This window comes from Paenibacillus sp. FSL H8-0332, assembly GCF_037963835.1.
Lineage (GTDB): Bacteria > Bacillota > Bacilli > Paenibacillales > Paenibacillaceae > Paenibacillus_AQ > Paenibacillus_AQ rhizoplanae.
On the sequence record NZ_CP150145.1, the window covers coordinates 3,746,627 to 3,804,297 of the forward strand.

Genomic DNA, 57,671 nt, shown 5'->3' on the forward strand with positions numbered 1-57,671 from the left:
CCTTGCCCAGCTCGCTGTCCATTTCCAGCTTACCGTTATGAAGCTCCACGATCTGCTGGGAGATCGCCAGACCCAGTCCAGTGCCGCCGTTAAGAGCATCGACCTGGAAGAAACGGTCCCGCACTCTGGACAGATGCACTTCGCTGATGCCAATACCGCTGTCACGGACGGTGACAGTCATCTCTGTACCGGACAGGCGCTCCGCCGACAGCACGATACTGGAATCCTCGGGCGAGAACTTCACCGCATTGTCCACCAGATTGAGGAAGACCTGCTTCAAGCGGTTGGCATCCCCCTTGATGAAGATCGTCTCTTCACATTCCAGCAGCAGATGAATCCGTTTCTTCTCGGCCTTGGCCCAGATATTGAGCAGCGTCTCCTGTAACAGAACCTTAATATCCACCTGCCCCATCGACAGCTTCATTTCATTCTGCTGCAGCTTGGAGAAGTCGAGGATCTCTTCCACCAGCCCGATCAGCCGGTCACTCTCCCTGGAGATAATTCCGACGCCAAGCTTCGTCTCTTCAGGGTCATAGCCTCCGGAGACCAGGGTCTCGCTCCAGCCCTTGATGCTGGTCAGCGGGGTCCGCAGCTCATGGGAGATCGAGGAGATGAAATCATCCTTGATCTGATTGCTGCGGACAATTTCATCCGCCATGTAGTTCAGCGTTGAAGCGAGTTCCCCGATCTCATACCGGTAATCGCCCTTGATCCGGGTCGTGAACTTGCCCTTGGCCATCTGCGCCGACACTGCCGTAATATTATTGAGCGGACGCACAATCGAATTGGCAAGACCGAAGCTGAGCAGCAGCACAATGGTGAGCACTGCCACACCAATGGCAATGGAGAGTAAAGTAAGGTTGAGCAGATTACTGTTCACGCCTTCCATCGACGTCAGATAGCGCAAGACATAAGTGTCATGAGCGGTGATCTGCACCATTTTGGATACTGCCATGACATTCTCATTAGTACCTGCCTGGCGGCCCACCCAACGTCCGATACTACCGCCTACTGCCTCGGGAACATCACTGGTGGTAATCGTCCGGTCAGGCTGGAACCCGGTTGAGCTGGTAATAATATCGCCTTTAAGCGTCAGGACCTCCAGCTCGGTAAACTCCACATTGAATAATTTAAGCAGCTTCTGCAGCTGGGCCTGTGACCTGTCTCCTGAAAATTCATATTTCACCAATGTCTCAGCCACACTGATATGCGTGGTGATTTTGCTGTAGATACTGTTGTAATAATAGGTGCGGATCGACAGCAGGAAGATCGTCTCGACCAGGAGAAGCGCTACAAAGACTACCAGAATATAGTGCAGTACGATCTGTCTGCGCATCCCCTTCTTGATCATTGTACCTGGCCTTTCCATTTGTAGCCGTGCCCCCATACTGTCTGCAGGTATTCAGGCTCCGATGGATTATTTTCGATTTTTTGGCGCAAGCGGCGGATATTGACGTCAACAATCTTAGGGTCACCCATATATTCCTTGCCCCAGACATGATCCAGGAGGGAATCACGGCTGAGCGGCGTATTCTCCTTCTCCAGGAAGAACTGCACCAGCGAGAATTCCGTTGGCGTAAGCTCTATCGCTTCCCCGCTCCGCTTGAATTGCTTGGAGATCAGATCCAGGGTGAATGGACCTGATTGGAACGATACCTTGGCCGACTGCTCGCGGTGAACATTGACCCGGCGCAGCAGCGACTGGATACGGGCAATCAGCTCAGTTGGACTGAACGGCTTGCTGACATGGTCATCTGCTCCCACGGACAGCGCATAGACCTTATCCTGCTCCTGTACCTTGGCCGTCAAGAAAATAATGCCCAGCCGTTCATTCGTCTCACGGATGCGTCTGCAGACCTCGAACCCGTCGATGCCGGGTACCATAACATCCAGCAAGGCAATATCGATATCATGGATTGTGCTCAGCTTATGCAGCGCCTCATGGCCGTCCGCCGCCTCCAGCACTTCAAAGCCGTTGCGTTTCAGATTAATGACAATAAAACTGCGGATGGACTCTTCATCCTCCAGTATCAGTACTTTACTCATCGATACCCTTCCTTTCAATAGAGGATTTGATTCGTCCGTCCTCTCCTCCAATTGTACTCTGTTCTAGGTCTCCCCGGTACCCGATCATTTTATCCAGATCGCGTCCGAGCAGCTTCCAGCCGGTGTTCTTTACGTTGTCCCACTCCGCTGGCGAGAAGAATGAGACTTCGGCTACGGTCTCTCCGGTATCCGTCATAATGAATTTGAGTGATTTGTTCTGCACAGACTTGGTGTCCACGGTTACCCGCTCCTGCCATTCGGGGGCGAAGTTAATGGTGAACCGGTCCAGCGGATCATTATAGAGCTGGGTACTGAAGGTCAGACCTTCTTTGCCGTCCCATTTGTAATAGGAATTGAAATACGGAATGGTCTCCGGGTCGAAATACTCCCAGCCCTTGGGAGGAACCAGCATGCCAATCTCAATAATCCCATCCAGATCAATATCCTCGCTGACGATTTTGCGGTCCTTGAAGGTACGGACATCCCCTGGAATGACCACACGCAGCTTGTTATTCTCCATTACAACTACGGTTGTATAGGCGGAGCGCGTATCCACAGCAGAATCCAGGACTATACCTTCTTTGTTCGCAGCCACTTTTCCTGAGACAATATTGTAATAACCATTGAAATACGGGTCCAGATCGTCGAGTTCATCCAGCACCTTGAAGCTGTCTTCATATTGGTAGGTAGTTAATGTAGCGAATTCATTACGCTTGAAGTACACCACGGTAATATCCACAATTCCGTCTTCATTCAGATCATCGATGATATATTGGGTATACGGCTTGGTAAGAATCTCTTCCAGCACTCCCCCGGAATAACTGTAGACAACCATGCCCTTCACGCCATTCTCTTCCCCGCGCGAATAACCGACAATAATGTTGAGCTTACCGTCACCAGTTACATCCTTAAGATCTACAGAATCCAGCGTATTACCGTCACCGTCAAACGTAAGCTTCTTGACCCAGGTATCCCCCTGCTTCTCCAGAATCATTCCGTGATTAACCACGGCTTCATTCTTGTTCTGGTAGAACACAAGCGTCTCCATCACGCCATCCCGGTCAAGGTCCTCCGTAAAAATAGAGCTGTTATCATCATTGGCCGGACGGGTCAGGGTGCCATCCAGCGCCTTCAAGGAAGAGTTGATGGCTGCCATCAGCGAAGCCTTGTCCGCAGGCAGCTGGGGCACCCTCATCTGGGATACCGGATCGCTGATAAAGGTGCAGCCCGACAAGGCAAACAGCGACAGAGCGGCTGCGGCAAGCCCTCCCAGCAAACGCATACGCATATGCATATTCAACTTCATTTACGCTCTCCTTACTGAACGCCTGGCCTTACTTCACAAATGCAGCCGCTCCTGTGAAGTCAGCCGGCGTCCTTTGACATCATGCTTGATTCTTCCGTCCTCCAGCACCCACAGACGGCTGGCATAACGCTCAGCCAGCTCGATCGGCAGCACCGTAAGCACGGTAAGTCCTGTCTCCTTGCACAGATTGCGGAGGGTCTCCAGCACATTCTCCGCTGTCTTGGGGTCAAGGCCTGTCACCGGCTCATCCGCCAGGATGACCTTGGCACCGTGGACCAATGCCCGGGCAATCGCCACACGCTGCCGTTCGCCGCCGCTGAGCTGGCCGGACTTCAGCTTGGCCTTGTCCAGCAGACCCAGCAGATCGAGCTGGTCCATCGCCCCCATATAATCATCTGAACGGACCATGCCTGTAGCCATCCGCCACAGCGGCGTCTGGGAGGCCTGTCCGATCAGCACATTCTTCAGTGCAGTACGGTTCGGATTCAGCTCCGCGTTCTGCTCCAGATAGGCCCATTCCCGCCGGATCTTGCGTTTGCCGGCGAAGGGGCTCTTCATAATATCCTGCCCATCTACCCTGAAATTCCCTCTGTCCCACTTCTCATGCAGGGCCAGGCAGCGCAGCAGCGTTGACTTCCCGCTGCCGCTGGCTCCCAGCAGCGCTACAAATTCTCCCGGTTCTAATTGAAATCCGATATCCTGAAGCACCGGTGTTTTATCTTCCCCGACCGCTTTGGCCAAATGTTCAACTGTAATCATAGGTCAGCCTCTCCTGTCTTCGACTCTACTCTATAGTGTACTCTGAAAGCGGGATCAAATTCCATGCGAGCATTCGTTCTTATTCTACCTCATATCGTCTTCCGTGGCGAGAATAATAACCCTGCCAGTCCAAATACGATATACAGGCCGCCCATCACGGCAAACACGCTGCCGCCCCAGCCGAATTGCAGCAGCAGCCCGCCGATGCCCGGCCCCGCTATACTTCCCAGACTATAATGGAAGGAAGCGACTACGTTGGCAGCCGGAAGCAGCTTACGCGGAAGGATATCGGCGGCATAGCTTAACCCTAGCGAGAAAAAGGAGCCGACTAGTCCCCCTGCCACCATCAGCAGCACCAGGGTCAGCAGGAAATGGTCACCTGCCAGCGGAAGGAGCGTGAAGGCCAAGCCTCCCCCTGTCCCGGCAGCAATCAGGATGGCCTTACGGCCGTGCCGGTCGCTCCATATCCCGAGCGGCAGCTGGAGCAGCAGGCCCCCGATGCCCGCAAACGGCAGCAAGGCGGCAATCTGGTCTGCGCTGAAGCCGATACGCAGCCCGTATACCGGGAAGCTGCTGTTCAGGCTGGCCTCCATGTAACCGTATAGCAGCGCCGGGATCAGCGCATACCAAGCAAGCCGGTAGCTCCGGCCGAACCTGCTCGCCTGTCCTTCACTATGATCCATAGCCTCCGGCCGGGAGTCCTTCAGCTTGAAGCCCACAATCAGCAGCACGATCACGAACAGCAAGGCTGTAATCAGGAACGGTGCCGGCTGCCCGAACCGCAGCAGACTGATGCCCAGCGGCCCCAGGCTGAAGCCCAGGCCGTAGGACATCCCATAGAGGGACAGGTTCCGTCCACGGTGCTCCGCCGGTGTCATGAGCAGCACCCAGAGCTGCGCTGCATAGTTGACCGCTGAATCGCCAATCCCGACAAGCAGGCGGAGCACGAACCAGACCTTCACACCTGTAAGCAGCGGGAACAGCAGCAGCGATACCAGCACCAGCGCGAGGCCGGACGCGATCAGCTTCTTGAAGCCGATGGCGCCAAGCACCCGCTCTGCAATCAGGGTCATGGCGAACGATCCTACATACAGGGCAGCTGCGTTAAGTCCGTTCAGCGAGGACGAAACGCCTTTTTGCTCCAGCAGAATGGATAAGACCGGCAGCAGCATCCCCTGACTCAATCCGGCCAGAATAATCACAGCAATCAAAATCAAATAATTCATTCTACCGCTCTGCGCAAGCGGCATCGGTGTGGAAGTGGGCACGAATAAATCCTCCTATGTAATTCTGTGATGACTGGAACCTTGTGTCTATGCGGCAAACACCGAACATTATAGTGGACAACCTTCTTCAAAACAAGAGATAATATATAGAAGTGACTGATTTTCTGGAGGTGACCCGGCTTAAATGAACTATGAACTCAAAATTGATGTTTCCCCCGTATACGAACTGCTGGACAGTTTCATGTTATATGTGACTAAGAAATGGACCTCTAATCTGGACATCGGCACCGACTGGATCAGGGATGTGGACGGCCGCTTCACACCCGCGCAGCTGGCTGCACTGAAGCAGGCCGCCGAGTGGCCGTTCGAAGATTATGATGTACTCTACGCCTGGGCCTACAGCCGGGGCGAGGCTTCCAAGGTGCTGCAGTTCCTGGCGGAGCTGGAGAGCTCATCTCTGGAGGATTGCCTCCGGCGCACCGAGCCGTTCTTCCATAACTTCACTGCCGAGGAATGCGCGCGGATCAAGAAAGGGTACATGCCGCTTTTGCGTATATGGTATGAGCATTATTTCCGCCATGTGGAGCATACCCTGCTCCCGCTCCTTATTGAAGACGCCTCTGAGAAAAAAATGCTGGAGAGCAAAATGGACATGGTCCCGCTGATCGAATATGCTTCCGGCGGGATTGTCATCGAGGACATTCCCGGGCTAAAAACAATTGTCCTGCTGCCTACGGTGCATAACCGGCCGATTAACACATATTGCTTCTTCAAGAACCTGATGCTGGTGCAATACCCGGTAGATGTTCCTTCAGACAATGAGGAGGAGCCACCCACCGTGCTGCTTCGTTTAACACAGGCTCTCTCTGATCCTACCCGGCTGAGACTGCTGCGCTTCGTAGCGAACGAACCGAAGACGCTGTGGGAGATGCAGTCCGAGCTGAGCCTGTCCCGGGAGATACTGATGCATCATCTGCTTAGTCTAAGAGTCGCCGGACTTCTGCGGGTCCATCTGCGCGGTGAAGGCACCGAACGCTACAGCATACGCCCTGACGGGGCCTCGGAGCTCCAGATGTTTCTGGAGTCCTACATTCGTATCTAACAGACCAACTTAGGAGTGAACCTCATGAAGTATTTGACCCAACAAGTGATCTTTGATCTCGACGATACCCTGGTGCATTGCAATAAGTATTTTGATCTCATTCTTGGACAGTATTTCCAGCTGATGTCTGACTGGTTCAGCGATTACCAGCCTACGATCGGCGAACTGCGCAGCAAGCAGGTGGAGATCGATGTCGAGACCGTCAGCACAAGCGGCCTGGCCAGCGACAATTTTCCGAAATCGCTGATTGCCACCTACCGTTATTTCTGCAGCAAATATAACCGCAAACCGGTTGCCTTCGAGGAACGCCAGCTGATGAAGCTGGGAATGAGCGTGTACGACCAGGAGGTGGAAGCTTATCCCGGCATGGTAGAGACGCTGGATACTCTCAAGCAGGACGGCCATTCCCTCTACCTATATACCGGCGGCGACGACACCATCCAGCAGCGCAAAATCGCCCAAATGAAGCTGGACGCCTATTTCGATGACCGCATCTATATCCGCCAGCACAAGAATGTGGAGGCGCTTGAGAATATCCTGACCACCTACCCGTTCGACCGCAAAACCACCTGGATGATCGGCAACTCCCTGCGTACGGATGTACTGCCCGCGCTGACTGCCGGGATCAACAGCATCTATCTGAAGCAGCCGACGGAGTGGCTCTACAATCTAATTGAGCTGGAGCGGGAGATGCAGCAGTCCGTCATGACCATCTCTGCCATTCACGAAGTCCCTCCGGTGATCCGCACCGCTGCGCTGCGGGAGCATCACGGCTGATGGACGGCTTCATCTGGATCAGGCGATTGTTACAAATGGCATAGGCAGCCTGCCGCCGGTATGATTATACTATTTGAGTAGATTTTCACACCGCGCAGGAGGCTGGCCATGAATAACAAAGCTAACCGTTCCAGGAATACCCCGAATCACGGGCGTCTGCTCCCTATGCTGCTTGCTGTGATTGCTGTGCTGCTGATCGCCCTTCTTGCTTTCTTCCTTACACAGAGCAAGTCATCCGGTACTGAGGCGCTCGATAATCTCCCCAACTACACCGATGTGAAGGGCAAGATCGTGGTGGACGGGCTGAAATACGAGAAGCAGCCGCATCTGGGCAGCGAAGCCGCCAAAGTAAAGGTGATCGAATTCGCCGATTTCAAATGCCCTGCCTGCAAAAATTGGACCGCCTCCTACCTGGATACGTTCATCAAGGACTACGTTGACAGCGGGAAAGTCCAGTTCTACTTCATGAACTTTGCCTTCATTGACCGGGATTCTTACCTGGCCGCCAGTGCCGGGGAAGCTATTTATCAGCAGAATAACGAGAAGTTCTGGGAGTATCTCCACAAGCTCTACGAGAGCCAGGGCGATGAGAGCCAGATCTGGGCAACCCAGAAGTTCATCCTGGGGTTCGTGAAGGACAATATTGCAGGGATTGACCAAAAGCGGTTCGAGCAGGATCTGAAGAACCATACGTATATGTACGATGTCAAAGAGGACTTCAAAATCGCCGGAGCCTACGGCGTCAACGGCACACCAAAGTTCATGGTGAACAGCGTCCTGCTGCCGGATTCCTCTTATGAAGGCTTAAGTGCCGCCATTGAAGCGGCTTTAAGTGAAGCTAAGTAATTACTATTGTATTAAAAGACTATTAAAAGAACGCCCCGGCCGGGAAAAGATGGCCGGGGCGTTCTTGTATGAATGAATTATTCCACGGCCAGCTGGCCGGTATCCATATTCTTCAGCACCAGCTTGCCTTCAAGCGGCGCGCCGTCCTCACCGGTCAGCTTCAGCTTCCCGGTTCGGCCCTTCTCAATCAGGGCCTTCACCTGGGTGTCGGTGAGCGTGCGTCCGTGATTCTCCTTCCAGATCACGAAGGCGCAGCCCTCCTTATAATGGGAGCAGCCGTAGCCCTTGCGGCCCATGAAGATCATGCCGCCGCAGCCGGGACGCGGGCAGGAGCCGATAACCTTCGGCCCGGTATCTCCGCTCTTCCCGGCAGCCGCAGACGCCGCGCTGCGCGGTTTGACCGCTGCCGGCTTGCGCTCAGCCGCCTTGGACTCGGCGGTCTTGCGAGGCGAAGCAGCCGGGCTGCGGCCCTTGCCGCCGCTGTTCAGCGAGGGCGTATCCCCTTCGAAGGAGGTCTTAGCGGCGCGCGACTGCACGCGGACCTTGTCCACAATCATCGAAGCGAACCGCTTGACGTTCTCCATAAATTGTCCGTCCGCTGCGGTGCCGCGGGCAATTTCATTCAAGCGGCGCTCCCACTGCCCTGTCATTTCCGGGGAGGTCAGCAGCTCCACACCTGCCCCGCGGATCAGCTCAACCGCCGTCCGCCCCTTTTGGGTGATGGCGATCTTTTTCCCCTGCATCTCTACATAGCCGACATTCTTCAGCCGTTCAATTGTAGCAGCCCGGGTCGCCGGTGTGCCTAGCCCTGAATCCTTCATGGCATCGCGCAGCTCTTCGTCCTCAATCTGCTTGCCCGCGCTCTCCATCGCCTTCAGCAATGTTCCTTCGGTGTAATGCTTCGGCGGCTGGGTATCCTTCTCCTTCACAATCGCATCGCTGCAGATCACTTCACCCTCCGCTTGAACCGAGAACGGCTCGTTCACCTCAAGCTCCTCTTCCTCCTCGTCCTCCTTGCCTTTGCCCTTGGCCGGTTTGGACTTGTCCTTCTTCTGGTCTGCGTAGATCACCTTCCAGCCGAGGCTGAGCAGCTCCTTGACCGTAGTCTTGAACTTCTCGGCTTCGACTTCGGTGATCACCGTATGCACCTTGTATTCCGCAGCCGGATAGAACTGGGAGAGGAAGCGGCGGACGATCAGATCATAGAGCTTAGCCTCATCCACGCTTAGACCGTTCGCTCTACGGTTCGTCGGCAGAATCGCATGGTGGTCCTCCACCTTGGACGGATTACAGATAAACTTGTTGCCTTTATGAACCAGGTTGGAGTTCGCACCCTTTACCCAATCGTCATACTGCGTGCCCCGAAGGGCCGACAGCGTCTTGTGCATTTCAGGAATATTCTGTTCCGTGACATAGTTGGAGTTGGTACGCGGGTAAGAGATCACTTTGTGCTTCTCATACAGCGCCTGCGCGATATCCAGTGTTTTTTTGGCGGAAAAGGCATATTTCCCGTTCGCCTCACGCTGCAGCAGCGTCAGATCGTACAGCTTATTCGGATATTCCTTGGTCTCTTTGACCTCATAGAGAACAATCCGGGCGGGCTTGCCTTTGACCTTGGCTGCAAGCGCCTCTGCCTTCGCACCATCCGTTAACCGATCGCCCTGCCACATTCCCTTATAAGTCAGCTCATTCTGGGTGAAATGCCCTTCCACCTCAAAGAACTTCAGCGAGGAGAACGCTTCAATGGTCTTCTGACGGTCATAGATCAGCGCCAGCACCGGTGTCTGTACCCGGCCTACAGAGAGCAGCACATTATGCTTGGTGGTAAAAGCGCGCGAGCCGTTCATCCCGATCAGCCAGTCCGCCTCGCTGCGTGCCCGGGCTGCTTTGGTCAGATTCTCGTATTCCAACCCGTCCTTCAGCTCCTGGAAGCCCTTGCGGATCGTCTCCGGCGTCAGATCGGAGATCCACAGCCGCTTCACCGGCTGGTTCAGCTCCAGGTAGCGCTGGATCAGCGAGAAAATATGCTGGCCCTCACGCCCGGCATCGCAGGAGTTCACCAGCAGATCGCTGCGCTTCGCCAGCTCCCCGATCACCTTCAGCTGATCCATGGTGCGTGCGTTAGGCAGCAGCTTGAACTCCTCGGGGATGATCGGCAGATCATTAATGTTCCATTTTTTATATTTATTGTCGTAGGCTTCGGGCTCTGCCAGGCCAATCAGATGCCCAATCGCCCAGGTGATGATGTACTGCTCCCCTTCCAGATAGGAACGGTAGTTTTTGGCCTTCGGTTCTATTGCGGCGGCGATATTCCGCCCCATGTCCGGTTTCTCCGCAATAATGAGTGTCTTCAACAATAATCGCTCCTTACCCTCGGTTCATTACAAAAGTTGTCCAGTAGTCTATTATACCATTCCTGGACCCCAAAATCCGCTGCTCATTATTGAGGCCTGCCGCTTAAGGGCGAAATATCGCCATCAGAATGAGCAGCGCCCCGATGATCAGGCTGAACAGCTCAAGCATATCTCCCCTGGACCAGTGCTTGCGGAAAAATACGATTGCAGGCTGGGCAAGCCCCGCTATCAGATACAGAACAGCCAGCAGCAAACCAAAGGAAAGTATGGTGAAGACGGGTGCATTACTCTGCGGCCCCCCGATGAAGGTAATCAACACGATTAACAGGGTCAGAATATACAAAATACACCGGAAGAAGATAATCCACGGCCCGGACTTTACGGGAACAGGTTCAACCGGGACTTGCTGTTCCTTGGCCCGCTCTTCCAATTGGCGGCGGATTTCCTCAGGATACTCCTTACGCATTTTCTGCATCTGTCTGGCATTGTCAAGCCTGTGTCTCAAGCGTCCAAACATACTTTCCCCTCCTCTCCAAGGCGGCAATTCATGCGGTATTCCCCTATTTTATCAGAGCTTCAATTCAAGCAAAAGCAGTATCTGGCGCGGACTTCAGACTGCTTACGCGCAGGACGGCCTCCCCAATATCGATTACTTCCTTGTTACCCGTTCTGCGGTCCATATATTCAATCCTCTGCTCTGCGGCCAGCTTGCCGACCACCAGCGCAACCGGTATACCGATCAGCCCGGCATCCTTGAATTTGACCCCGGCCCGCTCATCACGGTCGTCCAGCAGGATATCGATGCCCAAGGCGGTCAGCCGTGCATACAGAGCCTCGGCCAGCTCACGCTGCGCTGTATCTTTGACCGACATCAGCAGAATATGAACCGTGAATGGAGCCAGACCCTGCGGCCAGATCAGCCCTTGGTCATCGTTGTTCTGTTCAGCCACTGCGGCCAGCAAGCGGGAGATTCCGATGCCGTAGCAGCCCATTACCATAGGCTGGGTGCGGCCGTCTGCATCCAGGTAGCCTGCCCCCAGCTTCTCACTGTAGACCGTGCCCAGCTTAAAAACATGCCCTACCTCGATGCCCTGATGGAAATCCAGCTCCCCTTCGCCGCACTGCGGACAGCTGTCGCCGGTAACTGCATTGCGGAAATCCCCTACCTGCGTCAGCGGGAAGTCCCGGCCAGGCACCACTCCGCGCAGATGGTAATCCTCTGCCCCCGCCCCTGTGACCGCTTCAGTCATGGCTGCAACAGCAGCATCCACCAGGATAGGCACGGACAATCCGGCAGGACCGACATAACCGCTTCCGGTTCCGGCAGCCTCCTGCACATGCTCATAATCAGCCAACGTAATGTCACCGCAGCCGAGGTACTTTTGCACCTTCAGCTCATTCACCTCATGATCTCCACGGACCAGCACGGCAAATGTCTTGCCTCCGCCCGTGTAGATTAATGTCTTGATGATATCCTGCGGTCTGAGCTGACTCTCCTGCTCCAGCTGCTGAATGGTCTTCTGGGCAGGCGTATGGAATCGCTCAGGGGCAGGCCGCCCGGCAAAATCTGGTCTATGCGGTGCGGCCCCGCTCTGCACTTCCGCCTGCTCCAGATTCGCGGCATATCCGCACAAGGAGCACACAGCTATCGTATCCTCGCCTATCTCTGACAGTGCCATGAATTCATGATTCTGGCCTTTCCCGCCAATCGCCCCGGCATTCGCCTGCACCGCCCGGTACTTCAGGCCGCAGCGGTCAAAGATCCGCTCATAAACGCTGTACATCACCTGATAAGCCTGATCCAGGCCATCCCAATCCGTATCAAATGAATAGGCATCCTTCATCAGGAACTCTCTGCCCCGCAGAAGCCCCGAGCGCGGACGACGTTCATCCCGGAACTTTGTCTGGATCTGATAGACAGTGACCGGGAGCCGCCGGTAAGAGCTGATCTCTCCACGCATTAGCGCTGTAACCACTTCCTCATGGGTCGGACCCAGCACGAACTCACGGTCGTGACGGTCCCGGAGCTTCATCAGCTCTTTGCCGTACACCTCATAACGTTCCGATTCTCTCCAGAGCTCTGCTGGCTGTAAGGATGGCATAAGCACCTCCTGCGCACCGGCTGACTCCATTTCCTGGCGCACGATCTGCTCCATCCTGCGCAGCACCCGCCGTCCGAGCGGCAAATAGGTGTATACCCCGGCAGCCACCTGCCGGATATATCCGGCACGCAGCAGCAGCTGGTGGCTCCTTGTCTCTGCTTCGGCAGGAGCTTCGCGCAGAGTGGTAACTAATAGATTGGTTTGACGCATACAGATCAGCCTCTTTCGTTGATAAGTGTGTAAGGGTCCAGATTATTTCGCTGCGTTAATGAGAACGCAAAAAAGGCGCATCCGTCAGGGACGAATGTGCCGTGTTACCACCCTGTTTCAACCCCAAGACTATCCAAGCCTGCGGTCCTCAATCCGGATAACGGCCGGGTCCGGCAGAATTATGCCCATCTTCAGCATAAGCTGCAGCTTCCAAGGCAGGGTTGGAGTCTTACGCACTCGGGGGATCTTTCAGCCGGTGAATCCCCTCTCTGCTTCCGGCGCTTACGGATACCAGGTCCTTGGTCAACGCTGTTACGTTATAAATGTTGGTACTTAATCTATACGATATTCCAGGCCGCGTCAAGCCAGCGATGTATGGATTGTGAATGCAATTAAATAATTTATACCAAATCCTTAAGATATGAAAAGAATGTGTCGATAAACCGAATATATGAGTAGAGTCATTCAGAGAGAAACGGCTACCGATGCTACCAGCCGATTTCCATGTACCAGAGGGGGAACCATTCCAATGTTCAAGTCAGTCAACCGCTTCATCCAACACAAGCTAAGATCACGATCGCTGCAACGAAAAATGATGATGCTGTTCACCATTATGCTGGTGATCCCGATCCTCCTGGTCAGTTATTTTTCTTATTCCAGTGCTAAACAGGAATTGGAAACCAAAATGCAAAAAGCCACACATTCCAGTGTCGATCTGGTCGCCGGGACCATCCAAGAATATGTATCCGCTGCTATGCGGAATGTAGATTTGCTCAGCCGCCAGATCCAATCTTCCGAGGTCGATGGTAAGACTCCCGCAACACGCACACTCATCGATCAGTTCATGAAGGCACATCCCGAGCTTGAGATTCTTACGGTGGGCAACGAGCAAGGTGCCTGGATGAAGGCCCCGGACCCCGGCAAACAGGATTATGATCCGCGTACACGGGACTGGTATAAGGCGTCCATGCAGAATGCCGGTAGCACTACAATCATTGATCCTTTTGTCTCAGCAACAACCGGCAACTATACGTTGTTCATCTCCCATTCGCTGGAGGATGGCAAAGGAGCTGTGACCACAAGCCTCAATCTCAAGGCAATGAGTGAAAGAATCCATACCACCCATCCAGGTGAAACCGGCTACTTCTACATTGTGGACCGTAATCATAAATTCGTCTCTTATCCCGGCAAAGCTGCAGGTGAAGATGTAGCAGATTTTATAGTGAAAATGCTGGTTAACGACAGCGGGGACCTGCACTATACCAATCCGGACACGGAGAAGGAGATGCAGGGTTACTATACAACCGATCCGAATACCGGGTTCAAAATTGTCGGCATCCTGCCTACCCAAGAATTCTCAGATGCCTCACAGCCCATTATCTATACAGGACTTATGGTTCTGGGCATTGCCCTGCTGGTCGCCCTAACCCTGATGTACCTGATTGTCCGCTCCATCACGAAGCCGATCCGCAGTCTGAACCGTTCTGCACAGCGGGTAAGCGAAGGCTATCTGAATGAGCGGATTCAGATCAACCGGGCCGATGAAATCGGTCAGCTGGCACAGAATTACAACCTGATGGTAGGCTCCCTGCGCGGCATCGTCTCGGATATTTCGGGCACCTCTGGACAATTGGCAGCCTCCAGCCAGCAATTGAATGCCACAACGGAAGAGAACTCCAGAGCCACCGCTTACGTGGCAGAACTGGTGCAGGAATCCTCCGAAGGTGCACAGACACAGACCTCAGCCATGGCAGAAACCTCGCGCGCGATGGAGGAAATGTCCTCCGGTATTCAAAAGATCGCCGAAGCCGCCGCCTCCATCGTCGATTCTTCCGCGAACACTGAAGCAGATGTGCGCAGCGGCAGCCGGAAGATGGAACAGGTCAGCCAGCAAATGGATGCCATCCGGACCTCTACTCACCACTCTTCGCAGCTGATCGGGCAATTAAACGGCCTTAACGATGAGGTATCTGCGATGAGCAGTGCAATTACTACGATCGCTGTACAGACGAATCTCCTGTCGCTGAACGCCGGCATTGAAGCGGCCCGGGCCGGAGAGCAGGGCCGGGGCTTCGCCGTCGTGGCGGCAGAGGTACGGAAGCTGGCCGATCAATCGAAGAATACTGCCGGGGATATTCAAGATACCCTCCAGCAGATGACCCGATTGATCGACCAGACCTATGAAGCGATCCGGCATACCGTTTCAGCAGATGTGGAGCTGGGTATTCGGGTTACCGCCGAAGCCAAGGAATCGTTCATCAGCATTGAACAGTCTACGGCCACAATCAACAGCCAACTGCATGACATCTCAGCTATCACCGAGCAGATGTCTGCGGGAGCGCAGGAGGTTGCCGCTTCCGTACACGAAATCTCCAGCATCTCCCGGTCCACCTCAGACGCCTTCCAGAGTGTAACGGCAGCTACAGAGGAACAGCTCGCTTCCATGGAAGAGATCTCTGCCTCCTCGATGGAGCTGTCCAAAATGGCGGGCGATCTGCAGCTTAAGATTGAACGTTTCAAGCTGGAAGACTAACCCGGTGATTTTAAGAGCGGTGTATGCCGTTCATTCTCTTAGTCGCATGACAAAAAGCCGTCCCTCAGCAATGCTGAAGGACGGCTTTTTGGTGTATATTCAGTTAAGCAAGTACAGTCGAGCCCATCAGGTATTTATCCACTTCACGCGCTGCTTCGCGGCCCTCGTTGATGGCCCAGACGACCAGACTCTGTCCGCGGCGCATATCTCCGGCTGCGAATACTTTATCCACATTCGTATTGAATTTGCCATAACGGGCCTTCACATTAGTGCGGCGGTCCGTATCCAGCTTAAGCTGCTCAATGATATCCTGCTCCGGTCCGTCGAAGCCAATCGCAATCAGCGCCAGCTGGGCTGGATAGACAGCCTCGGTTCCCGGAACCGGCTGGTAGATCTTCCGTCCCGTCTCGTCTACTGTCCGGCGGATCTGCACTGTGTGCAGCTCCTTGAGGTTGCCTTCTTCATCGCCGACGAACTTCGTCGTCATGATAGAGAATTCACGCGGGTCTTCACCGAAGACCGCCTTGGCTTCCTGCTGGGCATAATCCAGGGTGTAGACATTCGGGAACTGCGGCCAAGGGTTAGCAATCGGATCACGCGTAAGCGGCGCTTTGTCATGGGTGCCGAACTGGGTGATGCTGTTGCAGCCATGCCGCAGGGAAGTCGCTACACAGTCGGAGCCGGTGTCGCCCCCGCCCAGTACGATTACGTCCTTGCCTGCGGCGGATACGTAATTGCCATCCTCCAGATTAGAATTCAGATAGCTCTTGATCGTGCCGTTCAGGTAATCCATGGCATACATAACCCCTTTGAGGTCATTGCCCTCCACGTTGAAGCGTCTTGCCTTGGTAGCACCGCCGCAGAGAACAACGGCATCATATTCATCAACCAGCTGCTGCGCCGGAATGTCTGTGCCAATTTCCGTATTCACCACGAATTCGATACCTTCTGCAGCCAGCAGATCAACGCGGCGCTGTACGACACGTTTGTCCAGCTTCATCGTAGGAATACCGTACATCAGAAGGCCGCCAACCCGGTCACTGCGCTCAAAGACCGTTACCGAATGACCTGCTTTGTTGAGCTGGGCGGCAGCGGCCAGGCCTGCCGGTCCGGAGCCGACAATAGCGATCCGTTTGCCTGTACGCTTCTCCGGCGGACTCGGGACTACCCAGCCCTCTTCAAAGCCCTTGTCCACAATGGCCAGCTCAATTGTCTTAATCGTAACAGGCTGTCCAATCAGACCGACGGTACAGGAGCCCTCGCAGGGTGCAGGACAGATGCTGCCGGTGAATTCAGGGAAGTTATTCGTCTTGTGCAGGCGCTCCAGCGCTTCCTTCCACAAGCCACGGTAGACCAGGTTGTTCCACTCCGGGATCAGGTTATGCACGGGACAGCCTGAAGTACCGCCGCTCATATCCATGCCGGTGTGGCAATACGGTGTGCCGCAATCCATACAACGGGCACCCTGAGTCCGAAGCTCGTCCTCGGTCAGATGCTCGTGGAATTCTTCCCAGTCCTTCACGCGCTGCTCGGGATCGCGGTCCCCTGGGAGCTGGCGCTTATACTCCATAAATCCAGTAGGTGTAGACATATATACGTTTCCCCCATCCGTTCTCTTCGTGTTGATGTATAGTACACCATTTCTAATTTTAATTATATTAGCATTCAATACTTTCGCACTGTAATGGACTAATCTGTTGATTATTTGTACTATTTCACATCTGGTGTCAGAGAAAACGCTTCATTGTCACTCCTTGCGTTCGTAAACGAAAAAACGGTAATAATACGGATTCTGCTCATTCTTGAGTCCCGATGTATTGGAGACTTCCTTCCACTGGCTCCAGTCTACCTCAGGGAACCGCGTATCGCCTTCAATCTCCGCTTCTATCCGTGTAACACGCAGCTTGTCGGCATAGGGCAGCATCAGGCTGTAGATCTCGGCTCCACCGATCACCATCAGCTCATCCTCCTTACGCCCCTCTGTCAGCGCTTCTTCCAGCGAATACACAACCTCAGCCCCTTCGGGCGCGAAGTCCCGGTCACGGGTCAGAATCAGGCTGGTACGGCCCTTCAGCGGCTTGCTGCCCAGCGACTCCCAGGTTTTGCGGCCCATTAGCATCCGCTTGCCGAGAGTCTCTGCTTTGAAATAAGCGAAATCCAGCGGCAAATGCCAGGGCATATCATTATTTTTACCAATTACGCCATTCGCGGCCATCGCCCAAATCATGGTAATGCTCATATAGCAACCGGTGCCTTGATCCCCGGATGATGGACATAGTCGACAAACTCGAAATCCTCATAGGTATAATCAAAAATGCTGTCAGGTACTCTGCGAATCTTAAGCTCCGGCAACGCATATGGCTCGCGCGCGAGCTGGGTGGCTACTTGCTCCATATGATTTGTATATATGTGCACATCTCCGCCTGACCAGATGAATTCTCCGACCGCAAGCCCCGTCTGCTGGGCAACCATATGGGTAAGCAGCGCGTAGCTGGCAATGTTAAAGGGAAGCCCCAGGAAGGTGTCTACCGAACGCATGGTAAGCATACAGGACAGCTTGCCGTCCGCTACATAGAACTGAAACACGAAATGGCAGGGCGGAAGCTTCATCTGCTCAATCTCGCCTACATTCCATGCACTGACGATATGACGGCGTGAATCGGGATTATGCTTAATTGCCTCAATCACATTCGCAATCTGATCAATATGCTGCCCGTCCTTGCTCTCCCAGGCCCGCCACTGCGAACCGTACACCGGTCCCAGCTCCCCGTTCTCATCAGCCCATTCGTCCCAAATCGAGACGCCATTCTCCTTCAAATACGAAGTGTTGGTATCCCCTTTGAGGAACCATAACAGTTCATGCACCACCGACTTCAGATGGATGCGCTTGGTGGTCATCAGCGGGAAGCCCTTCGACAGATCGAAGCGGAGCTGACGCCCGAAGACGGACACTGTACCTGTACCGGTCCGGTCACCCTTGGCTGTACCGTTATCCAGAATATCCTGCAATAAATCCAAGTAATTACGCAAGCAGTATCGCACCCCACTCTCTTTTTCTTCTACCAGTTTACCATGAGCTGACGGTCGTTGTAACTTCCCTAACGATAAAAAAACACAAAAAAACATACATTTCTCTGCCTGAATTGGGCTGACTGCCAGCTATTTCCGAACGTTCATGACAGAGACTTTCTTCATCAGCAAGTGGAAACGTCTTTGCCGTCCTTTTAAAGGACGGTACCGTTTCAGCGAGAAATAGAAGGATAAGTTATCATGTGAAACATATAATTTCTTATATTTTCAAAAAAGGATGTTCCCTGACCATCTGCATGGCTTCGGAAACATCCTCTTGAATTCAACCCGCATAAGCTTAAGCGGTTATTATTTCATTACGTGGATCGGGTGGCCTTCTACCAGCTCAGCCGCTTCCATGACGATCTCGCCAAGGGTTGGATGCGCATGGATAGTCAGTGCGATATCCTCAAGCGTTGCGCCCATTTCAATCGCCAGACCCAGCTCAGCGATCAGGTTGGAAGCTTCGATACCGACGATTTGCGCGCCAAGCACCTGATTGTTGTCGCTCTTCGCTACAATCTTGATGAAGCCTTCAGGAGCATTCAGAGACACGGCACGGCCGTTGCCTGCGAACGGGAACTTGCCGGCTTTCACCGCATAGCCCTTATCCTTCGCTTCCTTCTCGGTCAGGCCTACGCTCGAGCATTCAGGATCTGTGAATACTACAGCCGGCATTACCTTGTAATCCACAACCGATTTATGTCCGGAAATGGCTTCCGCAGCAATCTTACCTTCGTAAGAAGCTTTGTGTGCCAGGGCAAGACCCGGAACGATATCGCCGATTGCAAAAATATTAGGAATGTTAGTCCGTCCCTGATGGTCTACCTTCACCAGACCACGGTCGTCCAGCTCAACGCCGATCAGATCCAGGCCCAGTTCGCCGTCAGTGTTAGGACGACGGCCGACAGTTACCAGCAGGTACTCAGCAGTTACTTCTTTGGACTCTCCGCCTACGGAGTACTTCACAGTAACTTCCTTGTCGTTCTGAACTGCAGATTCCGCTTTGGCGTTGGTTACAATTTCAATGCCGGTCTTAGCCATATTCTTGGCCACCAGACGGGTCATGTCTTTGTCGAAGCCAGGCAGAACAGTATCCAGACCTTCGATGATTGTAACCTTGGTGCCGAATTTGGAGTACATCTGACCCAGCTCTGCACCAATGTAGCCGCCGCCGATAACGATCATGCTCTTAGGGATTTCAGGCAGATCCAGCGCTTCCGTGGAGGACAGGATGCGTCCGCCGAACGGGAATGGCTTCAGTTCAATCGGACGGGAGCCCGTTGCGATAATGCAGTTGTTGAACTTGTAGCGTGGGGATTCATGATCATTGAACAAACGGGCTTCGTTTGTGCTAATGAACATAGCTTCTCCGTTGAATACTTCGATCTTGTTGCCCTTCATCAGGCTGGTAACGCCGGAAGTCATTTTCTTGACTACGCCGTTCTTGAAGGCCTGAGTCTTGGACCAGTCTACCTTAACGTTCTCGGCAGTAACCCCGAATACTTCCCCGTGCTGGGCAGCCTCGAATTGATGAGCTGCCGAGATCAGGGCTTTGGAAGGAATACAGCCGCGGTTCAAGCACACGCCGCCGAGTTCCGATTTATCTACAATGATGACCTTCTGGCCGAGCTGGGCGGCACGAATTGCCGCCACATACCCGCCGGGACCTGCACCAATTACCAATGTGTCGATTTCGATTGAAGCATCTCCGACTACCATTAATTACACCTCCATAACTAACATATCAGGATTTGAAAGCAGGGTCTTAATGTAGTTCATGAAATTCTGTGCTGTTGCGCCGTCAATAATACGGTGGTCAAAGCTCAGGGACAGAGCCATTACAGGTGCCGCTACGATTTCGCCATTCTTCACAACAGGCTTCTCAGTGATACGTCCGGTTCCGAGAATAGCAACCTCTGGGAAGTTGATGATCGGAGTGAAGAACATACCGCCGGCAGAGCCGATGTTGCTGATCGAGATCGTGCTGCCCTTCATTTCGTTAGGGGCCAGCTTGCCGTCGCGTCCGCGCACAGCCAGATCTGTAATACTACTAGCGATCATCCAGATACTCTTGCGGTCAGCGTCCTTAATGACAGGAACGATCAGGCCGTTGTCTGTATCTGTAGCGATACCGATGTTGTAGTATTTTTTGTAGACAATTTCGTTCGTAGCTTCGTCAATCATTGCGTTAAGCGCAGGGAACTGGCGGGAAGCGGCAACGAGTGCCTTCACGATGAACGGAAGATAAGTAACCTTCACGCCCTTCTTCTCGGCTACCGGCTTCATGCGGGCACGGAAGGCTACAAGCTCCGTAACATCCACTTCGTCCATGATGGTAACATGCGGAGCAGTGTAAGCCGATTTAACCATAGCATTGGCAATCGCTTTACGGATACCCTTGAATGGTACGCGTTCTTCTTCCAGGCTTGCATTACCGGAAGCTGCAGCTGGTGCTGCTTCTTTCGCTTTGGCTTGCGGTGCTGCTGCCGCCGCTGGTGCAGATGCTGCCGGAGCCGCTGCCGCAGGGGCAGAGCCGCCCTTCAGGAAAGCTTCCACATCTTCAAGTGTGATCTTGCCGTTCTTGCCGGAGCCGTTCACCTTGGAGATATCTACGCTCTTGTCACGGGCATATTTGCGCACGCTTGGTGTTGCCAGCACTTCACGGTCAGGGGCTGGAGCTGCTGCCGCTGCAGGAGCTGTTCCTTGGGAAGGAGCTGCTGCCTGGGCACCGGATGCTTCAGCATGTCCGCCCTCCTGGTGAGGAACATCACCTTCTGCAGCAATGATAGCCACAACTTCACCTACGCGGCAGACCTGGCCGTCTTTGGTGAACACTTCGACTACAGTACCGTTGACTGGAGAAGGAACTTCCACCACCGCTTTATCATTCTGAACTTCCATAATAATATCGTCGTCAGTGATTTTGTCTCCAACCTTGATGTGCATCTTGATGATTTCCCCTTCATGCAGGCCTTCGCCCAGTTCAGGGAACTTGTATTCGAAGTTCGTTGCTCCGCCAGTAGCCGGGCTGCTGGTTGCCGGAGAAGAAGTTGTATCTGCTCCGCCTTTGGCTGCGTCAGCTTCCTGGGAAGCCTGTTCTGCCGGATGGCCGCCCTCTTGCTCAGGGATATCGCCTTCTGCATCAATAATCGCTACAACTTCGCCTACACGGCATACTTGGCCGTCCTTGGTGAAGACTTCAAGCACTGTGCCGTTGACCGGACAAGGCACCTCTACTACCGCCTTGTCATTCTGAACTTCCATTACGATATCGTCATCGGTTACTTTATCGCCGGCTTTAATATGCATTTTGATAATTTCGCCCTCATGCAGACCTTCGCCCAGCTCAGGGAACCGGTACTCAAATTTTGCCACCTTGATAACCTCCTATAAATTATATTGAGATATTCCAACAGCTCCGTCCAATAGATGACAGAAACGGGTGCCGCCCTTTATACAAGGACGGCAAGGTCGTTACTTCCTAGAATTCCATGACTTTCTTAACTGCCGCAATGACGCGTGCAGGTGTAGGAATCCAGGTATCTTCGATTTGTGCGAATGGGTAGATCGTATCAGGACCTGCTACACGAAGCACTGGGGCTTCCAGGTGCAGCAGAGCTTTTTCGTTAATCTGAGCAATGACCTCTGCGGCTACGCCAGAGCTCTTCTGCGCTTCTTGTACAACAATCGCACGGTTGGTCTTCTTAATAGAAGCAACAATGGTGTCGATATCAATCGGGCTAACGGTACGCAGGTCGATAATTTCGACTTTGATGCCGTCCTTCTCAAGCTGATCAGCCGCTTTGGTAGCAGTATGCACCATTAGACCGTAGGTAATAATGGAGACATCCGTACCTTCGCGTACTACATTAGCTTTACCAAGTTCAACGGTATATTCACCTTCAGGCACTTCTGCACGGAAAGCATGGTACAGATTCAAGTGTTCCATGAAGAATACAGGGTCATTATCGCGGATCGAAGCGATCAGCAGTCCTTTGGCATCGTAAGGGTTGGAAGGAATAACCACCTTGATCCCCGGACTCTGGGCAATCAGGCCTTCAAGGGAATCGGTATGAAGTTCAGCAGCTTTAACGCCGCCGCCGAATGGAGTGCGGAAGACTACAGGAGCATTAAATCTGCCCCCGGAACGCCAGCGCAGGCGAGCCGCCTGAATAACGATCTGATCAAGAGCTTCAAAGATGAAGCCCACGAACTGGATTTCGGCAATCGGACGGAAGCCCTGTACGCCGAGACCGAAGGCCAAACCGCCAATAGCGGACTCTGCCAGAGGTGTATCGAATACGCGTTCTTCGCCAAATTCCTTCTGCAGCCCTTCCGTTACACGGAATACGCCGCCAACATTACCAACGTCTTCTCCGAAGATAAGAACATTAGGGTCACGAGTCAGTTCAACGCGCATTGCGTCACGGATTGCTTCTTTCATATTCATCTGTGCCATTGCCTGATATCCCCCTTATTCAAAATCGGCTTTTTGTTCTTCAAGATGTTTCGGAGTTACCTCGAACATGCTGTCGATCAAGCCGGGAATGGTCATTTTTTCGGTCTGTTCTGCTTTTTTAATCTGCTCGTTTACAGTAGCTTTCGCTTCTTCTCTTACGCGCAGAGTGTCTTCTTCGGTCCAGAGGCCTTTTTTCTCCAGGTACTTGGCAAGACGGGCAATCGGATCTTTCTCATTCCATTGTCCTTCTTCTTCCTTCGTACGGTACTTACTGGCATCGTCGGACAGGGAATGCGGACGGAAACGGTAAGTTACTGCTTCAATCAGCGTCGCACCTTCACCCTTACGGGCACGTTCAGCAGCCTGCTGTACAGCAGCGATTACTGCAAATACGTCCATACCGTCGATCTTGATTCCGGGAATCCCTGCGGCAACCGCCTTGTGGGCGATGGATTTCGCTGCCGTCTGCTTCGAGAACGGAGTGGTGATGGCATAGCCGTTGTTCTGAACAAAGAAGATCACCGGCAGCTTAAAGACTCCTGCATAGTTAAGGCCTTCGTAGAAGTCGCCTTCAGACGAACCGCCGTCACCAGTGTAAGTGATCGCAACGTTCTGCTGTTTCTTCAATTTGAAGCCCATAGCAATACCGGTAGCATGAAGAATCTGTGCTCCGATAATGATCTGCGGCATAAGTACATTAACGCCTTCAGGAATCTGTCCGCCATGCTGATGTCCGCGGGAATACAGGAAAGCCTGATATAATGGAAGTCCATGCCATACGAGCTGCGGAATATCGCGGTAGCCCGGGCAGACGAAGTCTTCCTTCTGCAGAGCGAACTCGCTGCCGATCATTGTCGCTTCCTGTCCGGATACCGGTGCATAGAAGCCCAGACGGCCTTGGCGACCCAGATTGACAGCACGGTCATCCCAGGTACGGGTAAATACCATACGGTACATAATTTCTTTCAGTTGGTCGTCGGTAAGGTCAGGCATCATTTCCTTGTTGATAATTTCTCCATCCGGGGAAAGAACCGAAAGGGCCTCAACGTCCTCTGTATACACTTCATAGGGAACCTTAGTCATTATCTTCACCTCAATAAAAAAATTTGAATATCAGTGGTCTCTGTTATAGAATTATTATACACCTGTTGTATCTGTTTCGTCAAAGAAATACGCATAAAATTTATGTTTCCATAAATTTTGTATGTATAACAGGCGTTTAAATATCCTATAACAGATTAAAGGATATTTATCAAGTAAATGATATATCCCACATTCTCTGCTTGGGTATTTTTAACGTAACACTAAGTTATAAGCAAAAAATTCGACATGAAAGGCGACGATTTGACAATGAGCGAACCTGTTTTTCTGAAACGTACAATTGTGAAACAAACACTGTGGAGCGAACACCTGCAGGAAGAGCGCAAACTGCGTATCTATCTTCCCCCCGGATATAATGAAGTACTCAGCTATCCCGTCATCTACTGCCAGGATGGGGAAGAATTCTTCAACTTCGGCCGGATTGCTACCCTTGCCGGCCAGCTGATTCTGGAGCAGGATGTGGAACCCTTCATTATAGTGGGCGTCGAAGTCAACGTGGCTGTCCGCACCGCCGAATACGCTCCGTTCGGCAGCCGCTTCAAGCAGTACCTCGCATGCTTCGCCGAAGAGATTATTCCCTACATTGAACATAATTATCCTGTCCGGCGTACACCCGGGGAACGAATCGTAGCCGGTGATTCCCTTGGCGGCAGTGTCTCCCTCCACCTCGCGCTGGCCTATCCGGGATTGTTCAGCCGTGTGCTCAGCCTCTCCGGTGCTTACTATCCAGAGACCCGTGAGCTGATAGCACAAGAAGAGGATCTCTCCTGGCTTCAGATCAATATGGTTGTCGGGCTTCAAGAGAGAGACTACAAGACCGATACCGGAGTCTATGATTTCGTTGAAATGAACCGGGAGACCAAGGCAATGCTTGAATCCAAAGGAGCCACCGTATCCTACCGCGAGAAGGATGGCCAGCATCTTTGGGGTTTTTGGCAAAAAGAGCTCCCGGAATCATTACTCTATTTCTTCAGCTCCTGAAACAGCAAATAGAACCCCAAAAGTGAACATCTTACGAACTTATGTATGCGGCATGATTGACTACGCTTTCATCGCCAGACGGACGCACGGTGCCGATCCTTCAATCATGAGGACGGCAACCGGTCCGGCTGTAGCACTATGCCTGCTGTAGCTTCTCCTGAATAATCCGTTCCAGCAGCACATCACAACCGGCATTTATTAAATCATAGACCTGCTCGAAATTTCCGGTGAAATACGGGTCAGGTACTTCACGCAGCTCCTCATCAGGCAGCAGGTCCATGAAGAACAGCAGCGTCGACTGCTCACCGCCGGGAATTTTGCGCACATTCTCTCCATTGGACTTGTCCATGCAGATGATGTATTCGAATTTCTCGAAATCCTCACCGGCTACCAATCTTGCTCTCATATTCTCATAGCTGATGCCATGCAGATCAAGAATACGCCTTGTTCCTTCATGCGGCGCTTTCCCGATATGCCAGTCTCCGGTTCCTGCAGAATCTACAGTGATCTGATCCGCAAGCTGACGCTGCTCAATCTTATTGCGCAGCACAGCTTCTGCCATCGGCGACCTGCAAATATTCCCCAGACATACAAACAACACGTTAACGATCCCTCTCACCTCCTGCGATCTAGCATCCTTATCATCCATGACGGATGGGTGCAGCGAACCGCACTAACCTTATTTTAGCGTCAGCGCGGCAATTGTACAACTTTTGAAACTGCTATATACTGTTCAGGATGATGAACTTAAATGTACAACAAGGAGGGGAATCTATTGCCATCCGGGCGTATCGTAATCGTTGCAGGCGGTGAACTGACAGCGGAGTGCCTGCACTTATTAGATGAAGAAGATTTTATTATCGGGGCTGACCGGGGGGCACTGTTCCTGATTGACCATGGATTCACCCCCCAGCTTGCCGTTGGTGATTTCGATTCCGTCTCTCCTGAGTCCTTAGAGCGGATTCAGGCGGGAAGCAAGGAGACTATAAGCTGTGATCCGGTCAACAAAGACCTTACCGACAGTGAAATGGCCCTGGATCTTGCCCTGAACCTCCAGCCGCAGTCTATTCTGATGATCGGGGTAACGGGTTCCCGCATGGACCATACTCTGGCCAGTATTCAGATGATGACAAGAGCACTGCAGCGGCAGGTAGCCTGCTCTATTATGGATGCGAACAACTATATTACGCTTACGGGTTCGCAGGCGGTTGTGGAGGAACTAGGGTTTACTTATGTCTCCTTGCTGCCTCTGACTCCCGAGGTTACAGGAATTACCCTGCAGGGCTTCCAATATCCTTTGGAGAATGCCACGCTCAAGTTAGGCCAGTCTCTGGCCGTAAGCAATGTGCTGCTGGAGCGCAGTGGAACCGTTCAAATTGAGAGCGGACTTCTGCTGATTATTCAGAGCAAGGACTGAATACATAGATCTTTGGAGACATCGCTGTAACCTTTGTTTCAAAATCTTAAAGTCGGGAAACCCCTTGATATTAAAGGGTTTTTCGGCTTTTTTTGTGTAGCAAATTATCTAAATATTAATATTTTGTAACTTTTAATGCGATTTTAATAAAACGCTTACATTGTATATCCCGCCTGCATTTAGCCCCTCTATTCCATAATTTAGGTCTCCCATAACCTGCTATACTACGAATCAGACGAACGAAACTACTAGAATTCACTACATCCTTGGAGGTATACAACATGAATAAGCAACAATGGTTCAAGCAAGCAATGACAATTGGTCTGTGCACTACAATCGGGTTCAGCGCCTTACTCGCAACCGGAGCAGGAACAGCCCCTGCCTCCGCTTCAGCTGTATCCGCTGATTCTGTATCTGCCGATTCCGTATCCGCATCTGCTGCCGGTTCCAAAGTGGTTAGCTTCGGCAAAAAGTACCTGGGTACGCGTTACCAGTTCGGTGCCTCCACTTCAACTACACGTTATTTTGACTGCTCCTCCTTTACTCAATATATTTTTAAAAAATATGGGGTAGATCTGCCCCGTACGTCCGTAGCCCAATCTAAAATGGGCAAATCGGTCAGCAAAGCCAATCTGCGTGTCGGCGATCTGGTGTTCTTCTCCAGCGGAAGCCGGGCCAACGGCAAGAACGTAACCCATGTGGCTGTATATGCCGGCAATGGCAAGATTCTTCACACTTACGGCTCACCCGGCGTGACCATTTCAGATCTGAATTCAGGGAACTGGAAAAAAACCTACCTGAAATCACGCCGCGTACTATAACAGCGCGAAGTTCAAATGTAGCTTGTACCAAGAGTGTACAAATCCTAATAACCGGAGAGCTGCTTCGCAGCGGCCGTCAGCTTGTGGCCCCGCTCTCCGGTGTCCGCAGTACATATCCGGTTCCACGCACCGTATGAATCAGTTTATTCCGGCGTCCTTTATCCACCTTGAGCCGCAGATGCCGGATGTACACATCCACCACATTGGTGTCCGCATGAAAATGATACCCCCATACCTGCTGTAATATCTCAGCACGGGGACAGACTTCACCCAGATTCTCTGCCAGGTAATACAGCAGATCGAACTCCTTGGGGGTCATCTTCAGCTCTGTTCCATCCCGGCTGACCTGCCGGCGGCCGGGATCGAGGAGCAGTCCGTCCACCTTAAGCAGTGAGACCGTATCTCTACGGCGGCCTGTCAGCTTAAGTAAATTCAATATTCTGCGTTTGAACTCACCGGTATGTACAGGCTTCTCCATGTATTCGTTGCCTCCGGCATCGAAGACGGAGACAGCCGCTTCCCCCTTCATTACAGATGCGTCCCCGGATAGGACCATCACCGGCAGAATCATCCCCTCCTTCCGCACCTCCGAGACGGCTTCCCAGCCCGCCCAGCCTCCGGGTTCATCCAGCTCCGCGAGCAGAAGCACAGGCTCACCGCCTGAGAGCAATAAGCGAAGACTATCCAGGTCTTCGCTTATTGCTGTTGTCATTCCAAGGCTATGGATGGCCTCCTCAAGCCCGGCATGGCCGGAATCCCGATCGTCAGCATCAGCTTCAAGGCTATCCGGGTGCGGTCCGGGTATGTACCATGCTATCTTTTCATTCACCGGGATAGTCCCCCTCTACCAGTCTTGCACCGGCTGTGCCGCCGCAGATGATGCTTAGAATTCCCGCAAAACAAAGAGACCATTCGGGGGAATGGTCTCTTTACGGCATTAATTATAACCTTACACAAGTGGAAACGGCTTTGCCGTCCTTTTAAAGGACGGTACCTATATTTGTACGAAATCGATCTCCTGGAATGCAGCCACCTGAATGTCCCAGCGTTCTGTTACAAATGCCTGGTGCGCCGGATGATTATTGTAGGCATCATAAGCCGCCTGATCGGCGAACTCCATCGAGAAGCCGTACTGGTGCTCACACTTGGCGCTGACCTGACGCAGCACCTCGAAATTCTCCACCACCGGAATAGCGCTAAGAATCTCAGCTCCGTCCCGCAGGAAAGCTCTGGTCTCCTCCGAATCCGGAGCGGATTTCAGTGTAAATACAGCCATATGACGGATGGTTCCTTTGTTCATTGCGTTTCTCCTCCATTTAACCGAAATACCGGTGATAATAACTGCGGGCAGCAGCGATATCACTGGTTCCATGTATTAAGGCTCTCCCGTCTGCGAACACAACCATCCGGTACGGCTCCTCAGTAAAAGAAACCAGATACGGATTGCTCTCCACCTTGCCGCTAGTCAGCCTGGACAAGCGGGCGGCCGTCTCCTCCAGATCAAGACTTCTGCGGTGTGCCGGACGGATCTGCACCGTATCCCTGCCGCACAGCACATCGCTGCGCTCTGTGTTAGCCGCCGACAGATACGGATAGCTGCGTGATTCACCACAAGAGGGACAGTCCGTCTTCTTCGCCGTCTTGACGCCAATCTCCTGCTGCTCATTACGCCAGACATCGAAGGTCAGCAGCTTGCCGCGCAGCTTGTCCTTATATCCGCCGAGCAGCTTCAGCGCCTCCGCAGTTCCATTCGCTGTAACCAGCTGCACCGCTTGCGGAAGAATCCCCGCCGTATCGCAGGTATCCCCGCCCAGCGGAATCGTCCCCAGCAGACAATTCAGACAGGGGGTCTCCCCCGGCAGAATTGTATATGTGATGCCGTAACTTCCGACACAGGCTCCGTAGATCCAGGGGATGCCGTGCTTTTGCGCCAGGTCATTGATGATTAGCCGGGTGTCGAAGTTATCCGTTCCGTCCATAATCAGATCCACGCCGGGGAGCAGGCTCTCCAGCTCCTCTGCACGCACATCAAGCACATGGGCCTCGATCACAATCTCCGAATTGACCGCCATCAGCCGGGTACGGGCTGCAGCCGCCTTGGGCGTGCGCACACGGGCGTCTTCTTCCGTGTACAACTGCTGGCGCTGCAAATTGCTCCACTCCACATAGTCACGATCCACCAGTATAAGCCGTCCTACCCCGCAGCGGGCTAAGGTCTCGGCAATGCCAGTCCCCAGCGCCCCCATGCCAACGACCAGCACACTGGAGCGTGACAGCCCCTTTTGTCCTGCTGCGCCGAACGGCGTGAAGCGGACCTGTCTTGAATATCTCCCGTCCCTGCCGGCTAATGAAGCAGGAACTGGCGTGTTTTGATTAGGACCCATCTCTGAACAGCCCCCTATGTACTTAGGTTATTGGTAAAAAAACGGGAAAAGCGCAAACCTCCACTTTTCCCGGAATCCATTGTTATACGGTCTGTGCAGACCACTGCTCAACATTCCAGACCTTCGTCACCCAATCCTCGTAAAATTCCGGTTCATGGGATACCAGCAGAATTGTGCCCTTGTATTCCTGGAGCGCCCGCTTAAGCTCAGCCTTGGCCACAATATCAAGGTGATTCGTAGGCTCATCGAACAGAATCCAGTTGCTCTCGCGCATCAGCAGCTTGCACAGGCGTACCTTGGCCTGCTCGCCGCCGCTCAGCATGCTGAGCGGACGGGTAATATGTTCGTTTTTCAGCCCGCAGCGCGCCAGATGTCCACGCACTTCATTCTGGGTCAGACTCGAGAATTCATTCCACACATCTTCAATCGGTGTAATATTCTCCGCCTTCATTTCCTGCTGGAAATACGCTGAACTCAGGTAATCTCCCAGGTAGGTTTTTCCGCTGTACGTAGGGATGACACCCAGGATGGTTTTGAGCAGCGTAGATTTACCGACCCCATTGTAGCCGACAATCGCAATCTTCTCTCCGCGTTCAATCATCATATTCAGCTTGCTTGGCAGCAGCGGGCGGTCATACCCGATCTCGAAATCAACGCCCTCGAACACGGTCTTTCCGCTGGCCCGGCTCTCCTTGAACTGGAACGTAGGCTTCATCGCCTCTTCCGGCTTGTCGATCCGCTCCATCTTGCCAAGCTGCTTCTCACGGCTCTTGGCCCGGCCCGAAGTGGAGGCACGCGCTTTGTTGCGCTGGATGAAATCCTCCTGTTTTTTGATGAAATCCTGCTGCTTCTCGTAAGCATCAATATGCTGGGCCTTGTTCATCCCCGCCATCTCCAGGAATTTCTCGTAATTGGCCGTATAGCGGGTCAGCTTGGAGAACTCCAGATGATAGATCACATCAACCACTTTATTCATGAATTCCGTATCATGGGAGATCAGCATGAAGGCATACGGATATTGCTTCAGATAATTCGACAGCCAGTCAATATGCTCCACATCGAGATAGTTGGTAGGCTCATCGAGCAGCAGTACATTCGGTTTCTCCAGCAGCAGCTTCGCCAGCAATACCTTGGTCCGCTGTCCCCCGCTGAGGGAAGTAACATCCCGGTCCAGACCGATCGCCGTCAGGCCCAGTCCGTTCGCCATCTCTTCAACCTTCACATCTATGAGGTAAAAGTCACCGATATCAAGCTGCTCCTGAATGTTGCCCATCTGCTCAAGCAACAGGTCCAGCTCCTCGGGAGTTGCCTCCCCCATTTTATCGGTAATCGCCAGCATCTCGTGCTCCAGCTCCAGCAGCGGCAGAAATGCATCCTTAAGCACATCGCGCACGGTTTTACCGGCGGTAAGCAGGGTATGCTGATCCAGATATCCGTAACGGACCCGCGGCGTCCATTCCACCTTGCCGTTGTCCTTCAATAATTTGCCGGTCAAAATATTCATCAGCGTCGATTTGCCTACGCCGTTCGCGCCTACAATACCTACATGCTCTCCATCCAGCAGACGGAAAGACACATCCTTAAACAACACCCGGTCCCCAAAATTGTGGGAAACGTCTTCTACACTAAGTAAACTCATAATTTCTCCGCAAGCTCCTGTCTATATTGTAAATACTAAGAGGTCCATAACTTATAGATATCACTACATTTTAGCACACCTGCACCCTGCTCCGAAATAGAAATTAAGCCTAATTTCTGAAAAACAGCCGAAAAAACCTGAGAGGTTAACTTTTTTTCTGAAATATTCCAATGTGCTTTGCAGGAAAACCGCTACCCTTCATCGGTCCAAGCATTGCCCTGATGGCCTGAATCAGCTTGCCTTTGCTCTGAAAAGGGTCCTGCTGAAGCGGCAGGCTGCATACGCTGGCAGGCACAAGCAGAGAAGCCAGCAGCGCCGCCGTATGCTCCCCGGCCAGCGGCAGACCGATCCGCCATTCCGGCCGGGGAGTCAGACCTCTGCGGCGCAGCCAGTGCAGGGTATCCTCCAGGCGCCAGTCTGCACCTGAGGCGATCAATAACGGGAACCGGCTGCTTGTGAACATCTTCAGCGCCCCCTCACCGCCGCCGGTTCCAAGATCCAGAACAATGTAAGCATAGGCTTGATCCGGCAGCTGCGGGAGTCCGTCTGAAGGGGGAAGCTTCCAGTAGTCCACACCCATCCAGGTGAACGGTTGCTCCTGTGCCCCCTGAACACCGCTTATTTCAGAGCTCCCCGCCATTTCCTTCATGCGGTTAAATACCTGCGAACCGGGACTTCCGTCAACCCATGCCGTCCGTCCTGCAGGCGACAGGCAGCGGCTGACAGCAAGCGAGGTATGCGTGGTCCCAATCCCGGGTGACACCCCTAATACGGCCACCACTACAGCGGAATGCTGCAATTGTATGCCTTCCGCTGCCTTGCGCATTAGCGCCCGCTCATGCCTTGCATCCCCCGCACCGCCAGTCTCCAACTGCTTGAGGGCCGCTCTTACCTCCTCAGCACTGCCATACCGTTCCTCCGGATGATGCCGCAGCAGCCGTCTGATGACCGGAATCATCCGCTCCGGGAGGTTACCCTGCAGCTTCCGCTCCATCCCTGGCTGCCACGCGCTGAATTCACCGCCGGAAGCCATATACAGCAGCAGCGCGCCAAGTCCGTACAAATCCGACACCGGGCTGCTCTGCCCGCCGCCATATTGCTCCGGGGCTGCGAATCCGGCTGTTCCCAGCTTCTCCGTGTCCTCAACGGAGCCGCTCTTCAACCTGCGCGCAATCCCGAAATCAATGACCTTCAGCTCATGCTCTCCAGTCAGCATGATATTCGAAGGCTTGAGATCCCGGTAGATGATTGGCGGCTGATGGCTGTGCAAATAATGCAGCACCTCCAGCAGCTGCCGGGCATAGCTGAGGATTCGCTCTCCCGTCATTGCAGCGGGCTGCTCTGCCATATATTGATGCAGGGTGATGCCCTCAATATAATCCATCACCAGGTAGGTGTAGCCGTCAGAGTCCGGCGGGAAGAAATCCGCAATCCGCGGCAGCAGGGGGTGATGCAGTGAGATTAACAGCTCCGCTTCCGCCTGAATGGCGCCTGCACCATAACTCCCCTCCCGGATTACGCTCTCTTTAATGGCACGCAGCATGCCGGGCAGCCGTTCATCCTCCGCCAGATATACCCGGCTCATTCCACCTGTCCCTATCAGCCCGGTTACATAATAGCGCCCGCCCAGGATCTGTCCGGGACTTAGCTTTCCTGTGAATTCCATCTCTTCCCCGCCTGTTCTTATAGAATGATGTATAACGCAAAAAAAGCCCCCACTGCCCGCACCCGAACCGGCACGAAGCCGGAGGTGCAGACTGCGGGATGCTTTCCCTTAATCCTGCAAATATAATTTAATACTTAATCATATAAAGTGTAATCTCATCACGGTTGTGGAACAGCTGCTTCGCGCGCTGAATCTGCATCCGCTGGCCTTCAAACAGGGTGATAATCTCATTGATCATCGCCATTGGCTTCTTATGCATCAGCTTCACGGTAACAATTGCGCTGCCGCCCGGTGTCAGGCTGTGCAGCAGCTCTGTGACCAGCTTGGCCATCAGCTTGGGGCTCCAGCTCATATCGCAGACCAGCAGATCGAATTCATTCTCGCGGAATTTGACCTCTCCGGCATTTTTGCGCAGAATCTTGAGTGCCGGATGCTTGCGCAGGGATTCGTGCATGAGCGCCGGATCAACAGCGGTAACCTTGAGGCCGCGCTCCAGCAGGAACGAGGTCCACCCGCCCGGAGAAGCGCCGATATCGACCGCATTCTTGAAGCTGTAGAACGGAATGGCGAATTCCTTCTCCGCCTCCATCAGCTTGAATTTGGCCCGCGAGATCTGCCCATCCTCCTTACGGAAGCGGATCATGCCGCCATTCCAGCTGGACAGGTTCGCCTCCGGCCGGGATACACCGGCATACAGCGCGTCGCCGTCCGCATAGACGGAGATCACCCAAGCAGGCTCCTGTACGGTGAACTCGGCACCCAAACTATCAAGCTTGCCCTGCAGCCATTCGCGCAGCTCGCCAGGACTCTGCTCCCAGAAGGAGGACAAGCCTTTACGGACATGCAGCGATACCTTCTCCCCTTGCAGCTCCGTACGCTGGCTTAAGTATACGGCCAGCCGTTCCAGAGCCGGCAGATCGCCGTTATCCTGGAAGTCTACAGGCTGGATGTGGCGCAGGAAAATCGGCAGGTTCTGTGCCAGCCGCTGCGCTACCTCCTCCGGCTCCGCCTCAAGCGTGGCCAGGAAGATTTCTCCCGGCAGCAGCAAGGTGCTTTTCACCGCTCCGAACAGGCGGCGAAGCTCCTCTTGCGCATAGGGGGCGAAGCCATGGTTCGCCGTGCAGATATATCTCGAACTAATCTTGTCTTGCGGGGCAGTATCCTGCTCCGGCATGTCTTCCGTAAAATCGTTCAAATCGATTTGCCTCCAGAACTTATTTTAATCCAGGGACGGCCGTTGTCCCAATCAACCGTGACCGGAATGTCAAAGGTAGCCATCAGCATCTCCTGAGTCAGCACCTCTTCCTTGGGACCGGCTCCTGCCAGCTTCCCGTCACGGATCAGCGCCACATGAGTGAAGAGCGGTACAATCTCCTCCACATGATGCGTGACATACACCACTCCAACATTACGCTGCCGCAGCTTATCGATCTCGGCGAGCATTTTCTCCCGTTCATATAAATCCAGACCGGCGCAAGGCTCGTCCATAATAAGCAGCTTAGGCTCTGCGATCAGGCAGCGGGCCAGCATAGCCTTCTTGCGCTCCCCCTGCGATAATAAGCCGAACGGATGATAGGCAAGCTCGCCGAGGTTCATCTCCTCCAGCAGCGTAAGCGACTGGTCCTTCACACTTTGCGGTATAGCCTCGTAGAAGCGTAAATACGCATAGGCGCCAGTAGCGACAACCTCCCAGACAGGGTCGGTAAGCGAGAGCTTTTCCATCAGGGACGGGCCGATATAACCAATCTTCTTGCGCACCTCACGCAGATCACATTGACCGTATTTGTACCCCAGCACTTCAACCGAGCCTTTGCTTGGGAACAGGTAGCCGGTCATCATTTCCAGCAGGGTGGTTTTGCCGGAGCCGTTACGCCCCAGAATGACCCAGTTCTCCCCTTGCTTCATGTCCAGCGATACATCGTCAAGAATCTGGCTCTCTTCCCTGCGCAGAGATAGATGTTGTAAAGATATCATTATGAAGTCACTCTCCTTATGTATGCCAGCACCCGTTCTACAGAGTGTATGGAATATATGATTTCAGGCTCAGCGCTGCGGTCAGCAGACACGGCCAGCAGAGCAGGCACACTTGAGATTTGATAGGTGTTCACCAGATCAGGGAGCCTATTCACATTCCCCTCCGCAATCAAAAGACCAGGCGGAAGCAAATGCTCCGCCACCTCAATCATCCGCCGGGCTGCCTTACAGGTTCCGCATAGCGGGGTATGCAGAAACAGAACAAGCGGCTCGCCCTTCGTGGCCAGCAGCTCAAGCAGCTCCTGCTGATTCATTTCCTTCATTCTCAATCATCCCCCGCCTCAAACCAGGTCCTCACAGCAGCAATTTCCGCTCTGTGTGTGCCATCCGGTCCCTTTTCTGTTTCCATAACGATCACTTTATCAGCCAAGGCTTCCATCTTCAAAAGCTGGCTAAGCGCCGTTCCCCCGATATATCCGCTGCCGATTCCGGCATGTCTGTCCCGCCTTGAGCCGTAGGGGAACCGGGAGTCATTCAAATGCACAGCCTTCAGATTAGCCCAGTACCCCAGCCGCTCACCGCGTGCGATGAGCTCCTCCGTCTGCTCCGGATTCCAGATACCCGCAGCGTAAGCATGGCAGGTATCGAAGCAAAAGCCGATCTTCTCAGGGTAGCGGCACAGCTCACGGACCTTGACCAGCTCTTCGGGCGTCATGCCCTCATGCCCATGATTCCCTGCCATATTCTCAAGCAGCAGCTTGGTATGTCCCGTCCAGTCTGCCAGTACCTCGTTCATACATTGTATAATATTTTGATAACCCTGTAATGGCTCCATCCCGGCAAAATGTCCGAAATGCACCACAATGCCCACCGATCCGCAGGCTTCCGCTATCTCCAGATCATTGCGAAGAGAGGTAATCATCACTTCTCTGTCTCCCGGAGCAGCAGCCAGATTCGTCGGATACGGGGTATGGGCAATGGAAGCCATCCCCTGCTCACGGCAGTATTCTGCGCAGCTGCTTGCATCGCGGTAGTCTACCGGCTTCAGCTTCAGACTGCGCGGATTCTTCGGAAAATACTGAAAACATGTAGCACCGCTCTCCCTGGCGGACCGGGCAGCCTGCCCGTACCCGCCGCGTATGCTGACATGCGCCCCTATGAAGGGGCTATGCGTCATGCTGGCAATCCGGGCAATAGAATACCTTGCGTCCGGACAGCTCTATCTTCACTATCGTTCCCCCGCCGCGCAGGCAAGGCTCGCCTTCACGGTCATACACTTTACAAGCATCATTATAAGAACCGGTCACCGTGTCGCCGGTCATGAACGGCATTTCCATATACCCGCCGATTTCAGTGGCGTCCGTCAACACCTTACGCACGCTATCGTACAGCCGGGTCACTGCTTCCGGTGACAGATTCTGAACAAGCGTAGACGGAAGCAGCCGGGCTTCATAAGCAATCTCGTCGGCATAGCAGTTGCCGATTCCAGCCATTACATGCTGGTTGACCAGCAGGCTCTTCAGCGCACCGCGCCGCCCTTTGAGCAGTCCGGCGAAGCGTTCGGCCGTCATCCGGCGGTCCAGCAGCTCGGGTCCAAGCTTCCCCATTGCCGCTTCACCTTCCTTGACAGTTAGCAGATGCAGGTACCCCAGGCGCAGTCCCATGAAGTAGAGGATATGCTCACCGAATGCCAGCTCCACCTGTGTAGTACGGTCAGGACGTTCTTCCTCTGTACCATAGAACAGTAGTCCGCCCAGCATCAGATGCAGCAGCAGTCTTCGGCCGTCATGCAGGTGGAAGAGGATATGCTTGGCGCGGCGTTCCACGAATACAATTCGAGCCCCGACCAGCCCCTTCACGAATTCTTCAGTCTCCATATTAATGGTCTTTTCTCTATTTACGGTTACCCCTGTAATGGGTACGTTTATTAGATGTTGGCTAAGCAGCTTTCTGTAATTCTCCATTTCCGGCAATTCCGGCATATTGTCATCTTCCCTTCTTGGATGGTCAAAAGGTCACCTTTGTCATTATACACCGAGCAGTACCATAAGTTCAGCTAAATCAGCACAAATTTCATCAGGCTTGACTCCGGTCAGCTGCTGGTAATGCTCCAGATTATCCCGGGTTGTAAGTCCCGTAAGCACCAACACAGTCCGGCAGCCTGCGTTAGCCCCCGCCAAGATATCCGTTCTCATATTGTCGCCCACCAGCACCGCATCCTCCGGCTTGATGCCGAGCAGAGATGTCGCATACGTCACCAGATGCGTCTCCGGCTTGCCGATGACCACGGGTGCCACACCGCTGGCTGCTTCAATCGCTGCACCAATCGTACCTGCACCGGGCATCACTCCGTCATCGGAGGGAAGCATCAGGTCGGGATTGGTCAGGACGAATCTGGCCCCTTCACGAATCCAGCGCGAGGCGCGGGCCAGAGCTTCATATGTAAAAGAACGGTCGATCCCCTGCACGACATACTGTGGATGCTCGGTGACCAGGGTTAACCCTGCCTCTGTGCAGGCTTCCGCCAGCCCCTCTTCTCCAAGTATCGCCACGGATGCTCCCGGAGATTCTCCGGCAATGTAACGGGCGGCAGCCAGCGACGAGGTGCAGACCTCTTCCGCCTTTGCTTCAATGCCCATTGCGCGTAAGTGTCCAGCTACACTGGCTGGTGTCCGTGAAGAGTTGTTCGTCACAAACAGGAACGGGATACCGGCTGTCCGCAGCGCTTCTATCAGCTGCTGCGCCCCGGGGATCATTCTTCCGCCATGATACAAGGTGCCATCCAGATCAATTAACAAGCCTCCGATATTGTTCATAACTCCTCCTGTAGACTAGAACTAAGTGGTTCATCTTATTTATTATTAATTATATGAACTATATTTCAGAGCAGCGGGAGCTTCTCCGGGAAGCGCGCTGCGAATGGATTTATTGCCCGTCTGTTGCGATTTTTAGCCGCTTTGTTTCGGCATTTTCTCTACTGCTTCGTACTCTTAATCCTTAGCTTTTACTTTAAATTTAACGTTCTTCGTCGAACCCTAGCGAACTCCTGCTGCGCCCGGCTATTTTCGCCGCAGCCCTGTCACTTCCTGCGCTTTCCCGGAAAATAATTCATTCCCCAGGGTCATTTCCCGGGGTTCTCCGGTAGACCGGGAAGGTGCAGAATTCCTCTGCCAGCAGTGTATTCGGGAAGATCTCCTGCGCTTCCTTCAGCAGCGGAGCGAGCTCCTCCTGCGAAGTATAACGCGAGCTGAAGTGGGTCAGCAGCAGCTCAGCCCCGCCTGCATCCCTTGCCAGTTCCGCGGCTTGCCGTGCTGTACTGTGATGATATTGATGGGCCATTTCCGCCAGTTCATGGGCAAATGTCGCCTCATGAATAATGAGATCAGCATCCTGCGCCAGCGGCAGTGAACCCGCACAAGGCCGGGTATCTCCCAGAATAACTACGATACGTCCGCGCTTGGGAGCATGGATCACCTCGGCCGCCCGGATTAGCACGCCTTCATCGGTAGTGATGTCCTCGCCTTTTTTTAACCGGCCATACAGCGGTCCCGGCTTCAGTCCATAGCTCTTGAGAAGTTCTGTATTCAGGTTACCCGGACTGTCCTTCTCCGTGACCCGGTAGCCATAGCTGTCAATCCGGTGCTCCAACAGCCCCGCTTCCACCTTGAAGGTCTCATCCTCAAAAATCAGCCCGCCGCTGTGCTCCACAATCTCCAGCTTATAAGGAATGCGGGACTGGCTGACAGACAGCGATATGTCCAGATATGCCTTGAGCCCGGGAGGTCCGTACACCGTAAGCGGTGAAGTCCCGCCCTGGTAGCCCCTGCTGGAGATGAGTCCGGGCAGGCCAAACAGATGATCACCGTGCAGATGGGTGATAAACAGCTTCTCCAGCTTGCCCAGCCGCAGCGGCGAACGCAGAACCTGATGCTGTGTTCCTTCCCCGCAGTCGAACATCCAGAAGGTGCGCCGTTCTTCAAGCAACCGGAGCGCAACCGAAGTCACATTGCGCTGCAGCGTCGGCACCCCGGCATTCGTTCCCAAAAAATAGATTTCCATCATGCCCCTCCTCTCTCGCTTCTAAGGTCTTGATTACTTTTTGTGATCTTGCCCGTTCTTATGACAAGAATTCTACTCTGTTTTGGCTGCAAAAGCATCTTTTACAGCACCTCGAAGGTAATTCTTATATTCCAACAAAAAACCTCCCGGTAACGGGAGGTTCCGAAAAGTCAGGGCAAAGCCCCTTCTGGACGGTGAGCATGCGGAAGGCTTAGAGCTTCTCCACATTGAAGTACTGCGCTTCCGGGTGGGCAAAGACCATCGCCGAGACCGAAGCCTCCGGCTCCATCATGAAACCCTCGGTAAGCTGCACGCCGATATCCTCGGGCTTCAGGAGCTTGAATAACGGCCCCTGATCCTCCAGATCCGGGCAGGCCGGGTAGCCGAAGGATACCCGGATACCCTGGTAACGTGCGCCGTGTCTTTGCTTCATCGTCATATCTGCCGGGTCCGGGAACCCCCAGGTATCGCGCATCATATGATGGACACGTTCAGCCAGACCTTCCGCGACCTCAAGAGCGACAGCCTGCAGAGCATGGGAACGGAGATAATCTCCCTTATCCTTAAGGACAGTCGATAATTCACGGACACCATGGCCCGCAGTAACCACCAGGAAGCCTACATAGTCCATGACTCCGCTCTCCACTGGCTTCAGGAAGTCAGCAAGACAGAGATACGGCTTCACATTCTGGCGCGGGAAGGTGAAGGTATGCAGCACCTTTGCCTGATCCTGTGGATCATAGATCAGAATGTCATTGCCGCGTGACTGGGCCGGGAAGAACTGGTACATCGCATGCGGCACGATCGTGCCCTCGAGCATCGCCTGATGCAGAATATCGTCCACGGTCTCTTTCAATTCTACGGTACGCGGATCCCGCGCTGCCAGTTGCGCCTCTACAGAACCGCGCAGACCAAGATGATGGCCGAGCAACATCTGCATATTCACATAAGGAATCACATGTCCCAGCGGATAACCCCGCAGGACATGACGCTCCACATCGGGTGGGATGAACACTGGGGCATCCCCCGAGATCTTGGAGCGGACTGCCCGCGTAAGCTCGGGAAGGGGCGCTTGCGGAGCGACAGCTACGGCAGCCTCAGCCTCCTCGCGGACCTCCTCTTCAATCTTCACCCGCTCCAGCGGGTTCATCAGCCGGTTGGCAATATCCAGACCATCCATGGCATCCTTGGCATATAAGACGAGCCCGTCATATTCCGGACGGATTCGGGTCTTGGTGAATTTGCGGGTCAATGCCGCACCGCCCACCATAATCGGCACATCAATACCGGCGGCGCGCAGATCCTGCGCAGTCAGCACCATCTGCTGGGCCGACTTTACCAACAGACCGGATAAGCCGATGGCGTCAGCTTTTTCCTTACGGAAGGCTTCAATAATATTCTCTGGCGGAACCTTGATCCCCAGATTGACGATCTCATAACCGTTGTTGGAGAGAATAATCTCGACCAGGTTTTTGCCGATATCATGCACATCACCCTTGACAGTTGCAAGCATAATTCTCCCTTTAACAGAGGTCTCATCCTTCTGCATGAACTGTTCCAGATGATTCACAGAGGCCTTCATAACCTCCGCGCTCTGCAGCACCTCGGCCACAATTAATTCATTGTTATTGAACAGCCGCCCGACCTCAGACATCCCGGCCATCAGCGGACCATTAATGATTTCCAGCGGAGCCGATGTCTTCAGCGCTTCATCCAGATCCGGGATCAGACCTTCCTTAGTGCCTTCTACCACATAGGAAGCAAGGCGCTCCTCCAAGGAGAGATTGGAGATTTTCTCCTTCTTCTCTATCTTTTTGCCGCGAAAAGCCGCCACAAATGCAGACAAGGTATCGTCATTTGTATTATAGATCAGCTCTTCAGCGAGCTTCCGCTCTTCTTCAGAGATCGATGCATACCGCTCCACCTTCTCCGTGTTCACAATGGCATAATCCAGCCCCGCCTTGGTGCACTCGTACAGGAATACCGAGTTCAGCACCTCGCGGCCGGCTTCCGGCAGACCGAAGGAGACATTGCTGATGCCGAGAATGGTGTGAACAGCGGGCATAGCCTCCTTGATCAGACGAATACCGTCAATCGTCTCCTTGGCGGAGCCGATATACTGCTCATCCCCGGTTCCTACAGGGAACACAAGGGTATCGAAGATCAGATCCTCGGGAGCCAGACCATATTTGTTGACCAGCAAATCGTAGGAACGTCTGGCCACCTCCAGCTTGTCTTTAGCCAGGATGGCCTGGCCGGTCTCATCAATGGTGCCTACTACAATCGCTGCCCCGTATTTATGAATCAGTGGCGTGACAAGCTCGAACTTCTCTTCACCATCTTCAAGGTTAATGGAGTTAATGATCGCTTTGCCCTGACAATACTGCAAGGCCAAATCAATAACCTTCGGGTCCGTCGTATCGATCATTAACGGCACCTTGACCTTCTTCACGACCAGCTCCAGGAACCGCATAATGTCTTCCGTCTCATCCCGGTCCGGGTCCTGGACGCAGACATCAATAACCTGTGCGCCACTCTTCACCTGGGCACGGGCAATCTCCGAAGCTTCCTCATATTTTCCCTCAACGATTAGACGCTTGAACTTCCGGGAACCAAGAACATTGGTCCGTTCACCGACCATATATGGACGGTTCTCACTCTCCACGTACACCGGCTCGATCCCCGACAAGGCCGGGGGATGCTGGCCATCAAGCTTGCGCGGCGGGTAGGCCGCCATTACTTCAGCCATTGCACGGATATGATCCGGTGTGGTTCCGCAGCAGCCGCCGGCAATGTTCAGCCAGCCCTTCTCGGCGAAGCCGCCCAGCTTACGGGCCAGGGAATCCGGGGATTCATGATAATTCCCGTTCTCATCCGGCAGACCCGCATTCGGGTAGCAGCTGACGGCTGCAGAAGAGATCGCGGACAGCGAGCGGATGTGATCACGCATGAACTCCGGTCCTGTAGCACAGTTCAATCCGATGGACACTGGCTTCAGATGCTCCAGTGAAATATAGAAGGCTTCGATATTCTGTCCAGCCAGCGTGGTTCCCATAGGTTCAATGGTCCCCGAGATCATCACCGGCAGCGTAATTCCGCTCTTCTCGAAGGCGTTACGGATACCAATGCTTCCAGCCTTCACGTTCAGGGTATCCTGGGATGTCTCCAGCAGCAGCGCGTCCACCTTGCCGTCGATCAGGGCAACCGCCTGTTCTTCATAACTGTCTACAAGATCCTTGAACGTGACTCCTCCGGTGACAGAGAGCGTTTTCGTGGTCGGTCCCATAGCACCAACTACATAACGCGGGCGCTGCGGTGTATCATATTTATCTGCGGCATTACGTGCAAGTCTGGCGGCCGCAAGGTTAATCTCCCGGGCACGATCCTGTATATCATATTCGGCAAGCACCACTGAAGTGGCGCCGAAGGTGTTCGTCTCAATCAGATCCGCACCGGCCTCCAGGTATTTCTCATGAATGTCCTGTATAACCTCCGGCCGGGTCAGCACCAGCATTTCATTACAGCCATCCAGGTCATCCCCGCCGAAATCCTCGCCGGTGAGCGGCACCTGTTGAATCATGGTACCCATAGCTCCATCCAGTATCAATATGCGCTGCTGCAAGCTCTCAGCAAGTGTGTATTTGGCCACTTTCCATCCCCCCAGTGAAACATTAGAGTAATTTTAGCAGAATAAAGGGATTTCGGAAAGCCTTCCTTTCCACCCTGCTTTATTTGTATTTCCATTGATTTCAATTCTATTACGGCGCTACCACAAGTTTCTTACTCGGCATGGAATGCTGCGTCCGGGCAGTCACATGTGAAGTGACACTGAATTCGCCCGCCTCTTCAAAGGTGTGCTCCCCGACATAAGCCCCTTCTCCAGCACTTTCACCCTTGATTTCAACCTTCTGGGTCTTATCCGCTGCCTCGTTGACCTCAAACATTACTTCTCTAGCATCATCTACCGGTTCACCGTCCTGTGTCACCACAGCCTTGAAGCTAACTGCCGTACCTGCGTTTACTTGCTCCGGGGTCCAGCTCAGCTCCACCTTAATCGGTGACATGGAGGAGTTGGCCGCAGCATGCATCTGCATCTGCATCTCATCTTCCTTATTCCCCGAGCATCCGGCAAGCGTCATCCCCATCACTATGCATATAAGTCCCCTGCGTATCCTTGGCTTCATCATCTGAAGTCCTCCCGGTTCATAAGTAGATTCTTCTTCATCCATGGAACATATCAATTCTATATTACAATGAAAGTCAGATCGCTACTCTTCTTATTATACACATTTTATTCAATTTGCCTTAAAGAAGCTGCATGATTCACTCCTTAACATGAGAAAAGTCATATCTTTGATTGTGAGCACTAGGGTAGACGCTCCGCGAACGGACCGTTGTTTAAGCGGGGTGCGAAAATACTTTTAAATAAAAAAACAAAGAGCAACAATTCTCCAGTGACGGGAGGACCGTTGCTCTTTGACCTTTTACAATTTTAAAAACACAGATGTTTCAATTATAGGGAGTCTACCAGCGGCAGAAGCTCTGAAAGATGGCCGATCTGGTAATCCGGAATAATCTCCGGGTCGGAGGCTTTCGCATTGCGGTTGATCCAGACCGTGGTCAGACCGGCAGATAAGCCACCAAGAATATCCGTAGTAAGCTTATCGCCAACCATTACACCTTGCTCCGGAGCAATATCCAGCAGGCCGAGCGCATGCTCGAAGATTCCTTTGTCCGGCTTGCCTTTGCCGAAGCTTCCCGAAATCACAATATGGTCAAAATACGGGGTAAGCTCCGGTACACCATCCAGCTTCTCCTGCTGAAGTGCCGGGCAGCCGTTCGTCAGCAGCAGCAGCTTCACCTTACCACGCAGCTCGTCCAGCACCTGAAGGGTCTCTTCATAGATATAGGGACGGCTGCGGCGCTCAGCGGCGAACTTGTCGGCCAGCCGGGCAGCCAGCGCTTCATCCTCAACTCCGAGCGAGGCCAGGCCGCGGCGCCAGGATTCGGTACGGTAGACGGGGGCAAGCTGTTCCAGTTGACGGAATTCTGGCTGTTCACCGGCAGTGAAGTTCGCCCACAGCGCTTCATACGGATTAATACCGATCAGCTTCGTGAATGGATACGTCTCATAGGATTCATAGAGTGCACGGGCTTCCCTGCGCACAGCAGCTTCCAGCTCCTGCGGATCAACGGAATCTCCGGCAGCCTCAGAAGCGCAGCGGAAGGCTTCTTCCACGCTACGGTCATCCCACAGCAGTGTGTCGTCAAGGTCAAATAGTACGGCGGTAATCGGCATTTGTTCTCCCACTCCCTATATCCTGGTCTGTCTTCCTATTCGTGCACGACTTCAATGTTGTTGTTCTTGGCGAATTGCTCCAGACGTTCACCCATTGCAGCGGTGTCATAACGGTTAATCAGCTTGGAGAAAATCCACTGCTTGCGCTTGCCCTTATACTTAATAGTAACTACACTGCGCGATAAGGTGATCTTCTCAATATCCGCCGCAGGCAGGAAGCGTTCGCGGTTGTATTTAATAGTAGAAATACGCGCACGTTCAACCTTAAGGAACGGACGGCGGAAGAACAGCAGCGCAGCGAGCAGGAAATACAGCACTACACCCAGCCAGTTGGCCAGAATCCCGCTTCCTTTTGCTTCATCAATCGAGCCGACCACCCAGAACATGATGCCAAGCAGCATCAATACAACGGGGAATATAATATTCCGGCCTTTGAAAATATCGATGCTTTTTGCGGTAGCCTTCGTGCTGGAAGCATAAATGGAATCCTTCCCCTGCTTCTTTCTTTGCTGGTTAATTTGCTTTGTGTTGCGTTGAACCATTCTTTCCCAAGAACGGGCCATGTGAGTTCCCCCTAGTCATCCTGTATTATCTATGAAAAGGCAACAGGCTAATGCTTAAGTCCGTTATTGCCTTCTTCATGCTCCGGATTGTCCACAATTTCGATGGTATTAAGCTGGGCCCGAAAGTTGCTGCGGATATTCCCCAGGTAAATCTCACGGAGCTTGGCACGTTCGGCCAATTCCTCTTCATTCAGGCCGCCGTTCTTAGCTTTGCGTGCCAGTTCATTGATGCGTGCGACCAATTCGTCAATATTCAATACGTTTCCCTCCCTCTAAATTCATTTTAACTTTGCCATGAGAAAAAGAGCTTGTCAAGGTCTACCCCCTGAAAGCTCTTTGAGTCGATCATTAGTCTGCTTCATTCCTTCAGTATAAAGGTAAAATCAGAATATCTCCGGCCTTAATGACGCTGTTCTCCAAATGATTCGTCTTCATTATTCCTTCTATATATACGGCTGTCTTCATGTCCTCAGGCTTGTTACTTAACGCAAGGCTCCATAAGGTATCCCCTCGTTCGACTACGATCCGCTTATCTGGCTTCATGGAAGAGACCGAACCGGCAAAAACATTCCCCACCACAGTGAATCCCGAAATAACAAGCATCAGCACCAGAACCATCTTCATCAGGCTGACCTGACGGAATAGTGATGATAGCGCAGCGAGACTATGAAGAATCGCATCCTTGATCTTGGTTACATAATTATGAGCAGTTGGATTACCGGGAGCGGACACCTTGATATCCTCATTATTATAGATGCTGTTGTATGTACTATACTTTAACATGATCATCATCCTCCAAACACATGTTCTTGCTTTCGAAAATAATATAACACGAACATGTGTTTCGATCAATAGTTTTTTCGGAACGTTTGTTCTCTTTATTTTCACTCTCTTATTTTCCTCATTTTAGAACTTATGTTTGTACGAACGGAAGTTCTATGTTATAATTTTCCCAAACATAGTATATGGGGTTGATTCCGATGTCAAAGATTTCTAGTCGTCAGCTGGCGATCCTGGAATTTATACGTAATGAAGTCCGCAGCAAGGGTTATCCTCCGTCCGTCCGCGAGATTGGCGAGGCTGTCGGCCTGGCCTCCAGCTCTACCGTGCATGGTCACTTGGACCGGCTTGAGAAGAAGGGCCTGATCCGGCGCGACCCTACGAAACCGCGTGCCATTGAGTTACTCGGGCAGGAAGATTCAGAGAATGTGCATCAATTCGTCCAGACCGTCACCCGCATCCCGGTAGTGGGTAAGGTTACAGCTGGTGTTCCTATTACAGCTACAGAGAATATTGAGGATTACTTCCCATTGCCTGCTCATTATGTAGGCGATAACAAGGTATTTATGCTATCTGTCCTTGGTGACAGTATGGTGGATGCCGGAATTATGAACGGGGATTATGTCATCGTGCGCCAGCAGCAGACTGCCGACAACGGCGATATTGTTGTAGCGATGACCGAAGAAGATGAAGCAACTGTTAAGACCTTCTACAAGGAACGGGATCATATCAGGCTGCAGCCGGAGAATCCGGCGTACGAGCCTCTTCGCCTTAACCGCGTTACGATTTTGGGACGGGTCATCGGATTATTCCGCGATATCCACTAATCTACTCCCCGCTTCAGAACAGGCTGCTCCGCACCATGCGAAGCAGCCTGTTTTCTGTTTATTTCACTTAGCGTAGTGGCAAAAAAGCCGTATGCAAACATTTGTTCGCATACGGCTTTTTTGCCACTTTTTCTGTGAACCGCTGTACGGCTCCGCACATATCCTGATATTAAAGGAGTGCTGATCTGTATGCCCAATTATCGAATTATCATCGATCTGTCACAGCGTATGCTGTACCTGCTGGATAATGACGTTGTCACCAGAGGCTTCCCTGTCGGCATCGGCAAAATGTTAACCGTCTCGCCAGTAGGCGAGTACACCATCATTAACAAGCAGCCCAATCCGGGCGGCCCGTTCGGTGCCTTTTGGATGGGTCTGTCCAAGCCGCATTACGGCATACACGGAACCAACGACCCGTCCTCCATCGGCCACATGGTCTCTCACGGCTGTATCCGTATGTATAACGCAGATGTTCTGGCTCTGGCCGCCACCGTACCTATCGGCACGCGTGTTACGATTAGAGAATAGACCGCAGCTGCAACCTGCTGCTCCCGGATCTCACGACAAAAACACCCCCGAAGGGGTGTCTTGTACGCATCATCTCAGCCACCAGGGCGGATACAGATTACAGCAGCACACTCCGTAACAAGCGAATGGCAGCTGTATTCAGGCGAATGGCTTCACGGATGGAGGCTCTGGCCGCCAATAGCTCTCTTCTGGCCCGCGAACCTCTAGGCACACTGCGCAGATTCTCATTGATTTCTTCAAGCCGCTCCAGCAGGATCGCTCTCTGGGTAAGCAGCACATTAATGGCTCTGCGGATTCTGTTGCGTTCTCTTTGGGTCATCTTAACACCTCTTTTACACTTGGATAGTATAAGAGATGCTGAATGTACCGTAGAAGATTGTGTGATTCGGCAGTAATGTTAGGAGCAGCGGTTAGCGGGCAGCGAATCTGCTCACTTCTTGTTCAATCGTACCCGGAATTCAAATTCATCGCGTCTATAAGTCATTCCGGCCAGCACTATGTACTCCGGTGTCCATTTCTGTACAGGTCCGGCATAATCAGCAATCACATGCGGTTTGCCATCAACCAGCTGAACGACGTAGACCTGTACCTGTGCCAGTGCGGCAGCGAATAGATCAGCATCACTGGACAGTACTTTATAAGCCGTATTCAACTTCGTTCCTCCTTGTTCCACAACCATGATATAAAGATTCCGCAACAATCTATTTAATTATACCGGGTTATGGAACAATATGTAAACCATATTTACAGCTTGATAAAAAGGATTTTGAACAATCCAATATATTTCTTAGTAGCCCCGCCATCCCCGCTAAAAAAATCGGTATTCTTAAGGTCCGGCACACTGAATACAGAGAATAAAATGTAGTTATCCCTCTCAGTCAATGACTCAACTACAGGCTGGGCTACCAGCTTGGTAATTCCGTCGCCTATTTCCTGATCAAGCGTATTCTCCAGATTCTTTACAGAATATTCACTGAATGCTTCCTTCCCCGGATTCGTAACAGCCATCACAACCAGAACAACAAGGATAAGGACCAGTAACGATTTACCGCCCGATCTTCTGCGGACTCTGCGTGCAGGACTCGGCGTATCATAACGCGAATTCATTCTTTTCCCCCTCAACTACAGAATATACAGCATCTCTTGCAACATGACCCCCAGTGGATTCATCATCATCCGGCACACGAACAGCATCCCATCTACAATTCCACTGCCTCCGATATCCATGCTGCTCCAATCCCACACCGGCTGAGCCGGTGCATCCAGCCCATATTGCTCCATAAGCCTCTCTCGGGTCTCCGCAGGCACAGCCACTCCTTCCGCCCCAGCCACCGGACCTATCAACGCCAGGATGAGCATCAGCGAAAGCATAATCTTATATGTATTCTTCATCATACACTCCCATATCTCCCACTCGAATTCTCTTCTGGTTAAGTATATAGGAGATGGAATAGTATGTAAAATGATTTGATTTGGAGTTATAATTCCTTTATATTATGATGTAAGGGCTTTGCTCCGTCTTCATCTTCACTCTCTCCCCCACACTTAAAAATCGGGAGAGTTTTTTTATTTAGGAGGTAAATGTATGAATGGAAATAAAGTTATCATCATTCTTCTGTCCATCTCCATACTGGGTGTACTGCTTTACTTTGGAATAGCTTATGGACTGCTATGGTATGCCTTCCGGTCCTTGGTTCCCATTGAAGAATAATCTAAGAACATCGGGTGATCAATTTGAAGAAATACAACAGAACCGAAAAAATCATTATTGGAGTGTTAATTGGCATGACTGCCGTGCTATCTTTAGGAACCCTGTTTTTTTGGTATGTCTTCACCACAATATAAAATAATCTCCTCGCGCTCAGGGTGGGGTGTCTGTCAGATCCCCTACCTATGGGAGATTTTTTTATTCATGACATAAAAACAGAAGGCAGGGAAAGCTTCCTGACCTTCTGTATTCCTTCATACTTCTATGGATTAATATCATTGGTTTTGTTCGGGGTTACTACGGGATTTCTTTAGTTTTGGCAGCATCTAAAGACTTTAACAAGAATGACGCGAAACCAAGTATCTCAAGCGTAGTTTGTTTATCTGGGTGCTCGTCAACACGGTGAGCCTTTGCATTTCTTATACCCATTACTGCTCCACTAAAAAGCCACATGAAACCCATTTGCTCATCAGAGTTGTCCGAGATTGTCAGCAAAGGGTTCTTAACAGAAAAAACAGTTTGCATTAACGGTGAACCGTCTGAATTATAGTGCGCTGATTTTATTTTTACAGACTCTACTAAATTTATGTAGGTGTCTAGAATAGCTTGTCTATAGTGTCCGTCAGCAAACAGTCCTTCAGCCGACTGCCTTACAATAGGATGGAATTGTGATAGGATCAATGAATTAATTGTTTCTTCTTCTGTTTCATCCTCAATGATAAATCCTCTTAAGAAATTGATTTTATCAATTAATTCCAGTCTTATTCTATTAAGGACTCCCTTGACGCTGCTTGGTGTAAAATTAAAGAGAACAGCTTCAACTCCAAGTTTGTCTCTTAATAACTTGAAGCGATGCGGGTCACTAATTCCTAGGAAGTTAATTTGCCGAGTGGAAAACTCCTCCAATTCATCTACTCCATGAGGTATGTTATACTCTTGTACAAACAATAAATCAGGATTCTCGAAGGTAATAACCGTTCCGTTATTTGTAGTGTACTGACCTACAATCATCCGATACTCAGGAATTTTAGTGTCATCTTCAATATATTTCTGGAAATAACCGCTAAGTTCGAGTTTTGCCCATTGTTCAAATTCCGCATTTATGTCATGGCTAAGGATTAGGAATTTTGTAAGTAGACTACTGAGAGGTTGATTAGACAACCCTGTGGCTATTTCTTTGAATATTTCTCTTTTATCCCTCACGAAACATACCTTCTTTTCAAATGGATTGGAGTAATCAATTCCTCTTTATTGTAACACCTCCAATACTAGGAAACATGACATGTTTATTGCCTTCTAATCGTTACACCACCAATTGTATGAAGCATGACATTTTCCGGTGCCTCGACCATGAATTCTCCGAATGTCAGAACATAAGCGTCAGCTCGGTCAGGCGACTTGAGACCGCGCTTCTTCATATCATCCTTGCTCTCCAGAATCATCTTTCCTTTTGAAGTCATACGCCACTTCCTTGTAGCCAACTGAGAGATCAAGGTATCATAATCCGGCAATTGCATGACTCCAGATTCGCCGTTGATGAAGTTGGTCAGATTAGTCTCCAAGTCCGTTCTGATGGACTGCCACATTTCCGTGACTAGGTTAGCGCAATACTCATCCAGTGATGATGAGCCATTGTTAACCGGCACCACATCCCAGCCGTATCCTTCTTCGTTAATGACTTCGATCAGACGATCTGTTACGCCACCGCCGACCCCTGTATCATCGACATTAAACTTTACATGCTCAACCTCTGGATGCTGCTGTAACATATCCTTTGCTAATCGAATAGCATTCCCTACAGTAACCATTGTGCTTTCTTTAAAGTGGCTATGCTGGCCACTGCCTTCTTGCCTATACCAGCATACATTGCTGTTTCATCGTCTCCATATCGGGCAACGTCAACTCCGATAACTAGAGTTGTTCCGGTTGCTTTAATCTGCACCTCTTTGGCTGCATGCTCCGCTGCCTCCAGTGTTATGAATGTGCCTGCCTCACCGCGCGGGAACTGCCCCTGAACACGAACTCGGTAAACGTCACTGCCCTCGCCATACTTGCGCTTGAGCATTTCAATGTTTTCTTTACTGGTGCGTGGACTGTCCAGGCATGACACCTGATGTGTTTTATAGATGCCCCTGTCTCTATTATGAGAATCAAAAAAGAACCCACTCGTTTTTGTTGGGTTCCCACACATGATGAGCTTATTATATTCGCCGGACAGGGTACCGAAGATTGCCGCCATGATCCTATCATCTACGCCTGAGGCTTCATCTACAATGAATAACATGTAATCCTCATGAAACCCCTGCATGTTCTCAGGCTTGGTCGCTGTTCTCGCAGCGGCAAACCAGCGTTCCTCATGGTTCTTCATGTAAACCTTAGTTTTAGTCCATTTAAGAATTCGTTTTAGAATCGGGCTCTTTGATTGCCACTTGCTGATCTCAGCCCACAAGACATCATTTAGCTGCTGCCTTGTAGGCGCTGTGCAAACCACTCGGGGATATGGGAAACAGCATAGGAACCACAAGGCTATGGCTGCTTCAAGAGCGGTCTTTCCCACTCCTTGGCCTGATCGAACTGTCACGAACCGATGATTTGCAATATCACTTGAAACTTCATCTTGCCATTGATCTGGGATGAAGTTAAGGACTTCTTTGAAGAAAGTTTTTGGGCTCTTGCGGTATACTGGTATCTTTTGTTTGAAAGCTCTCGTTATTTTTGTATTACTTTCTGTCTTATTCACTACAGCGCCTCCCACTTTTATCACTCTATAATTAAATTAAGGAGCTACTTATATTTTAGCATTCACTTACTTTGGCATTACTGCGCTCTCTGGCCATGCTACATGTCAGCCCACCGGATATTGATGTATAATTTAGGAAACATAAGGAGGTTATCTATGAACAAATATTCCCGTCTTGAAGATTATTAAAAAATCAGATTGAGGTTGAGATGTCCTACTCTGAAATTGAAAGGATTCTCGGAGATAAACTTCCTGATTCTTCTCACACCGATCGAACTTGGTGGGCTAACACAATGCATCCCAGCCGAACTCAAGCCCACTCTTGGTTAAATGCCGGTTGGAAGGTTGAGACCGTAAACCTTGGCACCAGTGTGATTTTTGTACGAACTAACGAGTAGTACATATTTGTAGGAGGGCTAAAATGGGCCATGAAATTAAAACTGACTCGTCTAATCAAAAATTTGTAGAAATTGAAACGGTTAAAGGAGTCGAAAGCTTAAGAGTAACTTATGTTGAAGATGGTTTTACAGGAAAGCCTTGTCTTCGATTAAATATTCGACCACATGGTAGAGCTCCTCGGCAAGGTCCTGAGTTTGAAGTAGCTTATACGCCAGATCTTCTTTCAGCTATCACTCAATTACTGATGGATTCAAAATGATAAACAAGCCCCCTACATATTCTGTAGGGGGCCTTTATGTTTTTATGGTTTTGTTGAAGGGTCAGGCTCAAAAGCGTCAGCTCACCGCCTAGCTTATACAACACTGGCTGTTCCCCGACTTCACCTTTACAATCGAATGTCCTCAATTACAAGGCCTTAGTCGCCTCACAGAAGTCCATATCTATATAAAAAAAGCACACGAAGGCGCCTCATTTTCTCAATTCATCTAAAGTATTAAAGAGTTTCACAAAAGGTGGTTCCATCGTTCTTAGAGCGTAATCAAAATTTTTAAGCGAAAGGTTACCAGTTTGAATTCTAAATTTCTCTGTACTTCCGTAGACCTCCTTGCAAAATCGTTCAAACACCTTTCCTAATGACATTTCATATGCCGCTAGTTCTGATAAATTATGTGTCTCAATTTGACAGATTCTTTGAAATCTCATTAAAAGACCGTATAGATAATGTAAAGCATATTGTTCATCTGGACTTAGTTTATCTTTCAAATTTGCTACATGATCAGCATATCTAGAATTATGAGATCCAAAACCCATATTCTTAATTGGCTCTGAATTAGACATGTAAACCATCTCTTTTAAAAGACTTAATATGTCATTATAGATGATTCCAGCGCTCAATTTCAGATTCCTCATCTCAATTAATTGTGCCTCTTCTCGTTGCAACTTGATATTACTCTTCGTTGCCCATAGCCCCCCTATAATGCTACCCAATGCGCCAAAAATCGCCCCGACTACGCCACTCAATAAAACATCCCAGTTCAATCCACTCAACCATTCAAGAAAATTCATTTTTCCGGTCCCCTCACTATACAGTCTGAACGCTTCATCTTCCAGTATCAGACAACTTGTGATAGTGGTCAAGGATGAAAACTGCTCTCTGATTCCCTTGCCTTTGAGTTGAGTTGGTTTTTCATCTTCGGTTAGGCGAAAATGCAGCAGGAGACGGAGAGGACCTTCCCGTACTGCTCTTTTCTACCCTTCAACACAAACACATGTTCCTGAATAAAATCCCTGAGAACAGCTCACAGAAGGTCACATAAGAGCACAAAAAAGCACCCGCTTTGGGCGCTTAAAGTCCTTTGAATGTTTCAGTCTGTCGTAGATTTTCCTTTAGAAGATTAATCTGCGAGTTGTATTCACTCATTATCATATTGAACTTTGGTACTGAGTCAAAAAACGGTTGTTCTTTATTGATATAACCAATCACATTGAGAAATTTAAAACATATGTCGGCAGTACACCATATTTTGAAATTAGTTAAATCCTTAGTTGTTGTGTCAAAAAAATTAAATCTTACCTTGCCGTCCTCTTGAAAATCCACATTAAATACTGATGGAAGTATATTCCCATGCGTCGAGTACTTGTTGAGAGTATCTTTCTGAAATTTCACGGCTTGGTTGTATTCGGGATAAGCCTTCGGCATCCATTTATATGCCTTCCTCAAAGCATCTTTTGGCAACACGGTACCATCTGCTTTTATTTCGTGATAACAATCTTCGTTTTTCTCATGTGTGCTATATACCGCCAAAGTCGCTGATTCTAATGTATATCTCATCATCATACTTGTTTGAATATCATGCTGGCGCACTGCTGACATCAACGCTAACAGAGCACTCTTCTGCACCTGAGATAAAAAAGCTGCAAAAATCCAAAAATCCGGATCTATTTTTCCGCTAAACTTCCACAGAAACATAACGATACTATTAGCAACTTTAAAATAATCTCCATATTCATACTCAGCAATGTGGATCATCCTAGCTTCTGCACCAGTTAGATCATGAATAGAAAACATGTGCCACCTCCCAATCATCAAAATTCGACGTTTAGGGAGTTTTTACCTTCTAACATTTCACCCTGCCAAAAAAACTATGATAATCCTTCCCAACGCCCCCATATGCGGCCTTTACACTTAGCTGGCTGCTTCAGCGGATCTTTCAACCGCTGCTGATGTTGCTTCTTCTTCATAATAATTCCCCCAATAAAAAAAGCCGCCCAGTAATGAGCGACTTCGGAATATGTATACAGTTACTATGTGTGCTGGTAGCCTGGCCAGATCGGTGGCGTCCGCTCCGCACCCGCAGCAAATGTGCTGCGCTCTTTGCTTAAAATCTTTACAGACTTTGTATCAAAGGAGGACAAGACCATTTTACAGAGCCGGCGAAATAAGAGTCATAACCACCAACAGTGAATTGAGGACTTGATCACACCAATTTACAGATTATGCTTTAAATTGCTCACTGTTTCGTTCAGGCACTCGTCTTAGCATTATCAGCTTTTTAAGCAGCCATCATCTTTTCTCTCATTTGAAGGAGCATTTCGATAAGTTCTTCACGACCGATGAGACGCACATTATTTGACTTTGCAAGTTTGTAAGCTTGTTCAGTATAATCTCTGTTAGTAACAACCCAAGCAGCTGAAGCGCCGTAATGCGAAACTGTCCCTCGTACCTCCTGTACTGCTTTCAGACCAACATTCTTACTGTAGCGTTTAGCCTGAACGACAATTCGTTTCCCGTCTTTGGAAAGAACCAAATCTGCACCATAGTCACCAGCAGCCTTTGTAACCTCCGCTATTAAAAAAGCTTAGCTTCTACAAAGTCTATCATGGTTGAACTTTTATAATCTTCTCCTAAAGTTGTGAACTCAATTCTTAATTTAAGTACACCAGACATATCCAAATTGATTTCTTTTGGCAAATCTCCACCTAACATTTCAGATGAATAGTATACTTCCTTCCCATCCGCAATAAATTTAACTGTTCCTGGATTAGCACTATCTTTGGAATGATCATCAATACCAATATATCCAGTGAGCTTTTTGTACTTACCATTTAAGTTGTATTCGATAGATCCGAGGCCCTTATTGGACATAAAAAACCTATTTTCCAAGCCTATGCCGTGTAAATACTTATTATCACTGATACTGAATTCACCGCTATACGCTTTTGTTGGATCTCCAACCTCAACCCATTTGTCAAAATGGAATACAGCAGCATCTTTGTCTGTACGAGCATAAGAAATATCAGATAAGTACTTAAATGTCCCTTCTTTCTTTCCAACCCAAGCTGTTTTGCTCTTACCATCATAGGTAAAATCTTTACCTGAATTTTTAGCAAAAGAACTTGCTGAGACGTACAATTGTCCGTTATAGATAATTGATTGTGAGGATTGTTTCTCAACGCCATTAAACATGTACTTTATATTCTCCAGTACAACGTTCAACTTAACATTTGTTCCGGCATACACTGTAGAACCTGCTACCAATGAACCAATTGTAAGTCCAACCATTAATCCTTTAAACTTATCCTTCATTATGCTACTCTCCTATGAATCAGTATGTATTTCCTAAAACATGGATTCGACAAAAAAACACCTATTCCTTTCAAATAATTCAGGGAATTTTTGAAGATTCATCATAAACGAAAAAGCGAGAGAAGGTACGCCCCGGTAAAGCGCCGCAGGTGCGGCCGTGCGCGTCACTCTCGCCTGATTTCCAAAGTACAAATATATCATGCTGTAACCCTAATGAACGGCCATTGTGCGGTCAATTTATTTGGGGTCGCCGTATTACGCATGTCAAGGACAAGGACGATGTTACGAAGGTCCTGACTAAGAAAAAACCGGGAATGTTCGGAACGGAGCAAGAACGTTGATATAGACTAAGCATGTTCTCCCAGATCATATCTGCCGGGCTCATGGTTTCAACAATCTCACGGATCTCCATATATTCGGGGTCCTGAGGCATGAACTTGCTGAAGAATCCGTGCTTTAGCGCCTTCTGATTCTCTTCAGGCCCGCCCTTACCACCTTTGTTCCCTTTCGCATTTATATTTCCTTTTGGCGCACCTCGACGCCCTGCTGTCTCAGGAATGTCTTTCCATTTTACGGTACTTTTCCATTTGCGGACTAGTGATGGGCTGACCCCTAAATCCTTCGCTATTTCGCTCGGTTTCCTCTGCCATCCACTCTTCAGCCATATCTTCAGCGCCTTTTCACGATCCGGGCTTTTCTCCCTTGTCAACTATCCTCACCTCGGCCCTACTACATATTTGAGTTGGATTCACTTTTCAAAGGTCTAAATAGGTCAAACGTTACTAATGAAAATAAGCCTCAGATTGAACTCAGGCTTGGGCTGCTTGCTGTATTCTACTAATATTTGTTAATTGAATTCACTTTAATATATATTGTATGTTATTCGTAAAGTACGGATTTTCATTGATGTGATTTGTTTTGTTCTTTACTCCCTCAAATGAATTCATCATGACCCTATTGTAGTTCATTCGTTAGAGTTCAAAGTCCTCTAAAGCATCGTCTAGGGTATCCTGTAGTAGCCCTACATACCTCAGAGTCACCTTTTCCTCCGAATGATTGAAGTGATCCATTAGTAACGCTATGTCCTTCGTTTCAAGGTACAATCTCTAACCGAATGTCTTTCTCATGGAGTGAGTACCGAACTCTTCGAGATTAAGTTCTTTGGCGGCGCCTCTAATGATTTTGTACGCCATGTTTGGCGTGATCGGATATGCTTTACCTCTTTTACGCTTCCTGCTGGGAAATAAATATTCAAAATCGGCTTTGTCTTTGATGTAGGCATCTAGTGCTTTCCGAAGTGATTTTCGAATAAGCACACTCTTTATTTTCTTGGTCTTTTTTTCGGTTATCGTTATGTGCGTCCCTTTAACATCGCGGACTGTCAGGGGAAGAATGTCTGAAATACGAAAGCCTGTGTTAATTCCAACAAAAAACATGATGAAGTCACGGACGTTCTTGAAATACAAGTACTTCTTCATAGCATCTAATTTTTGGGGATCTCGTATTGGTTGTACGAATTTCATTTCATCACCTCCAATATAGAGTTAAGGAAAACTTTCCTGAGCAAAATAAAAAGCGCCTCGAAGGGCGCTCACGATGTAAATGAATATTTTGTTTTATTACCTAGCATTCGATTGTAATTATTGCATGTTATCTTTTATAGCTTTCACAGCATACTTCAAATCTTCAAGTTCGGAAACAATCTTGTACGTTTTTTCTGCAGCAGGTTCAATATTATCAAGCTTATTGTAAATTTTCCCTAAAAGATTAATCATAGTATTTGCCTGTTCCTCTGTCATAGTTATCACCTCTTTAAGATCTATTATCTTCTGAGAAGAACACTTGTGAATGTGCTTTATATCATAAAAACAGCCGATGGTGCTTGAGCGTAGAACTCTTATCAAGAGTTCCTCGTAGCACTACCCCCTTTAGAAGGCCATCGACTGTTTTTATGATGTCCAGAACTTATTAGTTCATCTGGACGGATTCGTTCTCGATCCATATCTTTAGCCGCTGAGATCACGGTCGCCAGGAAGTGGTAGGCATGAGCTGCGGGGTGATATGCCCGTCACAGATTACCGCAACCAGATATGGAATAGTAAGAAAGCTCTCGCCTCAGTATCTTTATTATATTTGGGACTCATGCTGGTACACTTCGGAATTCACACCATATTATGTTGTTGGGCAAAAAACTTCTCCAGTTATCTACTCGTCGCAGTTGTTGAGTTATCTTAGTCGATTTCACCATCTTTGATCCTGCCCCGTCCATAATCGATTGTTACGAAGTCTAAATCACCCTGAATATCAGCGTATTCGCCAGTGAAGCAATGGCGTAGTCTTTAGTCTGTTGATAGAGCATGTAACTTAATTTCTTCAAGCAAGATAAGGTCACGGAAGTGTGCAAAGC

At 50.9% G+C, this 57,671-nt stretch carries 58 protein-coding genes and 1 pseudogene (1 of these 59 cut by a window edge); 12 read left to right on the top strand and 47 right to left on the bottom strand.

What is annotated here, in order from left to right; all coding sequences use genetic code 11:
• The 5 genes from NST43_RS16140 to NST43_RS16160 all read right to left on the bottom strand — a co-directional run.
• A protein-coding gene (locus tag NST43_RS16140; RefSeq protein WP_339225437.1) for a HAMP domain-containing sensor histidine kinase crosses the window boundary here: on the bottom strand, window positions 1-1,351 show its 5' portion. 80 nt of this gene lie to the left of the window's left edge; 1,351 of the gene's 1,431 nt are visible here — the first part of the coding sequence; the start codon lies at window positions 1,349-1,351; its stop codon lies beyond the left edge, outside the window.
• Window positions 1,348-2,046, bottom strand: a complete 699-nt coding sequence (locus NST43_RS16145) for a response regulator transcription factor (protein WP_209989810.1) — start codon at window positions 2,044-2,046, stop codon at window positions 1,348-1,350. The genes NST43_RS16140 and NST43_RS16145 overlap by 4 nt, the downstream gene beginning before the upstream one ends.
• On the bottom strand, window positions 2,039-3,352 hold the full coding sequence (locus NST43_RS16150; protein ID WP_339225290.1) for a hypothetical protein: 1,314 nt from the start codon (window positions 3,350-3,352) through the stop codon (window positions 2,039-2,041). The genes NST43_RS16145 and NST43_RS16150 overlap by 8 nt, the downstream gene beginning before the upstream one ends.
• A 33-nt stretch (window positions 3,353-3,385) precedes the next feature.
• Entirely contained in the window at window positions 3,386-4,111 is a 726-nt protein-coding gene (locus NST43_RS16155; protein ID WP_209989806.1) for an ATP-binding cassette domain-containing protein, read from the bottom strand.
• A gap of 89 nt (window positions 4,112-4,200) precedes the next feature.
• Window positions 4,201-5,361 carry an MFS transporter gene (locus tag NST43_RS16160; RefSeq protein WP_339225439.1) on the bottom strand — a complete coding sequence of 387 codons (1,161 nt, stop codon included), beginning with the start codon at window positions 5,359-5,361 and terminating at the stop codon, window positions 4,201-4,203.
• Window positions 5,362-5,521: 160 nt separating this feature from the next.
• Here NST43_RS16160 and NST43_RS16165 point away from each other — a divergent pair, with 160 nt between their 5' ends.
• The 3 genes from NST43_RS16165 to NST43_RS16175 all read left to right on the top strand — a co-directional run bounded on the left by NST43_RS16165 (window position 5,522) and on the right by NST43_RS16175 (window position 8,062).
• Window positions 5,522-6,439 (top strand): ArsR family transcriptional regulator, encoded by a 918-nt coding sequence (locus NST43_RS16165; RefSeq protein ID WP_339225291.1) that lies wholly within the window; start codon window positions 5,522-5,524, stop codon window positions 6,437-6,439.
• Window positions 6,440-6,463: 24 nt separating this feature from the next.
• The gene (locus NST43_RS16170; RefSeq protein ID WP_339225292.1) at window positions 6,464-7,216 is read left to right on the top strand and encodes an HAD family hydrolase; all 753 of its coding nucleotides are present in this window, start codon (window positions 6,464-6,466) and stop codon (window positions 7,214-7,216) included.
• Window positions 7,217-7,324: 108 nt separating this feature from the next.
• Window positions 7,325-8,062 (top strand): thioredoxin domain-containing protein, encoded by a 738-nt coding sequence (locus tag NST43_RS16175; protein ID WP_339225293.1) that lies wholly within the window; start codon window positions 7,325-7,327, stop codon window positions 8,060-8,062.
• 77 nt (window positions 8,063-8,139) lie between these two features.
• Here the strand turns inward: NST43_RS16175 and NST43_RS16180 are convergent, their stop codons facing one another.
• The 3 genes from NST43_RS16180 to NST43_RS16190 form a co-directional block, all read right to left on the bottom strand.
• Entirely contained in the window at window positions 8,140-10,416 is a 2,277-nt protein-coding gene (locus tag NST43_RS16180) for a DNA topoisomerase 3 (RefSeq protein ID WP_339225294.1), read from the bottom strand.
• 103 nt (window positions 10,417-10,519) lie between these two features.
• A complete protein-coding gene (locus NST43_RS16185) occupies window positions 10,520-10,933 on the bottom strand; it encodes a hypothetical protein (protein WP_339225295.1) in 414 nt (137 codons plus the stop codon).
• A 64-nt stretch (window positions 10,934-10,997) separates the two neighbouring features.
• A complete protein-coding gene (locus NST43_RS16190) occupies window positions 10,998-12,728 on the bottom strand; it encodes a proline--tRNA ligase (protein WP_339225296.1) in 1,731 nt (576 codons plus the stop codon).
• Window positions 12,729-13,257: 529 nt separating this feature from the next.
• Here NST43_RS16190 and NST43_RS16195 point away from each other — a divergent pair.
• Window positions 13,258-15,261 (top strand): methyl-accepting chemotaxis protein, encoded by a 2,004-nt coding sequence (locus NST43_RS16195; protein WP_339225297.1) that lies wholly within the window; start codon window positions 13,258-13,260, stop codon window positions 15,259-15,261.
• Between the two features lie 103 nt (window positions 15,262-15,364).
• Here the strand turns inward: NST43_RS16195 and NST43_RS16200 are convergent, their stop codons facing one another.
• The 7 genes from NST43_RS16200 to pdhA form a co-directional block, all read right to left on the bottom strand.
• Window positions 15,365-16,852, bottom strand: coding sequence for a glutamate synthase subunit beta (locus tag NST43_RS16200; RefSeq protein WP_209989788.1), 1,488 nt, complete (start codon window positions 16,850-16,852; stop codon window positions 15,365-15,367).
• Between the two features lie 156 nt (window positions 16,853-17,008).
• On the bottom strand, window positions 17,009-17,500 hold the full coding sequence (locus NST43_RS16205; protein ID WP_339225299.1) for a dihydrofolate reductase: 492 nt from the start codon (window positions 17,498-17,500) through the stop codon (window positions 17,009-17,011).
• Entirely contained in the window at window positions 17,497-18,291 is a 795-nt protein-coding gene (locus NST43_RS16210; RefSeq protein WP_339225301.1) for a thymidylate synthase, read from the bottom strand. The genes NST43_RS16205 and NST43_RS16210 overlap by 4 nt, the downstream gene beginning before the upstream one ends.
• A gap of 348 nt (window positions 18,292-18,639) precedes the next feature.
• Window positions 18,640-20,052 carry a dihydrolipoyl dehydrogenase gene (gene lpdA, locus NST43_RS16215; protein ID WP_209989780.1) on the bottom strand — a complete coding sequence of 471 codons (1,413 nt, stop codon included), beginning with the start codon at window positions 20,050-20,052 and terminating at the stop codon, window positions 18,640-18,642.
• Between the two features lie 3 nt (window positions 20,053-20,055).
• The gene (locus NST43_RS16220) at window positions 20,056-21,708 is read right to left on the bottom strand and encodes a 2-oxo acid dehydrogenase subunit E2 (protein ID WP_209989777.1); all 1,653 of its coding nucleotides are present in this window, start codon (window positions 21,706-21,708) and stop codon (window positions 20,056-20,058) included.
• 106 nt (window positions 21,709-21,814) lie between these two features.
• On the bottom strand, window positions 21,815-22,792 hold the full coding sequence (locus NST43_RS16225) for an alpha-ketoacid dehydrogenase subunit beta (RefSeq protein ID WP_339225302.1): 978 nt from the start codon (window positions 22,790-22,792) through the stop codon (window positions 21,815-21,817).
• A 15-nt stretch (window positions 22,793-22,807) separates the two neighbouring features.
• Window positions 22,808-23,875, bottom strand: coding sequence for a pyruvate dehydrogenase (acetyl-transferring) E1 component subunit alpha (pdhA, locus tag NST43_RS16230; RefSeq protein WP_209989771.1), 1,068 nt, complete (start codon window positions 23,873-23,875; stop codon window positions 22,808-22,810).
• A 267-nt stretch (window positions 23,876-24,142) separates the two neighbouring features.
• Between pdhA and NST43_RS16235 the strand changes: the two genes are divergently transcribed.
• The gene (locus NST43_RS16235; RefSeq protein ID WP_209989767.1) at window positions 24,143-24,874 is read left to right on the top strand and encodes an alpha/beta hydrolase-fold protein; all 732 of its coding nucleotides are present in this window, start codon (window positions 24,143-24,145) and stop codon (window positions 24,872-24,874) included.
• A 22-nt stretch (window positions 24,875-24,896) separates the two neighbouring features.
• The gene (locus NST43_RS16240) at window positions 24,897-25,025 is read left to right on the top strand and encodes a hypothetical protein (protein WP_339225303.1); all 129 of its coding nucleotides are present in this window, start codon (window positions 24,897-24,899) and stop codon (window positions 25,023-25,025) included.
• On the opposite strand, the gene NST43_RS16245 is transcribed toward NST43_RS16240, so the two are convergent.
• Window positions 25,011-25,484 (bottom strand): low molecular weight protein-tyrosine-phosphatase, encoded by a 474-nt coding sequence (locus tag NST43_RS16245; RefSeq protein ID WP_209990219.1) that lies wholly within the window; start codon window positions 25,482-25,484, stop codon window positions 25,011-25,013. The genes NST43_RS16240 and NST43_RS16245 overlap by 15 nt on opposite strands.
• A 165-nt stretch (window positions 25,485-25,649) precedes the next feature.
• Here NST43_RS16245 and NST43_RS16250 point away from each other — a divergent pair, with 165 nt between their 5' ends.
• Complete coding sequence (locus tag NST43_RS16250) at window positions 25,650-26,291, top strand: thiamine diphosphokinase (RefSeq protein WP_339225441.1); 642 nt, start codon at window positions 25,650-25,652, stop codon at window positions 26,289-26,291.
• Between the two features lie 281 nt (window positions 26,292-26,572).
• A complete protein-coding gene (locus tag NST43_RS16255; protein ID WP_339218100.1) occupies window positions 26,573-27,112 on the top strand; it encodes a C40 family peptidase in 540 nt (179 codons plus the stop codon).
• Window positions 27,113-27,188: 76 nt separating this feature from the next.
• Here NST43_RS16255 and NST43_RS16260 read toward each other — a convergent pair whose 3' ends face one another.
• The 18 genes from NST43_RS16260 to NST43_RS16345 form a co-directional block, all read right to left on the bottom strand.
• On the bottom strand, window positions 27,189-27,941 hold the full coding sequence (locus tag NST43_RS16260) for a response regulator transcription factor (RefSeq protein ID WP_339218102.1): 753 nt from the start codon (window positions 27,939-27,941) through the stop codon (window positions 27,189-27,191).
• A 165-nt stretch (window positions 27,942-28,106) separates the two neighbouring features.
• Window positions 28,107-28,412: a Dabb family protein gene (locus NST43_RS16265; protein ID WP_209989759.1), complete on the bottom strand. Its 306-nt coding sequence runs from the start codon at window positions 28,410-28,412 to the stop codon at window positions 28,107-28,109.
• 16 nt (window positions 28,413-28,428) lie between these two features.
• Entirely contained in the window at window positions 28,429-29,496 is a 1,068-nt protein-coding gene (locus NST43_RS16270) for a ThiF family adenylyltransferase (RefSeq protein ID WP_209989756.1), read from the bottom strand.
• Between the two features lie 82 nt (window positions 29,497-29,578).
• Window positions 29,579-31,135 (bottom strand): ABC-F family ATP-binding cassette domain-containing protein, encoded by a 1,557-nt coding sequence (locus tag NST43_RS16275; RefSeq protein ID WP_339218104.1) that lies wholly within the window; start codon window positions 31,133-31,135, stop codon window positions 29,579-29,581.
• Between the two features lie 145 nt (window positions 31,136-31,280).
• Window positions 31,281-32,801 (bottom strand): serine/threonine-protein kinase, encoded by a 1,521-nt coding sequence (locus NST43_RS16280; RefSeq protein WP_339218105.1) that lies wholly within the window; start codon window positions 32,799-32,801, stop codon window positions 31,281-31,283.
• Between the two features lie 127 nt (window positions 32,802-32,928).
• On the bottom strand, window positions 32,929-33,975 hold the full coding sequence (locus tag NST43_RS16285) for an SAM-dependent methyltransferase (protein ID WP_339225442.1): 1,047 nt from the start codon (window positions 33,973-33,975) through the stop codon (window positions 32,929-32,931).
• Window positions 33,976-33,992: 17 nt separating this feature from the next.
• The gene (locus tag NST43_RS16290; protein ID WP_339218106.1) at window positions 33,993-34,775 is read right to left on the bottom strand and encodes an ATP-binding cassette domain-containing protein; all 783 of its coding nucleotides are present in this window, start codon (window positions 34,773-34,775) and stop codon (window positions 33,993-33,995) included.
• Window positions 34,775-35,098: a thioredoxin family protein gene (locus NST43_RS16295; RefSeq protein ID WP_339218108.1), complete on the bottom strand. Its 324-nt coding sequence runs from the start codon at window positions 35,096-35,098 to the stop codon at window positions 34,775-34,777. Before NST43_RS16295 ends, NST43_RS16290 begins: the two co-directional genes overlap by 1 nt.
• A gap of 2 nt (window positions 35,099-35,100) precedes the next feature.
• Window positions 35,101-35,952, bottom strand: coding sequence for a deoxyribonuclease IV (locus tag NST43_RS16300; RefSeq protein WP_339218109.1), 852 nt, complete (start codon window positions 35,950-35,952; stop codon window positions 35,101-35,103).
• The gene (locus NST43_RS16305; protein WP_339218110.1) at window positions 35,942-36,757 is read right to left on the bottom strand and encodes a DNA-formamidopyrimidine glycosylase family protein; all 816 of its coding nucleotides are present in this window, start codon (window positions 36,755-36,757) and stop codon (window positions 35,942-35,944) included. The genes NST43_RS16300 and NST43_RS16305 overlap by 11 nt, the downstream gene beginning before the upstream one ends.
• Before the next feature lie 45 nt (window positions 36,758-36,802).
• Entirely contained in the window at window positions 36,803-37,591 is a 789-nt protein-coding gene (locus NST43_RS16310) for a TIGR01457 family HAD-type hydrolase (protein ID WP_339218112.1), read from the bottom strand.
• Between the two features lie 292 nt (window positions 37,592-37,883).
• Window positions 37,884-38,834, bottom strand: a complete 951-nt coding sequence (gene rnz, locus NST43_RS16315; RefSeq protein ID WP_209989729.1) for a ribonuclease Z — start codon at window positions 38,832-38,834, stop codon at window positions 37,884-37,886.
• Between the two features lie 211 nt (window positions 38,835-39,045).
• Window positions 39,046-42,483 carry a methionine synthase gene (gene metH, locus NST43_RS16320; RefSeq protein ID WP_339218114.1) on the bottom strand — a complete coding sequence of 1,146 codons (3,438 nt, stop codon included), beginning with the start codon at window positions 42,481-42,483 and terminating at the stop codon, window positions 39,046-39,048.
• 109 nt (window positions 42,484-42,592) lie between these two features.
• Window positions 42,593-43,021, bottom strand: coding sequence for a FixH family protein (locus NST43_RS16325; protein ID WP_339218115.1), 429 nt, complete (start codon window positions 43,019-43,021; stop codon window positions 42,593-42,595).
• A gap of 326 nt (window positions 43,022-43,347) precedes the next feature.
• Window positions 43,348-44,133, bottom strand: coding sequence for an HAD family hydrolase (locus NST43_RS16330; protein ID WP_339225444.1), 786 nt, complete (start codon window positions 44,131-44,133; stop codon window positions 43,348-43,350).
• Between the two features lie 35 nt (window positions 44,134-44,168).
• On the bottom strand, window positions 44,169-44,696 hold the full coding sequence (locus NST43_RS16335) for a hypothetical protein (protein WP_209989720.1): 528 nt from the start codon (window positions 44,694-44,696) through the stop codon (window positions 44,169-44,171).
• A 47-nt stretch (window positions 44,697-44,743) separates the two neighbouring features.
• A complete protein-coding gene (locus NST43_RS16340) occupies window positions 44,744-44,953 on the bottom strand; it encodes a DUF896 domain-containing protein (RefSeq protein WP_209989717.1) in 210 nt (69 codons plus the stop codon).
• A 109-nt stretch (window positions 44,954-45,062) separates the two neighbouring features.
• Window positions 45,063-45,479 (bottom strand): LysM peptidoglycan-binding domain-containing protein, encoded by a 417-nt coding sequence (locus NST43_RS16345; protein WP_339218117.1) that lies wholly within the window; start codon window positions 45,477-45,479, stop codon window positions 45,063-45,065.
• 197 nt (window positions 45,480-45,676) lie between these two features.
• Between NST43_RS16345 and lexA the strand changes: the two genes are divergently transcribed.
• A complete protein-coding gene (gene lexA, locus NST43_RS16350) occupies window positions 45,677-46,303 on the top strand; it encodes a transcriptional repressor LexA (protein WP_036695466.1) in 627 nt (208 codons plus the stop codon).
• Between the two features lie 189 nt (window positions 46,304-46,492).
• Window positions 46,493-46,831 carry a L,D-transpeptidase gene (locus NST43_RS16355; RefSeq protein ID WP_339218118.1) on the top strand — a complete coding sequence of 113 codons (339 nt, stop codon included), beginning with the start codon at window positions 46,493-46,495 and terminating at the stop codon, window positions 46,829-46,831.
• A gap of 97 nt (window positions 46,832-46,928) precedes the next feature.
• Here the strand turns inward: NST43_RS16355 and NST43_RS16360 are convergent, their stop codons facing one another.
• The 4 genes from NST43_RS16360 to NST43_RS16375 all read right to left on the bottom strand — a co-directional run bounded on the left by NST43_RS16360 (window position 46,929) and on the right by NST43_RS16375 (window position 48,226).
• Window positions 46,929-47,150 carry a hypothetical protein gene (locus NST43_RS16360; protein ID WP_209989708.1) on the bottom strand — a complete coding sequence of 74 codons (222 nt, stop codon included), beginning with the start codon at window positions 47,148-47,150 and terminating at the stop codon, window positions 46,929-46,931.
• 111 nt (window positions 47,151-47,261) lie between these two features.
• Window positions 47,262-47,483 (bottom strand): hypothetical protein, encoded by a 222-nt coding sequence (locus NST43_RS16365; RefSeq protein WP_036695469.1) that lies wholly within the window; start codon window positions 47,481-47,483, stop codon window positions 47,262-47,264.
• 92 nt (window positions 47,484-47,575) lie between these two features.
• Window positions 47,576-47,938 (bottom strand): DUF4359 domain-containing protein, encoded by a 363-nt coding sequence (locus tag NST43_RS16370; RefSeq protein WP_339218120.1) that lies wholly within the window; start codon window positions 47,936-47,938, stop codon window positions 47,576-47,578.
• Between the two features lie 15 nt (window positions 47,939-47,953).
• On the bottom strand, window positions 47,954-48,226 hold the full coding sequence (locus NST43_RS16375) for a hypothetical protein (protein ID WP_209989701.1): 273 nt from the start codon (window positions 48,224-48,226) through the stop codon (window positions 47,954-47,956).
• Window positions 48,227-48,416: 190 nt separating this feature from the next.
• Between NST43_RS16375 and NST43_RS16380 the strand changes: the two genes are divergently transcribed.
• The gene (locus tag NST43_RS16380) at window positions 48,417-48,542 is read left to right on the top strand and encodes a hypothetical protein (protein WP_339218121.1); all 126 of its coding nucleotides are present in this window, start codon (window positions 48,417-48,419) and stop codon (window positions 48,540-48,542) included.
• Window positions 48,543-48,836: 294 nt separating this feature from the next.
• On the opposite strand, the gene NST43_RS16385 is transcribed toward NST43_RS16380, so the two are convergent.
• The 3 genes from NST43_RS16385 to NST43_RS16395 all read right to left on the bottom strand — a co-directional run bounded on the left by NST43_RS16385 (window position 48,837) and on the right by NST43_RS16395 (window position 51,279).
• Complete coding sequence (locus tag NST43_RS16385) at window positions 48,837-49,742, bottom strand: TIGR02391 family protein (protein WP_339218123.1); 906 nt, start codon at window positions 49,740-49,742, stop codon at window positions 48,837-48,839.
• Window positions 49,743-49,825: 83 nt separating this feature from the next.
• Window positions 49,826-50,347 (bottom strand): hypothetical protein, encoded by a 522-nt coding sequence (locus NST43_RS16390; RefSeq protein ID WP_339218125.1) that lies wholly within the window; start codon window positions 50,345-50,347, stop codon window positions 49,826-49,828.
• Window positions 50,335-51,279: an AAA family ATPase gene (locus NST43_RS16395; protein WP_339218126.1), complete on the bottom strand. Its 945-nt coding sequence runs from the start codon at window positions 51,277-51,279 to the stop codon at window positions 50,335-50,337. The genes NST43_RS16390 and NST43_RS16395 overlap by 13 nt, the downstream gene beginning before the upstream one ends.
• 421 nt (window positions 51,280-51,700) lie before the next feature.
• Here NST43_RS16395 and NST43_RS16400 point away from each other — a divergent pair, with 421 nt between their 5' ends.
• Window positions 51,701-51,937, top strand: coding sequence for a hypothetical protein (locus NST43_RS16400; protein WP_339218127.1), 237 nt, complete (start codon window positions 51,701-51,703; stop codon window positions 51,935-51,937).
• A gap of 209 nt (window positions 51,938-52,146) precedes the next feature.
• On the opposite strand, the gene NST43_RS16405 is transcribed toward NST43_RS16400, so the two are convergent.
• From NST43_RS16405 to NST43_RS16430, 6 genes and pseudogenes are all read right to left on the bottom strand, one after another.
• Window positions 52,147-52,743, bottom strand: a complete 597-nt coding sequence (locus NST43_RS16405) for a hypothetical protein (protein ID WP_339218129.1) — start codon at window positions 52,741-52,743, stop codon at window positions 52,147-52,149.
• Window positions 52,744-53,023: 280 nt separating this feature from the next.
• The gene (locus NST43_RS16410; RefSeq protein WP_339218131.1) at window positions 53,024-53,746 is read right to left on the bottom strand and encodes a hypothetical protein; all 723 of its coding nucleotides are present in this window, start codon (window positions 53,744-53,746) and stop codon (window positions 53,024-53,026) included.
• A gap of 484 nt (window positions 53,747-54,230) precedes the next feature.
• On the bottom strand, window positions 54,231-54,527 hold the full coding sequence (locus tag NST43_RS16415; RefSeq protein WP_339225445.1) for a restriction endonuclease: 297 nt from the start codon (window positions 54,525-54,527) through the stop codon (window positions 54,231-54,233).
• Window positions 54,527-55,264, bottom strand: coding sequence for an NPCBM/NEW2 domain-containing protein (locus NST43_RS16420; protein ID WP_339218133.1), 738 nt, complete (start codon window positions 55,262-55,264; stop codon window positions 54,527-54,529). Before NST43_RS16420 ends, NST43_RS16415 begins: the two co-directional genes overlap by 1 nt.
• Window positions 55,265-56,235: 971 nt before the next feature.
• A pseudogene (locus tag NST43_RS16425) lies at window positions 56,236-56,787 on the bottom strand (tyrosine-type recombinase/integrase).
• A 117-nt stretch (window positions 56,788-56,904) separates the two neighbouring features.
• The gene (locus NST43_RS16430; RefSeq protein WP_339218134.1) at window positions 56,905-57,063 is read right to left on the bottom strand and encodes a hypothetical protein; all 159 of its coding nucleotides are present in this window, start codon (window positions 57,061-57,063) and stop codon (window positions 56,905-56,907) included.
• Window positions 57,064-57,671: the final 608 nt, after the last annotated feature.

What these genes read in the sequence shown, in the direction of transcription:
- NST43_RS16185 (WP_339225295.1), bottom strand. Translation starts at nt 10,933, where the DNA reads ATGTTTGGACGCTTGAGACACAGGCTTGACAATGCCAGACAGATGCAG.
- NST43_RS16285 (WP_339225442.1), bottom strand. Translation starts at nt 33,975, where the DNA reads ATGCCGGAGCAGGATACTGCCCCGCAAGACAAGATTAGTTCGAGATAT.
- NST43_RS16145 (WP_209989810.1), bottom strand. Translation starts at nt 2,046, where the DNA reads ATGAGTAAAGTACTGATACTGGAGGATGAAGAGTCCATCCGCAGTTTT.
- NST43_RS16255 (WP_339218100.1), top strand. Translation starts at nt 26,573, where the DNA reads ATGAATAAGCAACAATGGTTCAAGCAAGCAATGACAATTGGTCTGTGC.
- NST43_RS16190 (WP_339225296.1), bottom strand. Translation starts at nt 12,728, where the DNA reads ATGCGTCAAACCAATCTATTAGTTACCACTCTGCGCGAAGCTCCTGCC.
- NST43_RS16205 (WP_339225299.1), bottom strand. Translation starts at nt 17,500, where the DNA reads ATGAGCATTACCATGATTTGGGCGATGGCCGCGAATGGCGTAATTGGT.
- NST43_RS16405 (WP_339218129.1), bottom strand. Translation starts at nt 52,743, where the DNA reads ATGAATTTTCTTGAATGGTTGAGTGGATTGAACTGGGATGTTTTATTG.
- NST43_RS16280 (WP_339218105.1), bottom strand. Translation starts at nt 32,801, where the DNA reads ATGGAATTCACAGGAAAGCTAAGTCCCGGACAGATCCTGGGCGGGCGC.
- NST43_RS16380 (WP_339218121.1), top strand. Translation starts at nt 48,417, where the DNA reads ATGAATGGAAATAAAGTTATCATCATTCTTCTGTCCATCTCCATACTG.
- NST43_RS16225 (WP_339225302.1), bottom strand. Translation starts at nt 22,792, where the DNA reads ATGGCACAGATGAATATGAAAGAAGCAATCCGTGACGCAATGCGCGTT.
- pdhA (WP_209989771.1), bottom strand. Translation starts at nt 23,875, where the DNA reads ATGACTAAGGTTCCCTATGAAGTGTATACAGAGGACGTTGAGGCCCTT.
- NST43_RS16325 (WP_339218115.1), bottom strand. Translation starts at nt 43,021, where the DNA reads ATGATGAAGCCAAGGATACGCAGGGGACTTATATGCATAGTGATGGGG.
- NST43_RS16330 (WP_339225444.1), bottom strand. Translation starts at nt 44,133, where the DNA reads ATGCCGATTACCGCCGTACTATTTGACCTTGACGACACACTGCTGTGG.
- NST43_RS16335 (WP_209989720.1), bottom strand. Translation starts at nt 44,696, where the DNA reads ATGGCCCGTTCTTGGGAAAGAATGGTTCAACGCAACACAAAGCAAATT.
- NST43_RS16295 (WP_339218108.1), bottom strand. Translation starts at nt 35,098, where the DNA reads ATGAAGGAAATGAATCAGCAGGAGCTGCTTGAGCTGCTGGCCACGAAG.
- NST43_RS16290 (WP_339218106.1), bottom strand. Translation starts at nt 34,775, where the DNA reads ATGATATCTTTACAACATCTATCTCTGCGCAGGGAAGAGAGCCAGATT.
- NST43_RS16170 (WP_339225292.1), top strand. Translation starts at nt 6,464, where the DNA reads ATGAAGTATTTGACCCAACAAGTGATCTTTGATCTCGACGATACCCTG.
- NST43_RS16370 (WP_339218120.1), bottom strand. Translation starts at nt 47,938, where the DNA reads ATGAATTCGCGTTATGATACGCCGAGTCCTGCACGCAGAGTCCGCAGA.
- lpdA (WP_209989780.1), bottom strand. Translation starts at nt 20,052, where the DNA reads ATGGTAGTCGGAGATGCTTCAATCGAAATCGACACATTGGTAATTGGT.
- NST43_RS16275 (WP_339218104.1), bottom strand. Translation starts at nt 31,135, where the DNA reads ATGAGTTTACTTAGTGTAGAAGACGTTTCCCACAATTTTGGGGACCGG.
- NST43_RS16375 (WP_209989701.1), bottom strand. Translation starts at nt 48,226, where the DNA reads ATGATGAAGAATACATATAAGATTATGCTTTCGCTGATGCTCATCCTG.
- NST43_RS16360 (WP_209989708.1), bottom strand. Translation starts at nt 47,150, where the DNA reads ATGACCCAAAGAGAACGCAACAGAATCCGCAGAGCCATTAATGTGCTG.
- NST43_RS16195 (WP_339225297.1), top strand. Translation starts at nt 13,258, where the DNA reads ATGTTCAAGTCAGTCAACCGCTTCATCCAACACAAGCTAAGATCACGA.
- NST43_RS16400 (WP_339218127.1), top strand. Translation starts at nt 51,701, where the DNA reads ATGGGCCATGAAATTAAAACTGACTCGTCTAATCAAAAATTTGTAGAA.
- NST43_RS16165 (WP_339225291.1), top strand. Translation starts at nt 5,522, where the DNA reads ATGAACTATGAACTCAAAATTGATGTTTCCCCCGTATACGAACTGCTG.
- NST43_RS16355 (WP_339218118.1), top strand. Translation starts at nt 46,493, where the DNA reads ATGCCCAATTATCGAATTATCATCGATCTGTCACAGCGTATGCTGTAC.
- NST43_RS16200 (WP_209989788.1), bottom strand. Translation starts at nt 16,852, where the DNA reads ATGTCTACACCTACTGGATTTATGGAGTATAAGCGCCAGCTCCCAGGG.
- NST43_RS16265 (WP_209989759.1), bottom strand. Translation starts at nt 28,412, where the DNA reads ATGAACAAAGGAACCATCCGTCATATGGCTGTATTTACACTGAAATCC.
- NST43_RS16175 (WP_339225293.1), top strand. Translation starts at nt 7,325, where the DNA reads ATGAATAACAAAGCTAACCGTTCCAGGAATACCCCGAATCACGGGCGT.
- NST43_RS16310 (WP_339218112.1), bottom strand. Translation starts at nt 37,591, where the DNA reads ATGAACAATATCGGAGGCTTGTTAATTGATCTGGATGGCACCTTGTAT.
- NST43_RS16345 (WP_339218117.1), bottom strand. Translation starts at nt 45,479, where the DNA reads ATGTTAAAGTATAGTACATACAACAGCATCTATAATAATGAGGATATC.
- NST43_RS16430 (WP_339218134.1), bottom strand. Translation starts at nt 57,063, where the DNA reads ATGACAGAGGAACAGGCAAATACTATGATTAATCTTTTAGGGAAAATT.
- NST43_RS16390 (WP_339218125.1), bottom strand. Translation starts at nt 50,347, where the DNA reads ATGGTTACTGTAGGGAATGCTATTCGATTAGCAAAGGATATGTTACAG.
- NST43_RS16235 (WP_209989767.1), top strand. Translation starts at nt 24,143, where the DNA reads ATGAGCGAACCTGTTTTTCTGAAACGTACAATTGTGAAACAAACACTG.
- NST43_RS16410 (WP_339218131.1), bottom strand. Translation starts at nt 53,746, where the DNA reads ATGTTTTCTATTCATGATCTAACTGGTGCAGAAGCTAGGATGATCCAC.
- NST43_RS16150 (WP_339225290.1), bottom strand. Translation starts at nt 3,352, where the DNA reads ATGAAGTTGAATATGCATATGCGTATGCGTTTGCTGGGAGGGCTTGCC.
- lexA (WP_036695466.1), top strand. Translation starts at nt 45,677, where the DNA reads ATGTCAAAGATTTCTAGTCGTCAGCTGGCGATCCTGGAATTTATACGT.
- NST43_RS16305 (WP_339218110.1), bottom strand. Translation starts at nt 36,757, where the DNA reads ATGCCGGAATTGCCGGAAATGGAGAATTACAGAAAGCTGCTTAGCCAA.
- NST43_RS16300 (WP_339218109.1), bottom strand. Translation starts at nt 35,952, where the DNA reads ATGACGCATAGCCCCTTCATAGGGGCGCATGTCAGCATACGCGGCGGG.
- rnz (WP_209989729.1), bottom strand. Translation starts at nt 38,834, where the DNA reads ATGGAAATCTATTTTTTGGGAACGAATGCCGGGGTGCCGACGCTGCAG.
- NST43_RS16160 (WP_339225439.1), bottom strand. Translation starts at nt 5,361, where the DNA reads ATGCCGCTTGCGCAGAGCGGTAGAATGAATTATTTGATTTTGATTGCT.
- NST43_RS16270 (WP_209989756.1), bottom strand. Translation starts at nt 29,496, where the DNA reads ATGGGTCCTAATCAAAACACGCCAGTTCCTGCTTCATTAGCCGGCAGG.
- NST43_RS16420 (WP_339218133.1), bottom strand. Translation starts at nt 55,264, where the DNA reads ATGAAGGATAAGTTTAAAGGATTAATGGTTGGACTTACAATTGGTTCA.
- NST43_RS16155 (WP_209989806.1), bottom strand. Translation starts at nt 4,111, where the DNA reads ATGATTACAGTTGAACATTTGGCCAAAGCGGTCGGGGAAGATAAAACA.